Consider the following 57,671-nt stretch of genomic DNA (forward strand, 5'->3'; position numbering starts at 1 on the left):
AAAAACAAAAGAAAAGAAAGCTGCGACTACAAACGAACGAAATTCAAGATAATTTAATATTGGTTTTTTCCATTTTCCTATAAATAGACTACTTTTAACCAGAAATTAAAAATAAACTGATTTATGGAAAAATTTACTTTGGTAGTATTAGCTGCAGGAATGGGGAGTAGATATGGAGGATTAAAACAAATGGATACCATGTCTAAAGAAGGAGATACAATTATTGATTTCTCTTTGTATGATGCAATAGAAGCAGGTTTTAAAAAAGTAGTATTTGTAGTAAGAAACGAATTTATAGATCAATTTAAAGCACAGTTCGATCACAAGCTAGAAGGAAAGATAGAGGTGGCTTATGTTTGTCAGGAATTAGATAAAGTTCCTTCAGGATTTCCAGTAGATCCAGAAAGAAAAAAACCATGGGGAACAGGACATGCTGTATTGGTTGCAAAAGAAGTAATAGACGAAAACTTTATTGTAATAAACGGAGATGATTTTTACAGTAGAGAAGCTTTTCAAGCAATTATTGGTGAACTAGCAAAATTAGATAAGAATTCATACAATATGTGTATGGTTGGATTTAATTTAGGGAAAACAATTTCTGAAAATGGGTATGTTTCTAGAGGGCAATGTTTTGTAAACGAAAGTAACGAGTTGACCGATATTATAGAAAGAACACATATAGAAAGAATTGACGGAACTATTTATAGAAAAGACGATGCTGGTGAATTATTAGCGATGGAAGAAGATACGACTGTTTCTATGAACTTTTGGGGATTTACGCCTAAGTTTTTAGAACAGTTAGAAAGTGATTTTGTAGGTTTTATGAAAGAAAGATCGGAAGAGTTAAAGAGCGAGTTCTTTATGCCAACTGTTGTGAATAATATTATTCAAGAAGGCAAAGGAGCTGTTAAAGTTTTAAAATCCGATGCAAAATGGTACGGAGTTACTTATGCAGAAGACAAACCTGTAGTAACGAATGCAATTGGTAGGTTAAAAGAAAATAAAGTATATCCAAAAGACTTATGGGCTTTAGAAACAGAGGGTTCAACATTTTAAAATAAGCGCTCGTTGTATAGGAATTTACTGAGTTTTAAAATACGAAATCAGTCTATATCGTTTTCGTATTTTAAAACTCAGTTATGTTTATCAACCTTTATTAATTACTAATTTTATTCCACATTAAATTATGAGTATGAGTGCAAAAATAACCAAGTTAGCTGTAATGACTTCTGGAGGAGATTCTCCGGGAATGAACGCAGCAGTAAGAGCTGTTGTTAGAGCTTCAATATATAACAATATCGAATGTATGGGGATCTTAAGAGGTTACCAAGGTTTGATAGAGAATGACTTAATTCCTTTAGATTCAAGAAGTGTAAGAAATACGATTAGTAGAGGAGGAACTTTTTTACAGTCGGCAAGATCAACAGATTTTAGAACTCCAGAGGGAAGAGCCAAAGCATATGAAAATTTTAAAGGAAATGATTTAGATGCATTAGTAGTAATTGGAGGAGATGGTTCTTTTACCGGAGCTATGATCTTTAACAAGGAATATAATATTCCTGTAATTGGAATTCCAGGAACTATTGATAATGATATCTATGGAACACAATATACTTTAGGATACGATACTGCTTTAAATACTGTGGTAGAAGCAATTGATAAAATTAGAGATACAGCATCATCACATAACCGTTTATTCTTTGTAGAAGTAATGGGTAGAGATGCAGGATTTATTGCTTTAAATGCGGGTATTGGTGCTGGAGCTGAAGAGATCTTAATTCCTGAAGAAAACTTAGGAATTGAAAGAATGGTTGAATCTTTAAACAAATCTAAAGCTGCAGGAAAAACTTCGAGTATTGTTGTAGTTGCAGAAGGAGATAAAACAGGTAAGAGTGTATTTGAATTAGCAGATTATGTTGAAGAGAATATGCCAGAATACGATGTGCGTGTATCTGTGTTAGGACATATGCAAAGAGGAGGTACTCCTTCTTGTTTTGACAGAGTGTTAGCAGGTCGTTTAGGAGTAAAAGCTGTAGATTTATTGTTAGAAGGTAAGTCTAACCTAATGGTAGGAATTAATAACAATGTTATTACAGAGACAGATTTAGAAAAAGCAGTTAAGTTACATCACGATATCAATAGTAACTTATTAAGAGTGGCTGATATCTTAAGTACTTAATTTATAGAATTGAACAAATAAAAAATAAATATTATATAATAATTAATTATCATGGTAAAAATCGGAATTAACGGATTTGGTAGAATTGGTAGATTGGCTTTTAGAGCTGCTGCTAAAAGAGAGAATGTACAAGTTGTAGGTATCAACGATTTATTAGACGTTGACTATTTAGCTTACATGTTAAAATATGACTCAGTACACGGTGAGTACGACGGAACTATTGAAGTTGTTGACGGAAAGTTAGTTGTTGATGGAAACGAAATTAGAGTTACTGCTGAGCGTAACCCAGCTGATTTAAAGTGGGGTGATATTGAAGCTGAGTACGTAATTGAGTCTACTGGTTTCTTCTTAACTAAAGAAGCTGCAAAAGGACACATAGAAGCTGGAGCTAAGAGAGTTGTAATGTCTGCTCCATCTAAAGATGATACTCCAATGTTTGTAATGGGTGTTAACCACACTGAGTACACTGCAGATATGGAATTTATGTCTAACGCTTCTTGTACTACTAACTGTTTATCTCCTATCGCTAAAGTATTAAACGATAACTGGGGAATTACAGAAGGATTAATGACTACTGTACACGCTACTACAGCTACACAAAAAACTGTAGATGGACCATCTGCTAAGGACTGGAGAGGTGGACGTGCTGCAATTCACAACATCATTCCTTCTTCTACTGGAGCTGCTAAAGCTGTAGGAAAAGTAATTCCTGAATTAAACGGAAAATTAACTGGTATGGCATTCCGTGTTCCTACTATGGACGTTTCTGTTGTTGATTTAACAGTAAAATTAGAGAAGCCTGCTACTTACGAAGAAATTTGTGCTAAAATGAAAGCTGAGTCTGAAGGATCTTTAGCTGGAGTTTTAGGATACACTGAAGAAATGGTTGTATCTCAAGATTTCGTAGGAGATGTTAGAACTTCTGTATTTGATGCTAAAGCTGGTATCGCTTTAACTGATAACTTTGTAAAAGTTGTTTCTTGGTACGATAACGAAGCTGGATACTCTAACAAAGTAATTGACTTAATTGAGTATACTTCTACTGTAAAGTAATTTAAAGTATATTTTATTACATATTAAAACACCCCTCTTGTAGGGGTGTTTTTTGTTTTATACCAGTTACAAAAAGTGAATTTTGGAATAATTTATTGCCATAAAATATTCTATATTTAACACACTAATTTTTAGATAAAATGGAAATAGCAATTATAGCACACGATGGAAAAAAAGCTGATATGGTTCAGTTTTTAATGGAGCATAAAGAATTACTTAGAGACAAAGGAATTCAATTAATTTCTACGGGTACTACAGGTACCAAAGTAGAGGCTGCCAATCTACAAGTACATAAATATTTATCAGGGCCTTTAGGAGGTGATGCGCAGATTGCTGCAAGAGTTGCTGAAGGAAAAACGGGTATGGTTATTTTCTTTAGAGATCCGTTAGAAAAACATCCGCACGAACCAGATATTTTTATGTTGATGCGTTTGTGTGACGTATACAATGTTCCTTTAGCTACTAATCCTGCTACAGCAACTCTATTGATTCATTCAATTTAAATTTTAAAAAGCTTCTTCTTAAGTTAATGAAGAGGTTTTTTTCTTTTATTAGGGATGTTCTTCTACTAAAGAGCTAGTTTTTTGACAAAAATCGTAGCTTAGTAGATAGTAAATCAAGAATAATAACCATGAAAAAGAATCAAATCTACTTAACATTATTTTTAGTATTTTTCTTGAGTCTTATTTTTATAGAAGACTCGTTTGCAGGTCCAGGAGGTACTATTACTAAAGCTTTGTTTAAAACTTGGTGGGGTAAATTGTTAATGTTGGCTTTAACAATTTTGATAGCTCCTGTAATTATATACCACTATATAGTCCAGACCATAAAAGTTAAAAAAACGAAGAAGGCGTTAATTGCGCTAGGTACTAAGAACAAGGATTTTTCTTGGTTAAATATGGAGAAGAATATTAAGAATATTTTCACACGGACCTATGAGGCTTGGAGTAATGGAGATATGGCTGAGGTTCAAAATTATGTAAATCATTGGTATTGGAAAAATCAACAGATGGTGGTTTTAGATAAGTGGGAAAAGCAGAACTTAAAAAACATCTGTAACCTAGATAAAGTTAAGAGCATTAAACCTTTATATGTGGAGATTTCTGAAGAAGAGAAGCTAGAAGGTTCTAAAGTGGCTATTTTAGTTTCTGCATCTATAGAAGATTATTTAATAGATAAAGCTACTGGAAAAGCAGTGGAAGGAGGAAAAGGATATATAGACGAAGAGCATATCTGGATCTTTGAATACGATAACGGAAAGTGGTTGTTAGATAATATAGCATCGGAGGATTATACATTTACCTATATTAAAATGGAAAATATTATACCAGAATATTTGATTAAACCTTAATATTTAGTAAAAGAATTATAGTATAAGAAAGGAGTAAAATTATTATTTTACTCCTTTTTCTTTTTTCCAAACAACCATTTAAAGAAGTTTCTTTTTTTCTTTTTAGCTTTCTCTTCTTTCTTTGCTTTTTTCTCTTTTTTGTCAAAAACATCTAGAATTTTTTCAACGGTGTTTTCTTCTCTAAAAAACTCACAATCACAATTTTTTACTGTTTCTAGTCCAAAAGAAAAGTTAGAGCTTAGTTGTTGGTTGGTAGTACTTGTATAGTTTTTGGAAACTATATGCCCCACAATTGGTAAAGCTGCTACCGATCCTCCTCCAATAGAGCGTGGCAAATTAATACTAGGGTATTTACATCCTACCCATGTTCCAATAACAAGGTTTTTATTAAAGCCAATAAACCAAGAGTCACTATAATCTTGAGAGGTTCCTGTTTTTCCAGCCCATTCTCCCTTGGCTCCATACTTAGCTTTTAAACTTTTAGCTGTACCATTCTCAACAACATTTTTAAGCAAATATTGCATGGTTTCTAGTGTGTTAGATTTCAGCTCTAATTTTTTATACCTGTTTGGTTTGTGTTGGTAAATTGTTTTACCAGATGCGGTTTTAATACTTTTAATATAATAGGGTACAACTTTGTGTTTTTTATTGGAAAAGGGTACATAACTGTTGACAAGGTTTTCTAAAGAATAAGTGCTTGTACCCAAGGCAACCGTTGGATTTTTTTCAATATTTTTTTCTAGTCCCAGTGTGGTTGCCGTTTTTTGTAAGTTGGCATTTCCTACTTTAAAGTAAGTAACCACAGTTGGTATGTTAGCGCTCTTTGCCAAAGCTCCTTTCATACTAAAATACCCTCCATTAGAGTGGTCGTAGTTTTTTGGAGTCCAATTGTCGTAATTGGTGTAGATTTTTTCTTCGTTGTTAATCCAGTCACAAGGTTTTTCCCCCTGCTCCAAAGCAGCAGTATATACAATAGGTTTAAAGGTAGATGCTGCTTGCCTTTCGCTCTTAATTAAGTTGTATGGAAGGTGTTCATAGTTGTTTCCTCCAACATATATTTTTACTGCTCCAGTATTGCTATCAATACCATACACACCGCAGTGTAGCATTTTTAGATAGTGCTCTATAGAGTCTTTTGGAGCGTAATTGTAGCTTTTGTTATTCCAATTAAAAACTGAAGTTTTTTTTCTTTGTGTAAATTGTTCTTGAATTTCTGACTTTTTTCTGTTTGCCTTAACAAGAGCTTTGTAGGTGTTAGATTGTTGCCACTCTTTGTTTACAATTTTTTGAACGGTAGTACGATTTTTAATTTGACTCCAGTGGATATCCATTTTTTTTTGAAGTCTCTTTAAATGCTCTTTTCTAGCAGTTAATGCTTGATTTTGTAATTCAGAAACAAGCGTGGTTTCTATCATCAAACCGTCTGTTTTAATATTCCAGTTTGTTCCATCAGGTTTTTGGATGTTTTCTAAAATAGCATCTGCTTTTTTACGAACGATACTTAGATAGTAACCATTAGGGTTTTCTAGTTGTAAATTGGTGTAATTGGTATTGATGGGCTTATTGGCTATTTTTTTATAAGTAAGATCAGAAATAAAGCCAGCTTTCATCATTTGTTTCAACACTACATTTCTTCTTCTAAATGCATGGTCTGGATGTCTTTTTGGGTTGTAGTAAGAGTTTGCTTTCAAAATACCTACTAATATGGCTGCTTGTTCTAAGTTTAAGTCTTGTGTATGCTTAGAAAAAAAACGTTGAGATGCAGATTCAATTCCATAAACTCTCTCTCCAAAAGGCACTGTATTAAAGTAAAGAGCTAAAATTTCTTCCTTACTATATAAACTTTCAAGCCTGTACGCCAATATTGCTTCTTTGGTTTTGTTTACAGGCATGGTTAAAAAAGAATAACTCTTTCTGTGGTATAAATTTTTAGCAAGTTGTTGAGATAGAGTACTTCCACCACCAGCAGAGTTGTTTCTTAGAATGATACTTTTAATCAATACTCTAAGTAAGGCTATTTTATCGATTCCTTTATGTTCATAAAAACGAACATCTTCTGTAGCGATTAAAGCATTAATTAAATTTTTTGGCAGCTTTTTATAAGGAACATTGGTTCTGTTGGTATAGTATATTTTACCAATTATTTCTTTATCACTACTATAGACAATGCTTGCTTGAGATTGCTTTATATTTTGCAATTCTTGGTTGTTGGGTATTGGCCCAAAGATTCCTATGTAAACACTTCCTATAAAGAAAAGCAGTAAAGCTGTAATTGCTATTCCCAATCGAATAAAAAATACAAGAATCTTTTTCCCCATAGAATTTAGATGTGTGCAATTACAGAAATTTCTACATTCACCCCCTTTGGTAGTTTAGATACTTCTACACATTCCCTAGCAGGAGCTGTGTCTTCGTTAAAATAACTAGCATACACTTTGTTAATGGCTGCAAAATTGTCCATATCGCTAATAAATATAGAGGCCTTTAAAACATGTTCAAAGGTAGCACCAGCTTCTGTTAAAATGGCATGAATATTTTTCATTACACGATGTGTTTCATCGGTAATATTTTCAGTTACAAAATCCCCAGTTGCTGGATCAATAGCTATTTGACCAGAAACATATAAAGTTCCGTTGATAGCTGTGGCTTGGTTGTAAGGTCCTACAGGAGCAGGAGCTTTAGTAGTTGTAAATATTTTTTTCATAACTAAACAGTTTCTTGTGTTGCAAATTGTTTGTCGTGTAGGTTTTTATAGTAACCATTAGGAATCTTTAACAATTCTTTGTGTTTTCCTTGTTCTACGATATTTCCTTTGTCAAGAACAATAATTTTATCTGCATTTTTAATAGTTGCCAATCGGTGAGCAATTACAATACTGGTTCTTCCCTTGGTAATTTTATCAATTGCAAACTGAATCATTTGCTCGGAATGAGAATCTATAGAAGAGGTTGCTTCGTCTAAAATTAAAATACTAGGGTTAGATACGTAAGCTCTAAGGAATGCAATTAACTGTCGTTGACCAGAGGAAAGCATAACACCACGTTCTTTTACATTGTAGTCAAAATTACCGGGTAAACTATTTATAAAGTCACTAATTCCAATTTGTTCTGCTGCGGCTTTAATTTCTTCTATGGTAATTTCGTCTTTTCTTAGACTAATGTTGTTGGCAATACTATCAGAAAATAAGAATACATCTTGTAGAACAATGGCAATTTCATTTCTTAAAAAGGTAAGATCGTATTCCTTTACATCTACATTGTCTACTAAAATAGTACCACTATCAATATCGTAAAATCTGTTTATTAAGTTAATAATGGTAGATTTACCCGCACCTGTAGCACCAACAATGGCAACAGTTTCTCCAGGAGTTACATTAAAAGATACCCCTTTTAAAACAGGTTCTTTTTTTACATAGCTAAACACTACATCTTTAAACTCAATAGCACCGCTTATTTTAGGAAGTGTATAAGTTCCTTTGCTATCTATGTGGCTATCTGTGTCCATTACTTCAAAAATACGATCTCCAGCAACCATTCCCATTTGTAGGGTATTGAATTTATCTGCAATCTGACGTAAAGGTCTAAACAACATTTCCGTCATCATTATAAAACTAATAATTTCTCCAAGGGTAGCACCTTGCGCTGTAATTAATTGTCCGGCTCCAAACCAAACCAATAAACCTACTGCTATAGAAGATAAAACTTCTGCAACTGGGAAAAAGATAGAAAAATACCAAACCGTTTTTACATGTGCACCTTTGTGTTTTTTATTGATCTCAACAAATTTTTGATATTCAATATCCTCTCTATTAAATAGCTGAACTATTTTCATTCCCGTAACTCGTTCTTGTACAAAACCATTTAGGTTGGCCACTTGGTTACGAACCTCTTGAAAGGTTGCTTTGATTGCTTTTTGGAAAATTTTGGTAGCATAAATTAAAATTGGCAGTATGGCCAATGCGATAAGTGCCAATCTCCAGTTTAAAATAAGCATGGTTATGGCTACTCCTAACATTTTAAGAATATCGTTTACAATCATAAATAATCCTTGGCTAAAGAACTGAGCAATAGTTTCCACATCAGAAACAACTCTGGTAACCATTTTACCAACAGAAGAGTTGTTAAAATAAGCCATTTTAAAAGACAAGATTCTGTTGAATAGCTGGTTTCTAATGTCTTTTATAACATTTTGCCCCAATAGGTTTGCCAAATAGATAAATAACAATTGAAATAGTACTTCGGCAATTAATATTCCTAGAATAATAACAATAATATTTAGAAACCCTTCTTGCACTTTAGTTTCGATATAGGTGTCTATTGCAATTTTTGTTAAAATGGGTCTTGCTATAGAAGCGGTAGCCAAACTAATAGAAGCAATTGCAGAAAGTATAAATAGCCATTTATAAGCCATTGCAAACTTCATGATTCTACCAAAAACGGCCAAATCGAAAATATTTCCTTTTTTGTTATTATTCATGTTTTATACTTTCAGGGTAAATTATTTCTGTTAAAAACAGCCCGTGACCTGGAACAGAAGCTCCTGCATTAGAACGATTTTTACTTTTAATTATTTCAATAATTTTTTCGGGTTCCATTTTTCCTTTTCCAACTTCTGCAAGTGTTCCAACCACAGCTCTTACCATATTCCTTAAAAATCGATCTGCAGATATATGAAAAACAAGTTGATTTCCATTTTGGACCCACTCAGCTCTTGTAATATCGCAATTATAAGTCCTTACATCGGTTTTAGATCTAGAGAAACATTGAAAATCTGTATAATCTAGCAAAAACTTTGCCGCTTTGTTCATTGCTTCCACATCTAAGTTATGGTTAATTTGCCACTCTACATCTGTAGTAAAGGGACTTTTCCCTAATAAAACTCTATATTCATAACTTCTTTTAGAGGCATCAAAGCGTGCATGTGCTTGGCTGTTAACACGAAATAGATCTTTAAATACAATGTCTTTGGGTAAAAGAGCGTTTATTTTATAGCAGTAAACAACAGGATCTAGTGCTAGATCTACATCAAAATGAACAAACATTTGAGAAGCATGTACTCCTGCATCGGTTCTACCTGCAGCAACTACTTCTATAGGTGTTCTTAAAATAATAGAAAGTGCTTTTTGTACTTCTTCTTGTACGCTAATAGCATCGGGTTGTACTTGCCATCCATGGTAATTTTTTCCTAGATAAGAAAGTTCTGCAAAGTATCTCAATAGCTTTATGTTTTGGGGTTATAAAGGTATTGAATTCCTATGGTTGTAACAAGTAGATAACTGTTAGGAAAAGCAAGTTGTTTTAAAGAAAAATAGCGATGTTTGTAAGATGAAAATACTTTTACTTTCGGATACGCACAGTCATATAGATAAAAGAATTTTAGAATATGTAAAGCAGGCTGATGAGGTTTGGCATGTTGGAGACATTGGAGACATTTCTGTAACAGACAAAATAAAAGAATTAAAACCTTTGCGAGCTGTTTATGGTAATATAGATGGGGCAGAGGCTAGAGCAGAATTTCCTTTAGATAACCGATTTATAGTAGCTGGTTTAGAGGTGTGGATGACTCATATTGGAGGCTATCCAAATAGATATAGCCCTAAAGTAAAAGAATTGATAAAAGAAAACCCACCGAAATTATTTATCAGTGGGCATTCGCATATTTTAAAAGTTCAATACGATCAAAAATTACAATTGTTGCACATGAATCCTGGTGCAGCGGGTAAACACGGTTTTCATCAAGTTAGAACCATGCTTCGTTTTGAAATTTCTAATGGAGAAATTACCAATTTAGAAGTTGTGGAACTTGGGAAACGTGTTTAATGTTTCTTAGGGTAAATTTTCTCGTATAAATCAGCATAAATTTGTAAAACAATTCTACGTTTCATTTTTAATGTTGGTGTCAAATGTCCAGCATCTATAGACCACTCATCCGGAGTCAATTCAAAACGTTTTATTTGCTCCCATTGTCCAAAATGTTCGTTGCAAAGTTTAATTTCTTGCTGAATTCTATCTTGTACTTCTTTATTTTTAATAAGGTCTTCGTTCTTTTTAATTCCTTTGATCCCTTTAATTGTACACCAATCTTTTACATAAGCAAAATTTAATTGAATAAGGGCTGCGGGCATTTTTTGTCCTTCTCCAATTACCATTACTTGTTCTATAAAACGTGATTGTTTTAATTGGTTTTCTAGTAATGTTGGTACAATGTATTTACCTCCAGAAGTTTTAAAGATTTCTTTTTTACGATCGGTTATTTTTAAAAACCCTTCGCTATCTATCTCACCAATATCTCCGGTATGAAAAAAGTCTCCAGTCATTACAGATGCTGTTTTTTCTGGATCTTTAAAATAACCTAGCATAATATTAGGCCCTTTTACCAATATTTCTCCATCCTCGGCAATTTTTACTTCCTGATGTTGCAACGGTTTTCCAACAGTTCCCATTTTAAAGGCTTTGTTTTTAATGTCGTTTACGGCAATTACAGGAGAAGTTTCGGTTAAACCATATCCTTCTAAAATTGGCATTTCTGCAGCTGCAAATACTCTAGCCAATCTTGGTTGCAAAGCAGCACTACCAGAAACCAATACTTCTAGTTTACCACCTAAAGCTTCTTTCCACTTGCTAAAGATTAATTTTCGTGCAATTTTTAACTGAAACTCATACCAAGCTCCGTTTGCACCAAAAGGTTCAAATTTTAAACCTAAATCTACAGCCCAGTAAAATAAAAACTTTTTAATTCCACTTAGCTCTCTACCTTTTGCGTAAATCTTATCGTATACTTTTTCGTACAATCTAGGTACGGCAGTCATAATTTGTGGCTGAATCTCTTTTAGATTGTCACTAATAGTATCTAAAGACTCTGCAAAATAAACTTCTATACCATTGTATTGATACAAGTATAAAATCATACGTTCGAATACATGACATACGGGTAAGAAACTTAAACTTTTACTTTTACCTTGCTCAATAGGAACTCTAGGAGTAGAGTCTACAGTGTTAGAAACAAGGTTGTTGTGGCTTAACATAACCCCTTTTGGGTTTCCTGTTGTTCCAGAAGTGTAAATTAAAGTTGCTAAGTCATTTGGCTGAATGCTTTCTTTTCTAGCTTCCAATTCAGCATCTTTATCTGATTTTTCTCCTAAAGCGACTAATTCTTTCCAGTGAGAAATACCTTCAATTTCATCAAAAGAATAAATGGCTTTTAAGTTGGTGTTTTCTTTTACCGCATTAACCTTATCTAAGATTTCCTTATCAGACACAAAGCAGTAAATTGCTTCTGAATGATTGAAAATGTATTCATAATCTTTAGAAGATATAGTAGGGTATATAGGTACATTTTGTGCACCTGTTTGTAAAACGGCTATGTCTAAAATATTCCACTCGGTTCTATTGTTGCTAGATATAACCGCAATTTTATCGTTTTTTTGAATGCCTAATTCTAATAGTCCTTTAGACACAAGGTTGTACGTATCTATATATTCTTTGGTAGAAATAGACACCCACTCTCCATTATGTTTACTTGTAAAAGCTTTCTCCAGGGGGTAGTTATTCAATTGATATATAGGAAAATCAAAGATTCTTGAAGGTTGTTGCATTTTTGTTGAATTAGTTGCAATTAATTTATGAAATTATTTTAATCTATTCAAACCGTTACTTCATTTTTAACGGACTTACTATAGAAACATCATTAAAGGCAATTACCCCACGTATAATATTAGAAATTTCGTCTTTTAACGCATTTATAATTTGAAGTTTAAGTCCGGCTTTATGATATAGCAAACTTACTTCTCTTGCGGGGTATGGATTTTGAAACTCTCTAATTAGTTTTTGATCCTCTTTTGTTAAGTCCAAAGAGTTTAAATAAGGCAATAGGGTCATTCCTAATCCTTCTTTGGTAAGTTTAATTAAAGTGTCAAAACTTCCACTTTGTATAGAGAATTTTTTAGTTTCTTTTAAAGATAAGGAACTACAAATGTTTAATACGCTTTCTTTAAAGCAGTGTCCGTCTTCCAATAGTAATAAGTCATCGGCACTTAAATCATCGGGAGTTAAACTTTTTTCATCGAACAAACGATGTCCCTGGTGTAATAATCCTACAAAAGGCTCGTAGTATATAGGCATTTCCTTTAGCATGTCTTCCTGTAAAGGAGTGGCAGCTATGGCAGCATCTAAATGTCCGTCCTTTAATTTTTGTATAATTTCCTCTGTGGTTAATTCAAAAATAACCAACTCTACCTTAGGGTATTTTTTGTTGAATGTTTTTAAGAACAAAGGAAGTAAGCTAGGCATAATAGTAGGTATAATTCCTAGTTTAAATTCTCCTCCTATATATCCTTTCTCTTGCTGAACAATATCGTTTATTCTACTGCTTTCGTTTACAATAGTTTTGGCTTGTTCTACTATTTTTTTACCTACCTCGGTAACCTCTATGGGTTTTTTGTTACGATTGAATATTTGAATCTCTAATTCCTCCTCTAATTTGTGAATTTGCATACTTAAAGTAGGCTGAGTTACAAAGCAATGTTCCGATGCTGTGGTAAAGTTTCTGTACTCTGCAACAGCCAATACGTACTTAAGTTGGGTAATGGTCATGGTCTAGTTTAGGGTAATTGAGTTTGTTTATACTAATATCAAAACTATCGATTATATTTATAATAAGCAATCAACTCTTTCTATTTATTTTTGTGATAGAAAAATAAAAATCAATAAATAATAATTATGAAAACAATCGTAAAAATCAATACAGAAGAGTCTAAAGTTTTAGTAACTAAACTAAATGAATTATTAGCTAGTTTCCAAGTACATTATCAAAATTTAAGAGGAATACACTGGAACATTAAAGGAAAGAAATTCTTTGAGTTACATGTAAAATTTGAAGAGTATTATACAGACTCTCAAGAGAAAATTGATGCTGTTGCAGAAAGGATACTAACACTAGGTGGAACACCATTGCATACTTTTTCTGATTATTTGTCAGCCTCTAAGGTGGTTGTAGGAAAAGACATTTCTAAAGATGTAGTGGCAGTAGAATTGGTTGTTAATGGCTATGCAGTTCTTTTAGATATAGAAAGAGAATTACTGTCTTTAACAGATAGTTTAGATGACGAAGGTACAAATGCATTGATTAGTGAATTTGTAAGCGAGCAAGAGAAAACACTTTGGATGTTAAAGTCTTGGTTGGCTTAATTTATAACACACATTCTATTAAATGCAAACACCCCGCAATTGCGGGGTGTTTTTTTGTTTTGTTAACAAAGTCATCGAAAACTTTATCGTTAACAATATATAAAGTTTATTTACTTTTTAGGGTGTCATTATATACCCTAAGACCTGTTTTATAGCAGCTATAAAACGTGAAATGTATTGTAGCTTTGTTGTAAACTATATGTTATAAGCTAAATTTTATACAGTTTTAGCAATAAAGTTTAAAAAAATTAACAAACCAAAAATAATTTAACAAACGAAGCTAATCTGATGAAAAGAATCGTATTTACAGATTTAGACGGAACATTTATTAATCATGATAATTACTCGTTTGAGGAAGCCCAAGAAGCTATAGACACACTACTAGATAATGATATACCTTTAATATTTACCACCAGTAAAACCAAAGCAGAAGTAGAGATATTACAGAATGAAGTTGGGATTATTGAACCTTTTATAGTTGAAAATGGTGCCGCTCTTTTTATTCCACAAGGCTATCAAATGTTAGACTTTTCTTTTTTAGAAGAATTCGAGAACTATTGGGTGTATCAGTTGGGAGTGTCTTATAAAGATATTCTAACTTTTTACGATGCCAACAAAGAGCAATTTGGAATGTTAGGTTTTAGTGACATGACTTTAGACGAAGTAGCAGAATATACTGGTTTGTCTATTACAGATGCTGCACTGTCTATGGATAGAGATTTTACAGAGCCTTTTATTTTAAAGGACGAATCGAAATTAAAAAAACTAACAGATTTGGCTTTGGCCAGTGGAATTAAAATTACCAAAGGAGGTAGATTTTATCACTTAATTGGCAGTCAGCAAGATAAAGGGAAGGCGGTTGCAAAATGTGTAGCCTTGTTTAAAGATGCATACAATGAAGAGATAGAATCTATAGGTTTGGGAGATGGTCAGAATGATATTCCATTGTTAGAAAATGTTACCATACCTATTGCTATTCAAAATCATTATGGAGAATACATCAGTGTAGATAAGAAACGTTTTCAGAAATCTAGCTACAAAGGAGCTAAAGGTTGGAACGAAATGATATTAAAAAATGCATAGAGAAGAATTAGAAAAAATATACTACACAGCCTTGCATAAGGTTACTGCAAAAGCCTTGGTTAAAGACAATATTTCTATAAACGAAGGACTTCTTAACATTGCAGGTAAAGTATATAAGTTAACAGATTATACTGGGTTGTATGTTTTTGGTGTAGGAAAAGCAGCATTGGCAATGGCCAAAGAGTGCGAAACCGTGTTAGAAGATGCTATATCGGGAGGTTTTATTGTTTCGCATGAGGAAGGAACCTTGTCTTATGCCAAACACTTTACGTCTACACATCCTATTGTTTCAGATAAAAGTATAACCGCAGCAACTACTTTGTTAGAGGAGGTTAGTAACCTTAAAGAGACCGATTTGTTTATCTTTTTACTATCGGGAGGGGCTTCTGCTATGATAGAAAAGCCTATTAATGGACTAACATTAGATGATTTTACAAAAATTTCGTCTTCTTTGTTAACTTCTGGAATAGACATAAAAGCATTGAATACTGTTCGTAAATCTATCTCTGAGATAAAAGGAGGAAAGTTGGCCAATGCAATAAAAGCAAAAGGAGAAGTATTGGTGTTGAGTGATGTAATTGGAGATGATTTAAACACCATAGGTTCTGCACCCATGTATAATGGAAAATTTACACATCATTTAATAGGAAATAACACCATTGCATTAGAAGAGGCAAAGGCTTATATAAGTACCAAGGTAGCCGTGGCAGAAGTGCTTACCACTACCTTAGATTGTGCTTCTGAAGAAGCAACCACATTTATTAAAAAAGAAATAAAAAAATACGACGAAGCCTATTCTAGTTTTTGCCTACTAATTGGTGGTGAGACAACTACCATTGTAAAAGGAAAAGACGGTTATGGAGGTAGAAACCAAGAACTAGCGTTACGTTTGTTATTAGAAGATGTAGTAAGCGAAAATATTTCTATCTTAAGTGCAGGTAGCGATGGGATAGATGGAAGGTCCGAAGCTACAGGGGCTTTTGTAGATGGGGAGATTTATAATAAAATAACAACACAAGGATTAAATCCGACAGCATATTTAGAAGCAAGTGATAGCAATACGTTTTTTAAACAATTGGGCTACGACTTTGTAACAGGAATAACTGGAACCAATGTAATGGATTTTATCGTTGTATTAAAACAATAATTAATGGCAGATTTTTTTCAGAATGGGGTAATTACTACCCTTCAGAATTTAGGGGATAGAAGTTTAGAAGATTTAGAGGGTGAGCTAGAAAAATTTAGCGAAAGAAGAGGGATGGTACTTTTATTACCTGCATTGTATTCTGAATTTGAAACTCCTGCAATGCATAAAATAATTGATGAACTTAAAAATGTAAAATACTTATACAAGATAATTTTAGGCTTAGACCAAGCTACAGAAGAGCAGTTTAAAGAGGTAAAGAAAATTATGTCTGTTTTGCCTTGTAGAGTAGAGGTATTATGGAACGATGGACCTAGGATTAAAGAATTATATAACGATTTAACAGTAGAAGGTTTTCCTGGTTTAGACACACCGGGTAAAGGAAGAAATGTATGGACTATGTTAGGGTATGCATTGGCAGACAAAGATGCCTATGCATTTGCATTGCACGATTGTGATATTGTAAACTATAGTAGGGAAGTACCAGCCAGGTTATTTTATCCGATTGTACACCCAGCTTTAGATTTTGAGTTTAACAAAGGGTTTTATTCTAGAGTAACCAATAAATTACACGGTAGAGCTACTCGTTTATTGTACACTCCTTTAATCAATTCGTTAGGAAAAGTATACGGAAGAAATAAATATTTAGAATACATGGAGAGCTTTAGATATTCCTTATCTGGAGAATTCTCTTTTATTCGTTCGTTGGCAAGAGGTATTCCAATTTCTCCTACTTGGGGATTAGAGGTGTCTACCTTAAGCGAGGTGTATAAAAGTACGTCTAACAAAAGAATTTGTCAGACAGAAATTATGGAAACCTACGAGCACAAACATCAGAATTTAGGAGATCAAACCACGGGAGGTGGTATATATAAAATGTCTAAAGATATTGCAAAAACAATTTTTAGAGTTATGGCTCAGGAAGGAGTTGTTTTTTCGCAAGCTTCTTTTAAAACCTTATTGGCTACTTATTTTCAAGAATCTAGGTTTGAGATTTCTAAATACAATGCCTTAAGTAAATTAAACTCATTAAAGTACAATAGAGAAAAAGAAATTAATGCAGTAGAAGCTTTTCAGGATGCTATTAAAGAAGCATCGAGAGAGTTTTATGAAGACCCTATGGGAGTTCCTTTGTTATCGTCGTGGATTACAGTACGCTCTGTAATGCCAGACTTCTCTAATAAATTTGTAGAATACGTTAAAAAAGATAATGAATGATGATGCACATCTCGGACAAAAATCACACAATAAGTCAAAGGATTCATAAACTATATCCGCCAGAAGTTGCTGCAAGAGCAGTAGATAGTATTGTAGATTTAATTTTTAAATACAAAGCACGAATTAAGTCTAATGAATATCATTTAAGTGAAAAAGATATTATTTTAATTACCTACGGAGATCAGGTGCACAAAGATTACGAGCCTTCGTTGTCTACCCTAAAAGGGTTTATGGATAAGCATTTAAAAGGGATCATTAATTCTATTCATATTTTGCCTTTTTACCCATATTCATCGGACGATGGTTTTTCTGTAGTAAATTACAGTGCGGTAGACCCTAAAATGGGTTCTTGGCGAGAAATAGAAGAGATAAGTGGAGATTACCGTTTAATGGTAGATGGTGTTATTAATCATATTTCTCAGTTTTCAGATTGGTTTAAAGCCTTTTTGTCTGGAGATCCTTATTTTAAAGACTTTTTTATAGAGGCAGATCCTTCTGTAGATTTAAGCAAAGTGGTAAGACCTAGGGCTTTACCGTTGTTAAGCGAGTACAAAGATGCAGCAGGAAATACTAGGCATGTTTGGACAACCTTTAGTAAAGATCAGGTAGATTTAAACTACAAAAGCCACCGTGTATTAAGAAATGTATTAGAAGCTTTGTTTTACTATGTAGAAAAAGGAGCAACTTTAATTCGTTTGGATGCGATTGCTTTTATTTGGAAAGAGATAGGAACAGAGTGTGTACACTTAGACGAAACACACGAACTGATTCAGTTAATGCGTGAAGTATTGCACGAGGTAGCACCCGAAGTAATTATTATTACAGAAACAAATGTACCGCATCACGAAAACGTATCTTATTTTGGTAGTGGAGATGATGAGGCACAAATGGTGTACAATTTTGCCTTACCACCGTTATTGTTACATTCTATTTTAAATGGAAATACAGAAACCTTAACCAAATGGGCTAAAACATTAACCTTGCCTAGTAACAAGGTGTGCTTTTTTAATTTTACGGCAAGTCACGATGGAGTAGGTTTACGACCAATTAAAGGAATTTTAACGGATGATGAGGTAGATTTATTGGTTTCTAGAGTAAATAGCCATGGAGGTTTGGTTTCTTACAGAACAGAGTCTGATGGAAGCAAAACTCCGTACGAGTTAAACTGTAGTTATATAGATGCGTTAACAAATCCTAATGCAGACGATGAAATTCGTTACAAAAGAATGTTGGTGGCACAAGCTAGTGTGTTAGCAATGCCTGGAGTGCCTGGAATATATTTTCACTCTTTAGTAGGGTCTAGAAATTACCAAGATGGTGTAAAACACACCCGAATTAATAGAACCATTAACCGTGAAAAATACCATATAGACTGGTTAGAAGAAGAGTTGGCTACAGACGAAACTTTGGCCAAGGTTATTTTCGAAAATTATAAAAAGATTATAGAAATAAGAATTAACCAACCTGCTTTTGATCCTTTTGGAACTTTTGAGTTTTTAGATTTAGGAACAAAAGTATTTGCTGTAGATCAACATGCAAGAGATGAAAAAGAAAGAATTGTAGCAGTACATAATTTTACTGCAGAAGAGTTGGTGGTTACCTTACCAGAGACCGTTAATTTGCCATTAACCAATTTGTTGGCAGAAGGAATTACAGATTATTTAGATTCTGCAAGGTATATAACTAGTAGAACCTTAAGACTACAACCGTATCAAATGATGTGGTTAAAGGGGATGTTGTAATTTTATTTTACAAATACATTAATTCTTAGTTTTTATATTGTGCCGAGAGGTATTGGTTGTTAAATAAGCCAATACCTCTTGTTTTTTGTTTTGATAATTGTTAGGAATAGCTCGTAGGATTTGTTAGATTTGAGCTAGATAAGATGAGTTAAAAACTTTTCTTATACATCTATTTTTTGGAGTATAAGGTGAGTTTTGTTTAACATATAACCCGTTGTCTTCAAGTTTGAATCGAAAATTCAAACTAACATTTTAACTCCAATTTTCTTTAGTCGTTTAACTCGTTAATCTGTATCGTAACTCTGCTGAATTGAAACAGTAGAAACGTATATAAAAAGGCTCTGTACCCTGAATAATTGAAAGTAGCTCCGTGAATGAACTGTAGCAGCGAATAAAAATATTGAAAGTCCCAAAAACATCGGAAGTGTTGCAATCTCGAAAAGTAAATTATAGCCATATCTGAAAATCGTAGCAACGCTGAATTAAAAGTAACAACGTGAATCTTTTAGTGGCTACGTACTTGAAAGAACAGCGGCAATGTTGAAAATTAAACGTAACTCCATAAATGATTCAGTAGTTACTTAAAAAACAGTAGCAGCGAAAAACCAAAAGACAACACTGCATAGGCTCGATTTTTGGCTTTGTTACTAATTTTTAGTTCACTACTTTTATAAAAAAATAGGCTATAACCGAGAGGGCTCTGTCCTTTTACCAAAAATCCAGCCTATACAAACTCGTTAACTTAAATAGCGCAGTAAATTCGGTCGAATTTACCACAGCCATTGTAATTTAACGGTATCTTAAATCGTTTCTGTCCAATCCTAACGCGCGAAAAATGGAATGGAATCAATCGAATTTGAAAAAACGTGTAAATGAATTCAGGTACAATAAGTATGAAATAATTGAACAAAAACCGTCTCTGAACTGTGCGCTGACAATTATACTGCTGAAACAAAATATGTAAGGTTTTGAAAATAGGAATACATTTTTGAAGAGTGCGCTGAAAATCTGAAAAAGTAATTCTGAAAATATTGAACGATTATAAAAACAACGGACAAGAGTTGAAAATGAATAAAAACAGTAGCTACGTGATTGAAGTTTTATATTCTATTGAATTTATAATATGAAAAGCTAAATTAAGTTAACAACACCTATAATTAATACAGGCTTCTGTCCTAGCCTAGAACTTTGTAGCTTATTTACTTGGTCACAAAAGCCTTTATTATTAGTTTTAGTCAAAAAATTAAAACAAATAAAAAGGCCTTTGCTTTAGTCTTAATATGATACGTTCGTAACTTATCTGATCCTGTACTAATCATAGCTAAAACCGTTGGCAAACATTAGTAAAATGTATCGTCCTGAAATAGGTTGACTAAAATTTTAACTAAAAACAGTCAACTTATGGAGAGTTCTAAAAAACAACCCTGTCGAAAAAAAACGTACACAAAAGTAGGTTTTGAACTAAAACTTTTAATCATTGACCAAATTCAAAATGGTCAAATATCTACAAATTTTGCTGCTAAAAAATACAATATCTCTAGATCCTCTATTGATTATTGGATTAAAAAATATAGTACCTTAGAGCAAAAGAAAAGAGCCATGAGCAAACAGGACGAAATCAAAAAATTGAAAGAGAAAATTGAAGAATTGGAGTTCATCAAAGACTTTCAACAAGATGTCATTGCGGATATGGAACTTATTACTGGTGCGGAATTGTCAAAAAAGTCGTTGCCCAAAACATTAGCAGAAGAGATTCAGAAAAAGAAACAAAACCGTTTAAAAGAAAATGGTTAGTACAATGTTTTGGGATTAGTAAACAAGCATTTTACAAACGATTAAAATCTCACAAAAAACAACAAGAAACAGAGGCCATAATTGTCCTAATTGTAAAACAACACAGAAAGAAATTTGGACAATATTTAGGAACTAGAAAGTTATATCTTCAACTTAAAAACAAGTTTGTATTACTTGGAATTAAAGTAGGTAGAGACAAATTCTTTAACATCCTTAAAAGACATAAACTACTGGTTAAAAGAAATAAAAACTACCATACAACAACGAACTCTAGACACTTTTTTTACAAGTATAAAAATCTTATAAAAGATAAAGTGCCTACAAGGCCTGAGCAACTTTGGGTAACAGATATAACCTACATTAAAACTGACAATGGACATGCTTATTTAGCTTTAGTAACCGATGCTTATTCTAAAAAAGTAATGGGATATAACATAGATAACCATATGAAAACTTCTCTTTGCTTAGAAGCCCTTAAAATGGCTCTTAAAAATAGAAAATATCCTGATCAGAAATTGATTCATCATTCAGACAGAGGGTTCCAATATTGCAATCCTACATATACCAGGTATGTTGAAGATAATAATATCATAATGAGTATGACAGAACAATATGATCCTTATGAAAATGCTATTGCTGAGAGAATTAATAGAACTTTAAAATATGAATATGGACTTAAAAATGTAATTAAAAACCTTAAATTAGCTCAAAAGATTACTAACAAAGCTGTAAAGATTTATAATAATCATAGACCGCATTTTAGTCTAAATTTATGTACTCCTGAATACGTTCATAAAAACAAAAATGTAGATTATAAATCTTACAGAAAAAATAAAAAGAAACTGGAATTATTAACCTTTTAAAACAGACAAAAAAGGTCAACCTATTTCAGGACAATACATCGAAAATTCAAACTAACATTTTAACTCCAATTTTATTTAGTCGTTTAACTCGTTAATCTGTATCGTAACTCTGCTGAATCGAAACAGTAGAAACGCACATGAAAAGGCTCTGTACCCTGAATAATTGAAAGTAGCTCCGTGAATGAACTGTAGCAGCGAATAAAAATATTGAAAGTCCCAAAAACATCGGAAGTGTTGCAATCTCGAAAAGTAAATTATAGCCATATCTGAAAATCGTAGCAACGCTGAATTAAAAGTAACAACGTGAATCTTTTAGTGGCTACGTACTTGAAAGAACAGCGGCAATGTTGAAAATTAAACGTAACTCCATAAATGATTCAGTAGATACTTAAAAAACAGTAGCAGCGAAAAACCAAAAGACAACACTGCATAGGCTCGATTTTTGACTTTGTTACTAATTTTTAGTTCACTACTTTTATAAAAAATAGGCTATAACCGAGAGGGCTCTGTCCTTTTACCAAAAATCCAGCCTATACAAACCCGTTGTCTTCAAGTTTGAAGCGAAAATTCAAACTAACATTTTAACTCCAATTTTCTTTAGTCGTTTAACTCGTTAATCTGTATCGTAACTCTGCTGAATTGAAACAGTAGAAACGTATATAAAAAGGCTCTGTACCCTGAGTAATTGAAAGTAACTCCGTGAATGAATGTGTAGCTTTGATTCAAAAGGTTTTAGGCTCAGAAAATTTTGAAACCGTTGAAAACTGTAAAAGTAGCCTTGTTTGAAAAATCGTAGCAACGCTGAATTGAAAGCAGCAGTGTGAATCTTTCAGTGGCTACGTACTTGAAAGAACAGCGACAATGTTGAAAATTAAACGTAGCTCCGTAAATGATTCAGTAGATACTTAAAAAACAGTAGCAGCGAAAAACCAAAAGACAACACTGCATAGGCTCAATTTTTGGCTTTGTTACTAATTTTTAGTTCACTACTTTTAAACAAGGTTGGTCACGGCCGATAGTTTCGCTGCTATTTAACCAAAAATCCAGCCTATACAAACCCGTCAGACTGTCTCAAAACTATTAGATATTACTTATCTTTAAGTATGCAGTATCTTCAAAAACAACCTCGTACACAGATTACACTTTTTACTACTTGTCTAGACGATATGATTCCTTTGGAAAACTCTGTTCGTATTATTGACAATTTTGTGGATTCTTTAGATATGGCTGAGTTAGGTTTTAATTCTTTACAAACACAAGGAAGACCTCCCTATGATCCTGCGGATTTGTTAAAGCTCTATATCTATGGGTATATGAACAGAATACGTTCTTCTAGACAATTAGAAATTGAATGTAAAAGAAACATAGAACTCTTTTGGCTCATGGGGAACCTAAAACCTGATCATAATACCATTTCTCGTTTTAGAAAAGACAATCCAAAAGCTATTAAAAGGGTCTTTAGAGCTACTGTAAACATTGCTAAAAATCACAATCTTATTGGGGCGGTTTTAATTGCAGGGGATTCTACCAAACTAAGAGCACAAAACAGTAAGAAAAACAACTACAACCCTAAAAAAGTACAACGACATATTGAGTATATTGATAATAAGCTGTTAGAGCACGAAGCTGAACTTGATAAGGAGGATGAACCTAAGAAAAGGGAAGAAATCAAACAGATCATCAATAAAAGAAAAGAACAAAAACATAAATATAATCAGATCGCTAAAACTCTAAAAGGGGATACAACTTCTGACAACCCTCAATTGTCAACCTCTGATCCTGAAAGTAGACATCAAATTGTTAGAGGGAATATTACAGAGGTATGTTACACTGCGCAAACAACGGTAGATGAAAAACACAAAATCGTTATTGACTATTTAATTACCAATCAGAGTGATAAAAAAGAGATGGGGACGATGCTCAGAAGAGCCAAAACCATTTTAAGAAACAATCGCTTTGTAGCCTTGTACGATAAAGGATATCATGCCGGAAGCGGGTTTAAAGTGGCTTCTGATTTGGGAATCAAAACATTGGTGGCTATCCCTAATATTGGTAGAAAATCTCAAGCTCCAAACCCTAAATACAATGCTGAAAATTTTGTTTATAACCACCTTAAAGACTCCTATACTTGTCCGCAAAAAAACGAACTGAACACCAATGGAAATTGGTATGCTTCTAGGAATTATAAATTCAAACAATACAGAACAAGCGCTTGTAAAAATTGTATAGTTCGTAGCCAATGTACAACGGCTAAGAATGGTAAAATTGTACAACGTACTGAGTATACTCAGTACACAGAAATCAATGCCAAAAACGTAGAGAGATACCCTGATATGTACAAAAAAAGACAAGCTTTAGTAGAGCATCCGTATGGCACTATAAAAAGGCAATGGGGATATGATTATATTATAACCAAAAAAGGAAGAAAAAGAGCGAGTGCCGATTTTGGACTCATTACCATAGCATATAACCTAAAAAGACTTATGAAACTAGGCTGGAAAGCTATAGATGTACTCTTTTTAACTCTAAAGGGCTTATATAGACTCTTAATTCGAGAAATAAGCGAGATCTATAAAGGTTTTTACTTTTTAATGGGAATAGCTTTTTTTTACAAAAACCAAAGTGTTAAATCGTAGAATTCTGTACTTTTAAAGAAAAAAAGGTGGTTATGAGACAGACTGCCGTTATATGTAATTTACACTAAAATTAGTGATTCATCAAAAATTTCTATTGAATTCTGAAGTCTTAAAATTACGTTATGTTTGTTTTTTAAATTATATAAATAACTCGGTGTTAGACTGAAATTTGAAAAAGGTTCATCTTGCATTGGTAAGGAGGCTATTAAATAAGATGTATTGTCTTTTTCTTCAAATACACCTGCCTGAATGTAATGATATCGAGTCTTGAATAATTGTTTAATAGCTTTCTTTAAATTATGCTTGTTATTTTTAGGTAAACAGCTATATTTTAATTCAGAGAATAAAATCCAACTATTCTCATCAGATATAGTTGGAAACAATGAAACTTCACATTGACTCTTGGGTTTACCGCAATTAAATGTAAAACTTGTATTATCAAAAATTACTACTTCTAAAGCTAGCTTAGTAGGATTTGTAACTGAAAGATAATCAATATCATTACAAGGATCTGGTGAAAAGACTTCTACTGACCTTGCATGTTGAGTTTGTAAAGAATAATCTGCAACATATACATCATCTTGATACGTATTTAAACTATGATTAGGGAATTCATTTATAATATTATTTTTAATCATCCTAAATGAAATTTAACATTACATAAAAATCATCCATGACTTCTTTCATATTTTTATCAAAAAAGTTCCCTCCTATTAAACCATTTTCTTGTTGGATACATGAAATTTTTCCGTCGTGCAATTCATAAACGCTAATATCTTTAGGATTTATTTTTGACTTTAAACATGCTAGTCTTTGTTTTAATTTATGAGGAATTCTATCCTCAGTTATAAAAGACAAAATACAATTGTTAATCGCATATAGAACATATGGACTATGAGTTGTAAAAGTCAAGCTATGTTCTAATTCATTATCAAAATATTTTAATAATTTGTATATAAGCTCTTTTTGCGTTGAAGGAAATAGATTTTGTTCAGGTTCTTCAATTATTAAATTTGTTCTATGTGTCTGAAATAAATTATTTCTAACTTTTTTGAATCTTTCGAATAACGGAATTATTTTTTCATCTTTTTCTGAAATTTTTTTATTTACTTCTTTTATTTTTTCCTTCCTTTCTTCTCCTTGAAAATCTTTATTATAATGCTTTTTGAAAATAAACTTACTTATCATAAGCTGCATTACTTTTGCTTTTACTTCATCTAATTCGTAAGAAGATTGTTTTTCTTGGTCATAAATATTATTTATCAAGTTATCAACCATAGTTAACAACGGTGTAACAGAATGTACACCACTTGAAGCTTGTGAAAGTAAAATATCAAATTTTTCGGAAGTTATGTGACTTTCCTTGTTCTCTTCAGAGTAATAATATTCAATACCTAAATCTAATATTTCAAATCTATTATCATGATTATAAACTTTTCGAGTATCAAACCAATCATATAAAAAACTTCTTAAGTAATTATTAGGTAATTCAACTTTTTCCATCTCAGGAAGAATTACAGTACTTCTTTCTGATGGTATATAAGAAATTTTAGATCTAGTATAATCAAATCTCGTATTTAGCCATTTTATTGAGACGTTATCTATAGTATAAAAAATCTCTATCGCATCTCCAATAAAGTGTATTTCACTAGAAGCCTTAAAGTAACCTTTCATCTTATGAAAAGTTTCTAGTTTTTCAATAAAAAATAAATTGTCTAAATATTTTTCATATGACTGATGAAAAGAAATATCTTTTTCTAACCAACTACAAAAACTTAAAATTTTAGCTATGGTACTTTTTCCACTACTTTGTTGTCCCATAAAAACATTAAATTTGTTTATAGAAAAATTAACATCTTGTATTGGACCTATATTTTTTACAGAAAGAGTTTTACCCATAATCGTTTAAAATTCGACAGCAAAAGTAATTATAAATTTTATCAATAACGAATAAAACTACATATAACAACGGCTAAAAATACATTTGGGGTTTTGTTTCTTTTTCGATGTTTTGTGCTTTTAAACTTGGTCACAAAAGCCATTTACATTATTTTTAGAATAAAATAATTAACTGGCTTTTGTTTGGTTCTAGTTCGATAATTAATCGTTCTAAACTCCCAAACGTTTTTTAGCCAAACCGTCAGACTGTCTCAAAACCATTAGATATTACTTATCTTTAAGTATGCAGTATCTTCAAAAGCAACCTCGTACACAGATTACACTTTTTACTACTTGTCTAGACGATATGATCCCTTTGGAAAACTCTGTTCGTATTATTGACGACTTTGTGGATTCTTTAGATATGGCTGAGTTAGGTTTTAATTCTTTACAAACACAAGGAAGACCTCCCTATGATCCTGCGGATTTGTTAAAGCTCTATATCTATGGGTATATGAACAGAATACGTTCTTCTAGACAATTAGAAATTGAATGTAAAAGAAACATAGAACTCTTTTGGCTCATGGGGAATTTAAAACCTGATCATAATACTATCTCTCGTTTTAGAAAGGAGAATCCAAAAGCTATTAAAAGAGTCTTTAGGGCTACGGTAAACATTGCTAAAAACCACAATCTTATTGGGGCTGTTTTAATTGCTGGTGACTCTACCAAACTAAGAGCACAGAACAGTAAGAAAAACAACTACAACCCTAAAAAAGTACAACGACATATTGAGTATATTGATAATAAACTCCTAGAACATGAAGCTGAACTTGCTAAGGAGGATGAACCTGATAAAAGAGAGGAAATCAAACAGATCATCAATAAAAGAAAAGAACAAAAACATAAATATAATCAGATCGCTAAAACTCTAAAAGGGGATACAACTTCTGACAACCCTCAATTGTCAACCTCTGATCCTGAAAGTAGACATCAAATTGTTAGAGGGAATATTACAGAGGTATGTTACACTGCGCAAACAACGGTAGATGAAAAACACAAAATCATTATTGACTATTTAATTACCAATCAGAGTGATAAAAAAGAGATGGGGACGATGCTCAGAAGAGCCAAAACCATTTTAAGAAACAATCGTTTTGTAGCCTTGTACGATAAAGGATATCATGCTGGGAGCGGGTTTAAAGTGGCATTTGATTTGGGAATCAAAACATTGGTTGCTATCCCTAATATTGGGAGAAAATCTCAAGCTCCAAACCCTGAATACAATGCTGAAAATTTTGTTTATAACCACCTTAAAGATTCCTACACTTGTCCGCAAAAAAACGAACTCAACACCAATGGAAATTGGTATACTTCTAGGAATTATAAATTCAAACAATACAGAACAAGTGCTTGTAAAAATTGTATAGTTCGTAGCCAATGTACAACGGCTAAAAATGGTAAAATTGTACAACGTACTGAGTATACTGAATACACAGAAATCAATGCCAAAAACGTAGAGAGATACCCTGATATGTACAAAAAAAGACAAGCTTTAGTAGAGCATCCTTATGGCACTATAAAAAGGCAATGGGGATATGATCATATTATAACAAAAAAAGGTAGAAAAAGAGCTAGTGCCGACTTTGGACTCATTACAATAGCATATAACCTAAAAAGACTTATAAAACTAGGGTGGAAAGCAATAGATATACTCTTTTTAACTCTAAAAGGCTTATATAGACTCTTAATTCGAGAAATAAGAGTCTATAAAGGTTTTTACTTTTTAATGCAAATAATCTTTTTTAACAAAATTAAAACAGCAAATCTTAAATTTCTGTACTTTTAAAGAAAAAAAGGTGGTTCTGAGACAGACTGCCGTTGGCAACCATTTGAAAAAATCTATGAACATAAAAGAAGGAGACGTTTTTATAACAAAACTAAAAAGGAATTTTTTTGGTGCTTTTAAGGTTTTAAAAAGAGGAAAATCTTTTTTTGAGGATTCTGATAATGGTTTATTAATGATTGGAGTTCTTAATTATATTGACACCGAAAAACCTCTCATTAACGACAAAAATCTTGAACAAATTTTGTGCTGTAATAGGTTTTCAATGTCTGACAATTATTGCATTAATTTTTTTACAGACAATCCAAAGTATAATAATATTAAGGAATATGAATTTCTTGGTAATTTACCATTAACAGATTTTGAAAGAAAGTTAGAATTTAAGTTAGGAAGCGGAAGAGATGGATTAGATGGAGGTTTTCCTTTATCTGGAGTAATAGAAAGTCATATTGGAAATAATGCATTTTACGAATGGAGATGGAAAAATGAAAAGGAAGAGTTTATAAAAGAAGCTGAACAAGATAAAATTGAATTTCAAAAACGAATAGAAGCACACAGAAGAAGGCAAATGAAGCCTAAAAAGATGCTGAATGAAAATTCATTTTGGGAAATTATAGAATTAATAGATTGGACAAAAGGAGAAGATGCGGAAAGAACAAAGCCTGCAATTGTTTTTTTGAGCAAGAAAAAAGTTTCTGAAATAAAACAGTTTCAAGAAAATTTAAGTTATAAACTTTATCAATTAGATACCAAAGAACACGCAAAAAATATCGGAGAAGAATCTTATAAAAACGAGGAAACACATTTTTCAGTTGACTACTTTTTATACGTTCGTTGTTGCGCAATTGCAAACGGTAAAAAGGTTTTTGAAAACGCTTTAAGCAATCCGAAGCAAATGCCTAAAGACATAGATTTTGAAGCATTATTGTATTTAGCAGAAGAAGCATATGAAAAACGAATGAATAAGGAATTAGAATACGAAACAGGTTGTGATTATGAAACATTTTCTAATATTAAAGGTTGGGAATAAAAAAACGGTTGCCAACAATGTATAAAAAAAATAGGGCAAAAAGTGCTTAATCGAAAGGTCTGTGTGCATTTGCCAAGTGGCCAAATTTTTAAATTTGGTATAATTGAAAATAGAAAAGATAATTAACAAAATTTAAAAATTCGGCTTTAGCTTAATCCGAAAAGTATTGCTTAAAACTGCCCTACTTTTCTTATACTAGACCGTTGTACTTAATTCCCAAAACGTATCGTCCTGAAATAGGTTGACTAAAATTTTAACTAAAAACAGTCAGCTTATGGAGAGTTCTAAAAAACAACCCTGTCGAAAAAAAACGTACACAAAAGTAGGTTTTGAACTAAAACTTTTAATCATTGACCAAATTCAAAATGGTCAAATATCTACAAATTTTGCTGCTAAAAAATATAATATCTCTAGATCCTCTATTGATTATTGGATTAAAAAATATAGTACCTTAGAGCAAAAGAAAAGAGCCATGAGCAAACAGGACGAAATCAAAAAATTGAAAGAGAAAATTGAAGAATTGGAGTTCATCAAAGACTTTCAACAAGATGTCATTGCGGATATGGAACTTATTACTGGTGCGGAATTGTCAAAAAAGTCGTTGCCCAAAACATTAGCAGAAGAGATTCAGAAAAAGAAACAAAACCGTTTAAAAGAAAATGGTTAGTACAATGTTTTGGGATTAGTAAACAAGCATTTTACAAACGATTAAAATCTCACAAAAAACAACAAGAAACAGAGGCTATAATTGTCCTAATTGTAAAACAACACAGAAAGAAATTTGGACAATATTTAGGAACTAGAAAGTTATATCTTCAACTTAAAAACAAGTTTGTATTACTTGGAATTAAAGTAGGTAGAGACAAGTTCTTTAACTGTATCGTCCTGAAATAGGTTGACTAAAATTTTAACTAAAAACAGTCAACTTATGGAGAGTTCTAAAAAACAACCCTGTCGAAAAAAAACGTACACAAAAGTAGGTTTTGAACTAAAACTTTTAATCATTGACCAAATTCAAAATGGTCAAATATCTACAAATTTTGCTGCTAAAAAATACAATATCTCTAGATCCTCTATTGATTATTGGATTAAAAAATATAGTACCTTAGAGCAAAAGAAAAGAGCCATGAGCAAACAGGACGAAATCAAAAAATTGAAAGAGAAAATTGAAGAATTGGAGTTCATCAAAGACTTTCAACAAGATGTCATTGCGGATATGGAACTTATTACTGGTGCGGAATTGTCAAAAAAGTCGTTGCCCAAAACATTAGCAGAAGAGATTCAGAAAAAGAAACAAAACCGTTTAAAAGAAAATGGTTAGTACAATGTTTTGGGATTAGTAAACAAGCATTTTACAAACGATTAAAATCTCACAAAAAACAACAAGAAACAGAGGCCATAATTGTCCTAATTGTAAAACAACACAGAAAGAAATTTGGACAATATTTAGGAACTAGAAAGTTATATCTTCAACTTAAAAACAAGTTTGTATTACTTGGAATTAAAGTAGGTAGAGACAAATTCTTTAACATCCTTAAAAGACATAAACTACTGGTTAAAAGAAATAAAAACTACCATACAACAACGAACTCTAGACACTTTTTTTACAAGTATAAAAATCTTATAAAAGATAAAGTGCCTACAAGGCCTGAGCAACTTTGGGTAACAGATATAACCTACATTAAAACTGACAATGGACATGCTTATTTAGCTTTAGTAACCGATGCTTATTCTAAAAAAGTAATGGGATATAACATAGATAACCATATGAAAACTTCTCTTTGCTTAGAAGCCCTTAAAATGGCTCTTAAAAATAGAAAATATCCTGATCAGAAATTGATTCATCATTCAGACAGAGGGTTCCAATATTGCAATCCTACATATACCAGGTATGTTGAAGATAATAATATCATAATGAGTATGACAGAACAATATGATCCTTATGAAAATGCTATTGCTGAGAGAATTAATAGAACTTTAAAATATGAATATGGACTTAAAAATGTAATTAAAAACCTTAAATTAGCTCAAAAGATTACTAACAAAGCTGTAAAGATTTATAATAATCATAGACCGCATTTTAGTCTAAATTTATGTACTCCTGAATACGTTCATAAAAACAAAAATGTAGATTATAAATCTTACAGAAAAAATAAAAAGAAACTGGAATTATTAACCTTTTAAAACAGACAAAAAAGGTCAACCTATTTCAGGACAATACACAACATGAAAAAAACAACACTACTAAAATTAATTTTAACAATCTTATTTTACAACACACTACTAAATGCTCAAACATCTGTTGGTGGAGGAATCTTCTCTGATACTGTTTGGACATTAGAAAATAGTCCATACACCGTGACAAATGATGTAGTTGTTTTCGACAACGTTAAGTTAACTATTGAACCTGGTGTTATAATTGAATTTGATGATTCAAAAGAAATGGAAATTAGAGGAGGAAATCTACAAGCTATAGGTAATAACACTAAAAAAATAATATTTAAATCTTCTTCGCAAAACCCTTCTAAAGGAATATGGAAAGGGTTAAGGTTTGTTAACCGTTCTAGTTTAGATAATTCGAAATTAGAATTCGTAGAAATTTCTTTTGCAAACATTGCTATTGATACAAAAGAAACACAAGTTTTTGGCTCAGACCCTATATGGAGTATCAGTAATTCTAAATTCTACATGAATGATATTGCTATTGACGTAGATTCCTCTGAAGAAAACAATTTTTACAATTGTATTTTTGATAATAACAGAATAGCAATCAATTCACTTAATTACTCAGAAGTATTAAATTGTGTTTTTGAAAATAATGAAATTGGAATAGGATATGTTTTTGACACTCTAATTAGTAAAAATATATTTCGAAACAATACAGGAACAGCATTAATAAGTTTTAGAGCTACAATTGATGGAAATTTACTGGAAAACAATAACACTGCCATAGATATCAAATTATTTACTAATAGCGTGGTTAAGAACAATATTGTAATTAATAATAATATTGGATTCGTAGTAAAAGGAGAAAGTAATAGTCCTGTGAATGGTTTTTTTAATAATTGTATATATAACAATTCTCTGTACAATATAAAACATGAAAATAATATTGGATTGAATTTGAGTAATAATTTCTGGAATACAACAATTTCAAGTGAGATAGAGAATACTATTTATCATGCTGTTGATGACATTGCTCTTGGGTTAATTGATTTTAGTTCTTTTCAAAACAATTGTGAAGCTTTAAATACATTAAGTATAGAAAATTATGCAATTCATAATAAAAACTTTTCTCTTTCAAGTTTTCCAAACCCAATTGATCGAATAGTTACAATAGAAGTAAATCTAAAAAAAGATGGAAAGTATTTGCTAAACTTATTTGATTCGACTGGTAGAATGGTTAAAAAAATTTCAAATAAAAATTATTCGAGTGGAGAACATAAAATTATTCTCGATACTCAGAATTTAAACTCAGGAATTTACTATCTAACACTTAGAAACAGTTCAAATTCGATTACTAAAAAATTAATTAAAATTTAAAATACTTTATCTAACACCACTAACCGTTACACAAGTCCCAAAAAAATAAGAAAACAACTTTACTATAGAGCCCTTTTAAGGGCTTTGTATTTTTAGATCCTTAGAATACATACACTATTGCTTAAAAGAATACCATGGTTTTATAGAGTATATTTTTAATACCAAATAATACAACAATAACACATTTAATTGTTAACTTGGTTTGTGTTATTGGGTATTAATACACATGTAAATTGGAAAGTAATTCTTCAAAAAAGGGCTTGTTAGTAAAGCTCATTGTTCTGGTAATTTTGGTATGGGCAATATCTACCATACTTATTTCATATTTCTTACCCAACTGGGCAGATAGAGGTAGTTTTGGCGATTCCTTTGGAGCTTTAAACGCATTATTTTCTGCACTTGCGTTTGCGGTTCTAATATATACCATAGTACTGCAACAAGACGAGATTAAGGAGAACAGACGAGAGATTGAATTGAATAGAAAAGAACTTTCTAAAAGTTCTAAGTTGCAACAAAAATCTCAGGAAGTACTAATGCAACAAGTAGAGCAAACTCATTTAACAGCCAAAATGAATGCCATGCGAATTTTGGTAGATTATTACAATAATCAAATATTAAACCCTAAAAATACAGAGGAAACCATAGAAAAAGCCAAACTAAAGAGAAAGCAAATTATCATTCAGATAGACGAATTGATTGATGGTTTGGGAGATTCTGATGCTGAATAGGTAAGTCTGTGTTTTAATTTGTTTTTTATAATTGTTCGTAGTATTAGCTTCTTTTTGTTAGGTTTGGTTGAAGAGGGGCAGATGTTTTATTCCTTAAACTGTATCGTCCTGAAATAGGTTGACTAAAATTTTAACTAAAAACAGTCAACTTATGGAGAGTTCTAAAAAACAACCCTGTCGAAAAAAAACGTACACAAAAGTAGGTTTTGAACTAAAACTTTTAATCATTGACCAAATTCAAAATGGTCAAATATCTACAAATTTTGCTGCTAAAAAATACAATATCTCTAGATCCTCTATTGATTATTGGATTAAAAAATATAGTACCTTAGAGCAAAAGAAAAGAGCCATGAGCAAACAGGACGAAATCAAAAAATTGAAAGAGAAAATTGAAGAATTGGAGTTCATCAAAGACTTTCAACAAGATGTCATTGCGGATATGGAACTTATTACTGGTGCGGAATTGTCAAAAAAGTCGTTGCCCAAAACATTAGCAGAAGAGATTCAGAAAAAGAAACAAAACCGTTTAAAAGAAAATGGTTAGTACAATGTTTTGGGATTAGTAAACAAGCATTTTACAAACGATTAAAATCTCACAAAAAACAACAAGAAACAGAGGCCATAATTGTCCTAATTGTAAAACAACACAGAAAGAAATTTGGACAATATTTAGGAACTAGAAAGTTATATCTTCAACTTAAAAACAAGTTTGTATTACTTGGAATTAAAGTAGGTAGAGACAAATTCTTTAACATCCTTAAAAGACATAAACTACTGGTTAAAAGAAATAAAAACTACCATACAACAACGAACTCTAGACACTTTTTTTACAAGTATAAAAATCTTATAAAAGATAAAGTGCCTACAAGGCCTGAGCAACTTTGGGTAACAGATATAACCTACATTAAAACTGACAATGGACATGCTTATTTAGCTTTAGTAACCGATGCTTATTCTAAAAAAGTAATGGGATATAACATAGATAACCATATGAAAACTTCTCTTTGCTTAGAAGCCCTTAAAATGGCTCTTAAAAATAGAAAATATCCTGATCAGAAATTGATTCATCATTCAGACAGAGGGTTCCAATATTGCAATCCTACATATACCAGGTATGTTGAAGATAATAATATCATAATGAGTATGACAGAACAATATGATCCTTATGAAAATGCTATTGCTGAGAGAATTAATAGAACTTTAAAATATGAATATGGACTTAAAAATGTAATTAAAAACCTTAAATTAGCTCAAAAGATTACTAACAAAGCTGTAAAGATTTATAATAATCATAGACCGCATTTTAGTCTAAATTTATGTACTCCTGAATACGTTCATAAAAACAAAAATGTAGATTATAAATCTTACAGAAAAAATAAAAAGAAACTGGAATTATTAACCTTTTAAAACAGACAAAAAAGGTCAACCTATTTCAGGACAATACAAACCGTGTAGAAATAAAAACTTACAGGTACAATTAACACGGGTAAAGATTGCATAAATACCAAATAAAATAGCCTTTTTAAAGTGGGCTTATTCTTTTACAGTTTTCTAAATACAGCTTTGTTCTAACAGTAAAGTTCATTAATTTTAAATAAAAATTGTTTTTGGTCGATGTGGTTTAGCTCTTTAACTCACAAGTCGGCTTATGGTACTCGTTGATAAATTTTAAAAGCGAAAACAGAATACATGGGATTTGGATTCAATCTAGGGGAGATTTTCATTTAGTGTTTAAATCTGAAAAGTTTCATAATATCTATTTTAGAAAATTAGAAATGAATAAAATGAAAGACGACTACATTGACATGAGTAAAATATACGGAGCTTTTATATTGGTGCTTTTTATTCTATGCGCATATATACTTTATAAATACATGCATCCAGAAACTCAATTTTATTCTAAAACCAACAAAGTATACGGTGTTGTAATTGACAGTGAAACCACCAATGGTCCTTTTGGAAAAACCTATGAAAATTTAATCTCCTATTACTTCGTTACGAGTAAGAACGACACTATTTTCAATAGAAAACAAAACAGAAATTTAGGTTTTCAATTTGCTACAGGGTGTAGAATAGGAGTGGAATATCAAATCAACAAACCTGAAAAGAATTACCCATACTTTTTAAAAGAACCAGAGTACTTAAAGGTAAATGTTGTAGAGAATGCGAATTATAAATTAAGCTATACCAAAGAGGCCTTTGTTTTTGCAAGAAAAGTAGGACCTTATATGTTAAAAGATAAGATTTTTGGAGTTGTGCTTAGCTCACAAGGAACTACGATTACTCTAAAAGACTTAAGAACTAAGAGGGTAGAAAAATTGAATTTGAATCGTAAGGAAGAGTTGAATTTATTGTTTTGTGACTAATATAATAAGCCTGATTTTTTGGCTTTGTTTCTAGTATTTAGTTCGCTACTTTTAGCTAAGATTAATTCCTATAAATGATGGGTTTAATTCTTTAAAAAATGTAATCAAACCTTAAATATATAACTATGAAAAAGATCAAATTCACCTTGTTAACTCTGTCAGTTTTTTTAATCGCAAGTTGTTCTTCAGACGATACTTCTGGTACTAATTCAGGAAATCTATTTGTAGAATGGAAACTGACTAAAATATTGGTAGCAGAAGCAAACAAAGAATTAACACATTGTGAAAAAGGAGAGGGAGTAATTTTTACTGAGAATGCTAAAGCTAAGTACATTATTGTAGATGAAGAAGGTTTTGATGATAACATTATTCAAGAAGGCTTTGAAGAATGTGATTACAGGTACGCAAATTATGATTTGCATGTAGATGAAAATAATGAGTTTTTATATTTAATTGTTCCAATGGAAGGAGATATTTATGGGGTAGACGATTACATAGCTCAATTTGAAATTATTACATTAAGTTCGAGCAGTTTGACATTAAAACTGACTGCTGAAACATCTAAGGGAAAGCTTGCCGATTTTGAATTGAACAAAGTGGAAGTTGCTGATAATGAGAAAGAAACTTATTTCTACGATAAGAAGTAAATAAAGTAGTATGAAAAAGATTAGAATTATTTTTGGTTTTTTACTGTTATATTGGGCGGGTAAAGAATATGGTGCTATTACAAAAGAGTTCAGCTCGTTTTTAAATATAGGTATTGTTCCAGTTTTTGTGTTTTTATTAGGGGCTGTTTGGTTAATTGGTAGTGGTTTCTCTAAAGGAGGTTTTCAACTATTTTCTGTTAAAGCAATTAAGTATTGGATAATTTCAATGGTTACTTTACTTGCTATTGCGTTTGTTTCTTTATTATCATCTAGTATTTTTCCTACTGATATAGTTGAAATTAATGGAGAGAAAATTCCCCTTGGTAAATGCATAGAAGGAAATAGAAGGTTGATAAAGGACAAGAATGAAGCTTTTCAATATTGTAAGTGTATTGCGGAGAAAATACTAAGTGATTCTATATTGGGGCCTAAACATATAGATGATTTAAAAAACAATCATCCAGAAGTAGCGTTTTCAGAATTAAAAAATAAAGATATTATTGAAAGGTTAAAACCAGGAGAATGCTTGGAGAATGTAGAAGCGCAATGGACACCTTTAGTTGTTGAAGGAATGAAAAAGAACTTTAAAAGTCAACTTGTTGATACAGAGTTTGAAACTACGAATGATATAGATAGGTATTGTGATTGTCTTTTAAGTGAATTCCAAAAATTCCCAACAGATACCATCAAAAAAGAAGGTTTTTATTCAAGCTCTTTATTTTACGAGATAAATGCTAAGTGTGATAGTGTTTCGAGCAAGGAATAAAATAGAAAAAACAATTGAAGAATGAAAGAGAATAAGTTTGCTAGTAAGTTTGAATCTAAAACAAACGAAGAATTAAAATACATAGTTGAAAATAAACACCAATACGATTCCAAAGCAGTAGATGCAGCGTTTCAAATATTAGAACATAGAAATTACGATATTCATTATCCTGAAGAGAAAAAAGTTGAAGTGAAAGGAGAAGAAAATTACAATGATTTTATCAAGACCATAAACAAAAAAACGGTATTTGCTTTTACTCCAAAATACAGTGAAGAATTCACGACTATGATACCTAAAGAGCTAATCTGTGAAATAGCATTAAGGGCATTTGAAAGATTGGAATGGGACGTTGTTTTTTATGACAAGAATATAGTAGAAGCAAAAAGAAGTGATAAAGTAGATAATTGGTCAGAGAAAATAGTTGTATCGGTACTGAGTATAGGAAAAGTATGTGTTGAAAGTATTTCTTTAGGGAGTAGTATGTTGGATGGAGGAAAGAATTCTAAAAGAGTAAAGTTATTTATCCATGTTTATAAAGAGATAGAAGCAGAACACGATAAAGAAAAAATAGAAATTTTAAAAAAGGAGGTCAATAAGAGAAATAATTGGGATGATTACGAGGTTCCTAAAACCTTACCATTACCAACAATTTTAAAAGAACCTAAAATTATTTTACCCATTGTTTTTGGAGTACTCTCAGCAATTATATTAGGAGGGTTATTTGCTGTAATAACTAGGTTCATATATTTTGTCTTTCTTTTTGAGATTGGTTTAGGGGTCGTTTTGGCATATATTTTATCTCAGGGAATAAAACTAGGGAACTATACTAATTATATAAGTGCAAGAGTAATAATGGGGCTTTCTGTTATAGGGATAGTGGTGCTAAATCAATACATTCAGTATTTAATAATTATGTACGAAAATAGCATTAGTATTTTTGATTTGCCTTTTATTCGTTTTATGGAAATAAGATTAGAAGAAGGTTTTGTGTTAAAAAACACAAACTTAGGTTGGATTGGATGGATAGGTGTAATTGTACTACAGTTAGTTGTTGTTTATTACGTTGCGTGGTTAAGGTTAGTTTACTATATCGTAGAGTTTCAATTAAAAAGAGTTCCTGAGGAAGTAGTTGAATTTGCTATGTATCATTTTGTAAAAGGTAAGAGAGAGACGGAAGTTAAAAGAGAGTTGTCTTTAAAAGGTTGGAGTGATACCAAAGCACAAGAGTATGTGATGGAGGCTTTAAGTGCTGTAGAAGGGCAAAGAGAATTAAGAAGAGCGTAAAGAAATGCAGTTAAAAAAAGTTTTCTACATACTTACTATTTTTACAATGTTTCAATGCTCAACAATTGAGAATTACAAAATTGTTGCTTTGTGGAATATTAGAAAGCACAATCCAAATACGAATCTATTTTATCGTTGTGATGATTGTAATACAAATTCTTTGAATTGCTGTATTTATAAATATAATAATTTACACTACGATAGAGGAGAGTCATACGTTTTGGATAGTTGTGGTAAAATAGATTCTATTTATAGTTATCATGTACCATTAGGAGTAAATACCATTGCTGTTGAGGATCAAATAAGGTTATCTTCATTAGATAGTATATATCAGCATGAATTAAGAAATAGCTCTATTTATTGGGATAAAGAGTTAAATGCTATTGTAGATAACGATTCTGTCTATTTAAATTTTAAAGTAGACTTTAAGAACAAATACTTGATAGTAAAACACGAAAAGGAGTTACAGTTGTATGAATTCGAATGATTAAAGAAGTATAATTTTGTTAAAATTGTTGAAAAAGAAATAAATATGGGAGGAGAAGGTAGTATGTCCTCAATGAGGACTATTTTACGGAATAATAAAAACTTACTACGTAAGAAGAATATATTTTCTAAAGGAGATAATTTTAAAGCATTTTCTGGAGGGAATGATAAAAATGCTAAGACTCCCTATGAAATAAAAGAAACATCAAAAAAAGAATTAGAGGCTATTAGGGTAAAGAATGCCAAAGGGGAAAGAAAACACATTAGAAATGTTGTTTTATTACTGATTTTAATAGCTGCTATATCTTCATTATTCTTTTTACAAATGAATGATTTTGTAGCTCAAAGAAAAGCCATTGCCGAAGACAATAGAGGATATGGAGATGTTTATTCTTCTCATATGACCATGGGTGATCTTTATGCATCTAGAAATAAATGGTCAAAGGCAATTAAAAAATATGAAGAAGCTATTAATCTTCTACCAGAAAAATACATTGCATACAATAGACTTGCATATGCAATGGTAAAGAATTGTACTATTTTAAATAGAGGATGTGAAAAAACAAAAAGAGAAATAGAAAATATGATGCATAAGTTTCCAGATAAAAAGAAGGAGTTAGAAGGTTTGTTGAGTAGGTTAGAAATTAATTAACTATAGGATTAATTATGAAACTATTATTAACACTTCTATTTGTATTTAGCTTATTAGGGATTCCTGTAGCTAGTTTTAAAGATTGGTTAATTTTAACTCTAATTATTCACACAATGTGGTTGGCTATTGCTTCTACAAAACTTATAAAAGAAGGTCAACGTAAATACAATAAACTCAAAGTGTTTAATAGAGTGGTTATTGGTATAGCTATGGTAGATACAATGGTTGTATTCTTATCTATTTCGTTTCTTTTTAGAGTTATTTTTGCCTCTTTATATTTACCCTTATTTTATTTAAGTACTGTTTGTTTTGGCTTTTCGATTATTATCAATTATGTTATTTTGGTTAGGGACATAGTCCAAAGAGATATTTCTCCTAATCGAAAAACAGTATTAATTCTATCTTCCTTTTGCTATCCTATAGGTGTTTATACTTTATCACAGAAAAACGTACCAAATCACACCTTAACAAGTACGGACTTATAATCTGGGACGATTTAAAAGAGGAATCGTCAGAGTTTTGTGTCATCAATTAAAAACTTTAAATTTTAAAAAGATGACAACATATTTAAGAAAAATCAGGGTATCTGCTTTAGTAGTATTGGGATTGGCATTTACGGCATGTTCTAATGACGATAACAATGTACAACCCATTCCAGATGTTAATTACACCACAGCCGAAAATTATTTAGAGAAAGTTGGTTTTAAAGGAAGCGTATTAATTAGAAAAGGAAGTGAAGATATTGTAAGAAGAGGATTTGGTTTTGCAGATAGAGCTAGCCAAATAGACAATGATCCTTCGCTTGTTTATAGAATCGGTTCAGTAACAAAATCGTTTACTTCAGCAGCTATTATCAATTTAAAAAGAGAGGGGCTTATAGAAAGTTTAGATCAACCTTTAAGCGATTTTGACGATGAATTTCCTTTGGGAGATCAAATTACCATTAGGCATTTATTAACACATCATTCAGGTATTGCAGATTATGTAGGAGGAGTAGAGGAGTTTGTAGATGAGAACAATTACTTTATAGAAAAAGAAGAGATTTTGGAGGTTATTTTAGAATCTATTGAAGAGGAGGGCTTGCAATTTACACCAGGAGAATTTTTCTCCTATTCCAATTCAAACTATTTTATTTTAGGAATGTTAATAGAGGAGTTAGCAGGTATGTCTTACCAAGAATATTTACAAGAAAAAGTATACACTCCATTAGGGCTTGTTACTACTCAAAAAGGACCCAATGCAATTACGGGAGCAGTAAGAGCCAAAGGGTATAACGAAGAGCTAGAGGTAGAAGCCTACCAAATGGACATTGCTTATAGTGCAGGAGAAATAGAAAGCACCATTGCAGATATAGAAAAATGGGGAGATGCCATGATAGGAGATTATTATACAGCTACAGAGAAGCAAGAAGTGTTTGGAGCTGCCTATACACAAGAGGGAGTGAATGTTCCCGGTGCAGGATGGTTTACTCTTAAAATAGGCGGAAAAACAGTGTATCACCATGGAGGAGATATAGACGGGTTTACAAGTCTCTTGTTGCTGGTTCCTGAATCTGATGGAATGATTGTTTTGTTGAGTAATGAGCAAGATAAAGGCGAACAACGTTCTAAGATTATGGAGGTTATTTTAGAAAATGAATTTTAGAGAGTGATAATTATAAAAAGGGTTTAAAGTCTTATCCGCTATAAGTTTAGATACTTGTAGCGGGTTTTATATTTATAGGATGTATTGAACTAGTTCAACCAAATTATAAGTTTGTTTTTTAAAATTTGTTTGACAATTAAATGATACATTTAAATTCAATTAAAAAATAGAAGATAAGAATGAGTACTTTAAAAAATAAGAAAGCCATTGTTACAGGTGGAGGTAGAGGTTTGGGAAAAGCAACCGCCATAGCTTTTGCAAAAGAGGGAATAGATGTAGCAATTACAGGAAGAAATGAAGAGGTGCTAAAAGCAACAGTGGCAGAGTTAGAAGCTTTGGGCGTAATGGCAACCTATGCAGCATTTGATGTTGGGAATTACGAGGAAGTAAAGGCTGGAATTCATACAATTGTTACTGCTTTAGGGACAGTAGATATTTTGGTGAACAATGCAGGGATTGCAGCTATAGGGGCTTTTAACGACATGGAGGTGAGTGAATGGAGCCAGATTATTCAAACCAATGTAATGGGAATGTATTATGTAACTAAAGAAGTATTGCCGCATTTGTTAGAAAAGAATTTGGGTGATATTTTTAATGTTTCTTCTACTGCAGGATTAAACGGAAATCCGAATATATCTGCTTATAGTGCTTCTAAATTTGCGGTAATTGGTTTGTCGGAATCTTTAATGAAAGAAGTCCGTAAGAACAATATTCGTGTGTGTACCTTAACTCCAAGTACCATTGTTACAGAGATGACGAAAGAATTAGGGATGTTTGAAGGAGAGCCAAATGAAGATAAAGTACTACAACCAGATGATTTTGCAGAATTAATAGTGGCAGGTTTAAAGCTACCTAGAAGAGCTATGTTAAAAGGAGCTTCTTTATGGTCTACCAACCCATAAAACTATAGAACAATACCTTTGTTGTGGCTATTCTGTAGTTAGAATAAAGGTATTGTTACATTTGGTTTAACTTTTCTAAAATTTCAGCAAAACTAGGTCGTTCATGTACCGTTGTATTCATACAAGAAGCAATTAAATTTTCCCATGCGCTACGTTTTGTGCTAGCGAACTCATTTAAAGGAATCAAGTTTAACACATCTTCTACCAAACAAGCCCATGCACGTACTTCTACACGTTCAATAAAAGGAGCTAGTTTAGAATTTGTATTGTAAAAAGTAGCGGCTCCAAAATCTCCTAAAATAGAATGCCCTTTTGGGTTAATTAGGGTGTTGTGTGCATATAGATCTCCGTGATTAATTCCTTTAGCGTGTAATTGTGCACATACAGAAGCTTTTCCCTTAGCAATACTGATTAAATCGTTCTTAGTAAAAGAAGTCTCTTTATTAAACGTATCTCTGGTACAAGTATCAAAATTAGGCGGATTTCCTAAGTTGGTGTATTCAGAAGAAATCAATTCCATTACCAAACCGTTTTGATCGTTGGGATGATTTTTAATTTTACCAATTACAGGGATTAAATTATCATGTAGACCTGCTGTTATAGACACTTTCATTTCGTCTTCGGGTAATCCGTCGGTAGTCATAGCTCCTTTAAAAACTTTAACAGCAACTTCTTTGTTTGTAGTTGTCCAATTGGCTTTAGAAATAATACCAGAAGCTCCTTCTCCTAAAGTTTGTGTCAATTCAAAATCAGCCCAGTCGTAAGAGGCTAGGTTGCTTTCTATTTCTGGTCTATGAGTAATAGGATTTCCGTTAAAAGCAACCCAAGACAATCTAGGCAATTCAAACAACCATTGTGGGATTGTTGTTAATTGGTTGGTTGGTACTCTAAGTAGCTCCAAGCTTTTACAATTAGACATTTCAGCTGGGAGTTCTTTTAATAAATTTCCAGCCAATCCAAATTTCTGAAGCAAATGACAATCTCCTATACTTTTAGGTAGCTGCTCTATTTTATTATCTGTTAAAATCAGCCACTGTAATTTTTTAGGAAAGACGTTTTCTGGAATATGCGTGATTTTATTGGAGCGAAAACCTACCATACTTAAAGAAGGGCAATTTGCCAATTGACTAGGAAACTCCGTAAACTGATTACGGGCAAAAAAGACAATCTTTAGTTTGCTTAAGTCAGACATGTTTTCTGGTAACTCAGACAAATTATTATCCGATAAATCCAAAATTTCTAAGCTATCAGCAAGTGTCAAAATTTCATCAGGAAAAGTGTTTAAACCACAAGCTAATTTTAATCTGTTAGTTCCTTTTAATTCTCCCGATTGTAATGCTTCTAAAGTATGTGTCATGTTGTTGATATGAATCGGCTAATTTAACTATTTACAAGTAGAGAATTTAGATTGTTTCTTTAATTAAGGGGTAAGAAATCGAATAGGAAATATATAAGCTTTAATTGAGTTATAGAAATGAGTCTTTCTTAGTTGTAAATGAATAATTTAAGAGAGTGTACACGCTGCTACACGTTCTGCCATTAGAGCAGTAAATGAAATTTTATAAGACTGGAATTTCTAAAATTTCTTGAGTTTTGGTAATCTCGCTATTGTCGGTGCATTGTTCTAAAAGTTCCTCTAAAGAGGTTTTAAGAACGGGGTGCTTGTATTGACTTGTAAGATCTAGTAAAGGAATTAAAACAAACTTTCTATCGTGCATTCTGGGGTGTGGTATCACCAATTTTTCAGTGTTGATAATTTCGTAGTTAAAAAAAATGATGTCAATATCCAAAGGCCTTGCACTGTATCCCGTTGCATTCTCTTTTCTAGTTCTTCCCAATTCCTGCTCAATGTTTAAAAGTTGGTCTATCAAATCAAAAGCAGACAAATTGGTTGTTAGGCTTAGAGCAATATTGTAAAAATCGTCGCTTTTAAATCCCCAAGGAGGAGTTTGGTAAACCCAAGAAACTTTCTGAATAGTACCTAATTGGCTAAGTTTTTGCAAAGCCCTATTCAAGTTTTCTAACTTGTTACCCAAATTTGTACCTAAAGAAAGATAAGCAGTATTCATACTATTGTATTGTATATGGGGCAAAGAAAACATTTATATTTGTTATTGTATAAAAAAAATGAAAAATGAATTTTTTTAAGAGAGTGTTATCGTCTTTGGTTGCTATTTGGTTGGCCATTGTTCTTTTTGTTTTAGTAGGTGTTGGTATTGCTGTAGTCGCCACTAAGGATACTGTTAAAGAGGTAAAAGCAAATTCAGTATTAGAGCTTAATTTAGTAGGAGAGTTAAATGATTATTCCCCAACGGCTATAGATCCTTTTAGCGAGGCTTTGGGTTTTAAGGACGAAACTTTTGGGTTCAATCAAATTTGTAAAACCATAGAAAATGCTACCTATGATGATAAAATCAAAGGGATTAGTATTAAAAATATTCCTCAAAATATAGGTTGGGCACAGGTAACTGCCTTACGAGGAATGTTAGAGGAGTTTAAGAAGCAAGATAAATTTGTGTATGCATATAGCGATGTATATTCTCAGAAACAATATTATTTGTATTCGGTAGCAGATCAGTTATTTATTTCTCCGTTAGGATATGTAGAGTTAAGAGGTTTGCATTCCGAAGTGATGTTTTACAAAGATTTTCAGGAAAAATACGGAGTTAAAATGGAGGTCATTCGCCATGGAAAATACAAGAGTGCGGTAGAGCCTTTTATTGCCAATAAAATGAGTGATGCAAACAAAGAACAAATCAGTGAATTGATCAATGGTTTGTGGTTGCAGGTAGACAAAGAAATTACATCGTCTAGAGCTGTAAATGTAGAAGAAGCAGTGTTAAAAATGTACGGACAATCTTCTAAAACAGCTTTAGAGCATGGGCTGGTAGATGCTGTTATGTACGAAGATGATTATAAAGGTGCGTTAAAAAGTAAGTTAGAAACCAGTAAGTTAAATAAAGTAAGCTTTAAAGATTACATGGCTCAGAACACCTTAAGTAGTTTGATAGAGTTGCCTAATAAAATTGCAGTGGTATATGCACAAGGAGAAATTAGATACGGACAAGGAAATATAACGCAAATAGGACAAGAAAGTATTATTAGAGCGTTTAACAAAGCGGCAAAAGACGAAAGTGTAAAGGCAATTGTTTTTAGAATTAATTCTCCGGGAGGAAGTGCTTTGGCATCCGATTTAATTTGGAATGCAGTAGAGAAAGCAAAAGAGAAAAAGCCTGTAATAGTGTCTATGGGGAATTTAGCAGCTTCTGGTGGGTACTATGTTGCTTGTGGTGCAGACCGTATTTTTGCCGAACCAACTACCATAACGGGTTCTATTGGAGTATTTGGGATTTTACCAAATGTAGCTCCTTTAGCAGATAAAATGGGCTTACATACAGAGGTGGTAAGTACACATGACAATGGAATTCACTATAGTCCTTTTCAGCCTTTAGACAAGCGTTTTAAGGGAGTTGTTAAAAGTGGAATAGAAAGCGTATATGCTAATTTTTTAGATAGAGTTTCTAAAGGTCGTGATATGACAAATAAAGAAGTAGATGCTGTAGCACAAGGTAGGGTATGGACAGGAAACATGGCTTTAGAAGTTGGTTTGGTAGACGAATTAGGTAGTTTAGACGATGCCATAGCATATGCAGCAGAAAAAGTAAACATAAAGGAATACTCATTAAAAGAATTGCCTAAATACGATTTGGATTTTAAAAAGATGTTGGGTTTAAGTCCTTTTGCAAAAGCTGATTTAAAGGAAATATTACCAAGTTCTTTAGTGGAACAAGCCAGTCACTTAAAATCGGTGTTTGAACAGCAAACCGTACAAGCTAGAGTTCCTTTTGAGTTGAGAGTGGAGTAGAATTAGATTTAAGATGAAAAAGCTATTACTAGTTATACTCGTTTGTATTGTATGCTCTTTTTCTTTTCAAGAGTATAAAGTAGATGAGTCTAGATTTATCATACATGTTGTAGATGGTAAAAAAGGCTCGTTAAAGTTTTATTATAAGGATAATAACAATGAAAGAATTGGTTCTTTAAAGAGGCTGAAAGAGTTTGTAAAAGAGAATGGAGATTCTTTAGCATTTGCTATGAATGGGGGAATGTACAAACGTAATTATTCTCCACAAGGTTTATATATAGAAAAGGGAAAACTTATAAACAGACTTGATACGTCTAAAGGAAAAGGAAATTTTTATCTATTACCAAATGGAGTCTTTAGCCTCTCTAAAGATGGAGAAGCAACGATTGTAAAAACAGAAGATTTTAAGAAAGATAAGAATATTGAATACGCAACTCAATCTGGACCAATGCTTTTGATAAATGGTGTTTATCATCCTAAATTAAGAAAGGGTTCTAAGAATTTACACATAAGAAATGCGGTAGGAATATTACCTAATGGAAATATAATGTTTGCCATGTCTAAAGAGAAAGTAAATTTCTACGATTTGGCAACACTCTTTAAACAAAGAGGCTGTAAACAAGCTTTGTATTTAGATGGTTTTGTTTCTAGAACTTACTTACCATCAAAAAAATGGAAGCAATTAGATGGTGATTTTGGAGTGATAATTGGGGAGACTAGCAAATAAATGTAGTTATAATATCTAATTTCTATCAGTTAAGATCTACAAAACAAAAACTTTCCCACTCTCAGCCACATCTACATTTTCAAACTCAGTTTGGGCTTCTTCTTTAAAAAGTAACAAATTGCTGTAACGGCTAGAATAATGACCTAAAACCAATTTTTTAACCTGAGCAGCTTTGGCAATTTGTGCAGCTTCTTTGGCAGTACTATGCTTGGTTCTTTCGGTTAAGTGTTTATTATCTTCTAAAAAAGTAGATTCGTGGTACAAAAGACTAACACCTTTTATAATAGGAACAATATCGGGCTTGTAAGCAGTGTCGCTACAAAATGCATAGCTCTGTGTTTCTCTTGGCGGTAAGGTTAGTTCTTCGTTTTTAATTATAGTACCATCACTTTTAGTATAGTCTTTCCCGTTTTTAAGATTGTGGTAGTCGCAAATTTCAATTTCAGGAATTGCTCGTACAGCATCTATATTTATCTTTCGTAAATCAGGTTTTTCTTGGAATAAGTACCCATTGGTGTACACTCTATGGTCTAGAGGTATGGTAGAAACTTGAATTTTCTTATCCTCAAATACTACTTCAGATTCTTTGCTATGCAATTCATGAAATAACAACGGAAAAGAAGTCCAGGACTTAGAGAGTTTTAGTTGTAGGGTAATGATTTCTTTAATTCCTTTTGGGCCGTAAATGTGTAGTTCAGTTCTACGGTCTAATAAACCAAAGGTGGAAATTAAACCCACCAATCCAAAGAAATGGTCTCCATGTAAATGGGAAATAAAAATATGTTTGATTTTGGCAAACGGAATTTTGTGTTGCCTAAGGAGTACCTGTGTTCCTTCTCCACAATCTATTAAAATATGTCTTTCGTTAATTTTAAGGTATTGAGCCGTAGGATGTGCATTGGTTCTAGGAGTGGCTGAATGACAGCCTAATATGGTGAGTTGAATTCCCATTAAAATCCTAAATCACGAGTCATCTCATCCATGTCAATCATGTCTTCTGCTTCTGTTAAGGTAGGAACCACGTTTAGTTCTTCATCAAAAGCATCAGCATCAAAAGAAGGGACAATTATTACAAAAGAAAGGTTGTTTTCTAATTGAATTTCTGCAAACTCAGCTAAAGAAGTAACTTGCTCTTCTAAGGTCTCTATGTTCGATAGGTCAATAACAATATGTTGTCCGTTAAAATCTGTAAAACTCTTAGAAAGAGTTTCTTTAAAAACATCAAAGTTGTTTTCGGCAGTAATTAACGTATATTTTTCTGTTGAGGTTGTGTTCATTGTTTTCAATTTTATTTTCGATCAATACAATTGAATCGTTATGCGAGTTGTATTTATTTCTTTATCTGTTCGGCCAACAAATAAATACAAGCCATTCTAATAGCCACCCCATTTTCTACTTGATTCAGAATAATCGCTTGGTCAGAATCAGCAACATCAGAAGTAATTTCTACTCCACGGTTAATAGGACCTGGGTGCATAATGGTTACTTCGGAATCTAATGAGTTTAATAAGTTCTTGTCTACTCCGTACAACTGTGTGTATTCTCTGGTAGATGGAAAGTATTTGGTATCCATACGTTCGTTTTGTACACGTAACATATTGGCTACATCTGCCCATTCTAAAGCTTTTCTTAAATTGGTTTCTACACCAACACCTAGACTCTCAATATGTTTTGGAATTAAACTTACCGGTCCACACACTTTAACTTCTGCACCTTGTAGCTTTAAAGCATAAATGTTAGACAAAGCAACACGAGAATGTAATATGTCTCCAACAATTACTACTTTTTTACCCGCAACACTTCCTAGTTTTTCTTTAATAGAAAACGAATCTAACAAAGCCTGAGTAGGGTGTTCGTGTGTTCCGTCTCCGGCATTAATTATTTTGGTGTCTACATGTTTGGCTAAAAACTCATGCGCTCCTACATTGGGATGTCTCATTACCACAATATCTACTTTCATAGACAAGATATTGTTTACGGTGTCTATTAGAGTTTCCCCTTTTTTAACCGATGAACCAGATGCCGAAAAGTTAATAACATCCGCAGACAAACGCTTTTCTGCCAACTCAAAAGATAGCTTGGTACGCGTACTGTTTTCAAAAAATAAATTGGCAATGGTAACATCTCTTAACGATGGTACTTTTTTAATAGGCCTATTAATTACTTCCTTAAAATGATCTGCAGTGTCAAAAATTAAATCAATATCCTCTTTAACAAGATGCTTTATTCCTAGTAAGTTTGGGACACTTAAACTACTCATTTACTATTATTTTGTTCTTTTAGTTATGTATACAGAGTCCGATGCTTTGTCATCGCTCCAGTTCACAATTACTTTTTCTTCGTTAATTACGTCTACAGTAGCTCCTTTGTAATCTGGCTGAATAGGTAAGTGACGACTAAAACGTCTGTCTACTAACACTAGCAACTCAACATCTTTAGGTCTTCCGTAAGATTGTATAGCAGTTAAGGCTGCATTAATACTTCGTCCAGAATACAAAACATCGTCTATAAAAACTACTTTTTTGTCCTCTACTAAAAAATCTATTTCGGTAGAATTGGCACTTAAAGGTTCGTTTCTACGTCTAAAGTCGTCTCTGTAAAAAGTAATATCTAGCTTTCCAGATTTTACATTTTCTATTTTATAATCATCCTGTAAAATAGAAGCAATTCTTTCAGAAAAATACGTTCCTCTAGGCTGTAAACCAATAAGTACAGTATTAGAAAAATCACCATGATTCTCTATTAATTGGCAAGCCAATCGTTGTAAAATGATTTGGATTTTATTAGAGTTTAGAAGTATTTTATCACTCATAGAATCTGACTAAATTAGTTGTACAAATATAGTTTTTTTGTTGATTAAATTGTTAAAAACATTTGATAGAACCTAGATTTAAAACAGAGGAATATTTTACCTTTAATCAATGCTAAACTACAGAAGCCCCAAATAGAATTGTATGATGTCATTAGAGAAATTTGAAGAAATGTTGAAAACCAATGATGTCTATTTCTTTGATACTACAGAATTCGAAGAAATTATCCATCATTACCTTGATGAGGGGAATAATTCTTTGGCCAAAAAAGCAATATATTTAGCCTTAGAACAGCATCCAGATGCGCTAGACATCAAATTAATTCAGGCAGAAGTTCTCATTTTTGAAGAAGAATATCAAAAAGCACATCAGTTATTAGAAAACTTAAAAGCCATTTACCCATCTAACGATGAGGTGTATATTCAGATTGCAAATTTACTTTCTAAGTCTGATAAGCACGAACAAGCCATAGAGAATTTAAAAATAGCAGAAAAACATACCGATGATCTTGCCGATGTGGCCTCTTTGTTGGGGATGGAGTATTTGTATTTGGACGATTACAAGCAATCTAGAGATTATTTTGCAGTGTGTTTAGAACAAGATGTGGAAGATTACCAGGCATTGTACAATATTATTTATTGTTTCGAAATGGAGTCTGCACACAAAGAAGCTATTACTTTTTTAGACAAGTACATCAATCAAAATCCGTATTGCGAAGTTGCTTGGCACCAAGTAGGGAGACAGCATTTTGTGTTAAAAGATTACGAAAAAGCATTAAAGTCTTTTGATTATGCAGTTGTGATTGATGAGGAGTTTATTGGTGGGTACGTAGAAAAAGCAAAAACTTTAGAAAAACTAGAGCGTTTTGATGAGGCGATTAAAAATTATAAAATAACACTAGACTTAGACGATCCTACTGCTTATGCATATTTAAGAATAGGTGAGTGCTATAAAAAGAAAGGAGAAACCAATAAAGCGGTTGAGTTTTATAAAAAAGCGGTTCACGAAGATCCTTTGTTAGACAAGGGGTGGTTGTTATTGGCGATTATATGCAATGAACAAAACAGTTTTGACAAAGCACTACACTATGTAAACAAAGCATTGGCTTTAGATGAGTCTAATGTAGATTATTGGAGGTATCATGCGGAAATAAATTTACGTTTAAAATTTTACGAAGAAGCAGCTATCTCTTTTCAAAAATGTATAGAATTAGATGATTCTGGTGTAGAAGTGTGGATTACCTTGGCGGATATATGGATGTACATAGGAGAGGAAGAAACTGCTATAGAAGTTTTAATAAAAGCTAAAAAGCAACATTCTAATTTTGCAGAAATAGAATATAGAATAGGGTGTTTGTTGTATATCTTAAACAAGAAAAAAGAAGCTTTTCTACACATAAAAACTGCTTTAACGTTAGATTTGGATTATTATTTAATTATGGAAGAGTTACATCCCATTGTTTTTAATGATCCAGAGGTAAAAAGAATGATTTCAAACGCTTTGGATAAGTCCTAATATAATTTACATTTGTCAAAAAACTTTTTGATGAAAAGATCTATCAAAGATTACGCTGTTATTTCTTTAAAAGGGATGGCAATGGGGGCTGCAGATGTGGTTCCAGGAGTTTCTGGAGGAACGATTGCTTTTATTTCTGGAATTTACGAAGAATTGCTAACCTCTATTAGCAATGTAAACTTGTCCTTGTTAAAAACGTTAAAGCAAGATGGTATTAAAGCGGCTTGGCAACAGTTAAACGGAGGTTTTTTATTGTCTTTGCTAATAGGAATTGCCATTAGTGTTGTTTCTTTAGCCAAAGGGATTTCTTATCTATTGGCAAATAAACCCGTGTTATTGTGGTCTTTCTTTTTTGGACTGGTAGTAGCAAGTATCTTATATGTAGGTAAGCAAATAGAAAAGTGGAGAATTCAAGAAGTAATAGCATTGGTTGTAGCAGGTGCTTTGGCTTATTATATTACCATTGCCACACCTATGGTTAACGACGATGCTTCTATGTGGTTTTTATTCTTGGCAGGTTCTTTAGCAATTTGTGCCATGATTTTACCAGGGATTTCGGGAGCTTTTATTTTAGTACTATTAGGAGCTTATGCTACCATATTAGATGCCGTACACGGTAGGGATTTACAAATAATTGCCATTGTAGGTTTAGGAGCCATTGTTGGTTTGTTAAGTTTTTCTAAGGTTTTAAAATGGTTATTTACTAACTTTAAAAACGTTACGTTAGCCGGGCTAACAGGTTTTATTGTAGGGTCTTTAAATAAAATTTGGCCTTGGAAAGAAACGTTAACTACCAGAGTTAATTCTAAAGGAGTTACCGTTCCTGTATTACAAAATAGTGTATTGCCAAATAACTTTAGTGGAGATGCACAATTAGGGTTTGCCATTGTTTTAGCAGCACTAGGATTTTTGTTGATTATTGGAATGGAAAAAGTAGCGAGTAAAAAATCGTAAATAGTCTATGATTCCAAAATCCATATCACTTTTCCTTAAGGGAATATTAATGGGGGCTGCCAATAAGGTTCCCGGAGTTTCTGGAGGAGCAGTGGCTTATGTTTTGGGGTTTTATAACGAACTCATTTATTCGTTTCAAAAAATGAACGGAAAGGCTTTGGGCTTGCTTTTTAAAAGAAGCATTCAGTCTTTTGCTGCTTACATAAACGCCTCTTTTTTAGTATATATCTTAGGAGGTATTGTATTTAGCTATTTTACAGTTTCTTTATTATTAGATTATTTATTAGAGCGCTACGAACTTTCTGTGTGGTCGCTGTTTTTTGGAATGATTGTAGGGTCTGGAATCTATCTGATAAAGCGATATGAAAATTGGAATGTAAAAAGTTATATCTCTTTATTAGTAGGTGCATCCATTGGGATTATCATAAATTTTATAGAACCAGGAACGGAGAATCATAATTTATGGTTTGTGTTTTTATGCGGAGTAATTGGAGTGTCTGGAATGACAATTCCAGGTTTGTCGGGGTCTTATTTATTAATGCTAATTGGGAACTATGTATTTCTTTTAGTAGATACCGTAAATGTTTTGGGAAAAGTTGTTTTAGATGTGTTTTCGGGAGATCTTACATCGTTTCAAAACCCAGATTACCAAGAGTATTTAATCGTTTTTGTGGTTTTTACCTTAGGTTCTTTTTTTGGACTTATTTTCTTCTCGCAAATGTTGGCATATGTGTTAAGAAAATGGGATAAGGTGGTAAATGCAACCATTATAGGGTTTATTATAGGTTCTTTGGGAACCGTATGGCCTTGGAAAGAAAAAATATATGACACAAGTAATGGTACAATATTGTTAGATAAATTTAATCATAAAGTAGTGATTGGTTTTGAAAAATATTGGCCAAATATTACTTTGCAGGAGAATTTAATTGCTGTACTATTCGTAGTAATAGGAATAGTTACGGTATTAGGAATTGAATATTATTCTAAAATTAAAAGTACATGAGTTCAGTAAAATTTGGATTGGTAGGAAAAAATATATCATACTCTTTTTCTAGAGGATATTTTACAGAGAAGTTTGAGAAGTTAGGCTTAGAGAATCATAAATATGTAAACTTCGATTTACAAGAGGTTGCTGTATTAAAAGATATTATAGCAGCTAAAGAAGATGGTTTAAAAGGAATGAACGTAACCATTCCTTACAAACAAGATGTAATACAATACTTAACTTCTATAGACGATGATGCTAAAGAAATAGGAGCGGTTAATGTTATTAAATTACAAGACAATGGTGAGGTTAGAGGATATAATACAGATGTGTATGGTTTTCAAAAATCAATAGAGCCATTTATCAAAGCACATCATACAAAAGCTTTAATTTTAGGAACAGGAGGAGCTTCTAAGGCAGTAAGACATGCTTTTAATAAATTAGGAATTCAGCATAAATATGTTTCTAGAACTGCAGCAGATGGTGTTTTTGGATACCATGAGTTAACCCAAGAAATTATAGAAGAGTACACGGTAATTGTAAATTGTTCTCCATTGGGTACTTCTCCAGAGATAGCGTTAAAACCAGAAATACCGTACGCGTTTTTATCGGATAAGCACTTGTTGTTTGATTTGATTTACAATCCTGCAGAAACAACCTTTTTGCGTTTGGGAAGAGAGCATGGAGCAGCCACTAAAAATGGATTGGAAATGTTAGAATTGCAAGCAGAAAAATCTTGGGAAATATGGAATAGCTAGCCTTTTGGTATAGTGTTTGTAATATTTCTTGTAACTTTAGTAAGAACCTTTAAAAATAATACCGATGAAAGCAATAACTATCATGGCTTTATTCCTATTTTCTTTAGGGCTATCGGCTCAAGAAATAAGTGATCAAAATCCAAATCACCAAAAGAGTTACGAAAAATATTTAAAAACTAGTGAAAGCTATACAAAGCAACAAGGTACTACTGCTCAGCAAACTTATGTAGCTATAGATCCTATGGAGGAGCGAAGAGTTCGTAAGAAAATGAGAAGAGACCATAGAGCTATGAGTCGTTTATGGAGACACCAAGAGCGAATGGAAGAAGCTAGAAATACAAGATACAGAGTTTATAATAATGGATGGAACTCTAGGTTAGGATGGAATAGTGGATGGAATACCAATATAGGTTGGGGATTAAACTTTGGAAGAGGTTTCTCTATCAACTCAGGGTTTAATAGGCCATTTTTTAGAGGTTCTAACTTTTGTTGGTAAAAACTAAAATTTAAACGAAAAATAAAAAAAAGATGAAACATAAAATAATCGTTTTAGCATTGGCAGCTGTAGGATTTGTAGGACTAGGGTCTTGTTCTAGATCGGTAACTAGAGTGGCAACCGAAGAGCAAATAGATATTAGTGGTAGGTGGAACGATACAGATGCAAGGTTGGCAGCACAAGATTTAAGTGCTCAAGCAGTGTTGGGAGATTGGTTAAGTACACACACCATAGAAAAAGGTAAAAAGCCAGTTGTAATTGTAGGTTTGGTACGCAATAAATCGCACGAACATATAGATGCAGAACTGTTTACCATTGAAATTGAAAAAGCATTGGTAAAGTCTCAAAGAGCTAGAGTGGTTCAGGGAGGAGAAATGCGTAACGAATTAAGAGCAGAAAAAGCAGATCAGCAAGAAAATGCATCTAGATCTACCATGAAAAAATTTGGATTGGAAACGGGTGCAGATTATATGTTACAAGGAAGCATTAATTCTGTAGTAGATGCGCACAAAAGACAAAAAGTAGTGTATTATCAAATAGATTTAACACTAACAGACATACAAACAAACGAGAAAGTTTGGTTTGGAGAAAAGAAAATCAAAAAGTTTGTTAAGAACTAAGAACAAACAAAATTTTATAAAACTGTTTGGAACTAGTTTCTAAGCAGTTTTTTTATTTTTGATTCCAATGAGAAAATCAATTCAAACATATCTATTTTATTTATTCATTGCCTTGGGTTTTGCCAGTTGTGCCACTTATCACGATTTAAGTGTTGGCTATCAACAGCAAATCCAAAACGAGAATTATCAAAGCGCGAATGCACAAATAGAAAAAAATAAGTTTCTTAAAAAGAAAAGAAATCGATTGTTAAGTTACCTAGAAAAAGGAAAACTAGCGCACTTGCAAAAGAACTATACATTAAGTAATGAATTGTTTAACAAGGCCGATGTTTTAATTGAAGACCATAAAAAAAACTTTGGAAAACAAGTTTTAGGAGCGTTAACCAATCCAGAAAAAGAAAATTACAAGGCAGAAGATTTCGAAAAAGTAGCCATTCACTATTACAAAGCTTTAAATTATATTTTTTTAAGACAATTTGATGAAGCACTTGTTGAAGCAAAAAGAATCAATTTACAACTTCAGAAAATAAACGATAAATACCCAGCAGGTAAAAAGAACAGATACACCAGCGATGCTTTTGCGCTAAACCTACAAGGAATATTATATGAAGCAACAGGAAATATAAATGATGCTTTTATATCGTACAGAAATGCCATAGAGTTGTATAAAAAAAATGAAGGAGTGTATTTTGGTGTTGCCATTCCAACGCAATTAAAGCAGGATGTAATAAACACAGCACATTTATTAGGTTTTACAGATCAAGAAATAAGATATGCAAAGGAGTTTAATTTAAAATACCAACCAGAAGCTGCCAAAGGAAACAGTTTGTTAGTGTTTTGGGAAAGTGGATTGGTGCCTTATAAATCTCAAACTTATTTTACGTTTACAGAAATGCCAGGAAGCTATAATGGCTTTATGACAATAACGAACAAAGAGTTGGGATTGGATATTCCTATTCCATCTACTAGAACCAAGAGAAAAGAAGGAGGTTTCTCTAATTTTTCTATCGTAAATGTAGCATTTCCTAAATACGAAGTTAGACCGTCTTTGTATACTAGGGGAGAGGTAATTATTGAGGGAGCTCAAAAAGACTCAATACAACTAGAGTTGGTGCAAGATTACAATGTAATAGCCAAGCAGACTTTAAAAGACAGAACTGTAAGAGAAATAGGGAAGGTGGCTATTCGTTTGGCTACTAAAAAGTTGTCGGAGGCTATTGTGACCGATCAAAATAAAAATTTAGGGGCTTTGGTAGGCCTGTTTAATGCTGTAACAGAAAAAACAGATACGCGAAACTGGCAAACCTTGCCAGGACAGATATACTACGCTAGAATTCCTGTAAAAAATGATACGACCAAAGTAGTTTTAAAGACAACTACTCCTAATGGAACCGTTCTAAGGAAGTCCATAACGGTTGATTCTAAATATCATATCAATTTCTTAACCTACAATACTCACCAAATCATTAGGTCAAATTAAATAGAATTGATTAATTTGGCGAAATCAATTTTTTTTTGAAAAAAGTAATTACAATATAATGGAACCTATCATGGAGAATGAGATTCAATCTGTAGACTACAAAACGTTGTCTTTAGATGATTTAGTAACCGCATTACGCGCGTTGATTCAAGAGAAGCCAATTAATGAGATTAAAGATAGTGCAAACGCTATTAGAGCTTCTTTTTATTTAAAGTATAACGAAGATGTTGCCAAAGCTAGAGAAGCTTTTGTAGAAGAAGGAGGAAACGAGATAGATTTTCAGTTTTCACAACCAGTACAAATTACTTTTAAAGAATTATGGAAAACTTATTTAGATGCAAAAAAAGAGTATCAAAATAAGTTAACCAAAGAGTTAGATACCAATTTAACTAAGAAATTAGACATTATTGCGGCTATTAAAGCAATGGTAGAGCAAGGAGATGTTTCTAAATCTTACAACGAATTTCAGCAGTTGTTAACAAGTTGGAAAGAAATAGGAAATATTCCTTCTGATAAATACCAAGAAACTTGGGGTAATTATCATTTATACGTAGAGCAATTTTACGATTTACTACATATAAACAAAGATTTAAGAGAGTTAGACTTTAAGAGAAATTTAGAAGCAAAACAACAAATTGTTGCAAAAGCAAAAGAGTTGGCTGCTCATAAAGACATTCAGTTTGCTTTTAATGAATTGCAATTGTTACACAAAATTTGGAAAGAAGAAACAGGTCCTGTAGCAAAAGAATTTAGAGAGCCTATATGGCAAGAATTTTCTGAATTAACAAACACGATACATCAAAAGAGAGTTGACTTTGTAAATGCATTAAAAAAGGTTGAGGAAGAGAATTTAGCAAAGAAATTAGCTAAAATTGAAGAAATTAGAACCTTTAACTTTAGTAACAACAAGACTTTTGGTGATTGGAAAAAAAGTATAGATGCTTTTGATGTTTTAAAAGAAGAGTTTTTAGCAATTGGAAGAGTGCCAAAAAACAAGACAACAGAAGTTTGGAATATCTTTAAAGATGCTACAAAGGTGTTTAACCATGCAAAGAACGATTTCTTTAAAGACCAGAAAAAATCACAAAGTGAGGCTTTGTCTAAAAAACAAGCTTTAATACAAGAAGCTAAGGATTGGCAAAATTCTGACGATTTGCAAACTGCTACAGAAACTTTCAAGAGAATTCAGGCAGAATGGAAAAAGGTAGGTTTTGTTCCTAGAAAACAGGCAGATGCCTTATGGAATGAGTTTAAAACGATTTGTGATGCTTACTTTGAAAGATTAAACAACGTTAAGAAAGAAGGAACTCCAGAAGAGAAGAAAAATTACGAAACAAAAGTTGCGTTTTTAGAAGGTTTATCTTCTAAAGAGATTACTATAGATAGCTACAAATCTTTAATAGGAGAGTGGTTGGCTATTGGTTTGGTTCCAACTCAAAAG

56 protein-coding genes and 1 pseudogene (2 of these 57 running past the window's edge) are annotated in these 57,671 nt (G+C 32.3%); 43 read left to right on the forward strand and 14 right to left on the reverse strand.

The features are described from left to right. From ACXHHC_RS16160 to ACXHHC_RS16185, 6 genes are all read left to right on the forward strand, one after another. Positions 1 to 52 carry the final stretch of a translocation/assembly module TamB domain-containing protein gene (locus ACXHHC_RS16160; protein ID WP_458227403.1) on the forward strand. 4,295 nt of this gene lie to the left of the window's left edge, so 52 of the gene's 4,347 nt are visible here — the last part of the coding sequence; its start codon lies beyond the left edge, outside the window; it ends in the stop codon at positions 50 to 52. A gap of 71 nt (positions 53 to 123) precedes the next feature. Continuing rightward, positions 124 to 1,056: a sugar phosphate nucleotidyltransferase gene (locus ACXHHC_RS16165; RefSeq protein WP_458227404.1), complete on the forward strand. Its 933-nt coding sequence runs from the start codon at positions 124 to 126 to the stop codon at positions 1,054 to 1,056. A 136-nt stretch (positions 1,057 to 1,192) separates the two neighbouring features. Beyond that, on the forward strand, positions 1,193 to 2,179 hold the full coding sequence (gene pfkA / locus ACXHHC_RS16170; protein WP_458227405.1) for a 6-phosphofructokinase: 987 nt from the start codon (positions 1,193 to 1,195) through the stop codon (positions 2,177 to 2,179). Between the two features lie 51 nt (positions 2,180 to 2,230). After that, positions 2,231 to 3,232, forward strand: coding sequence for a type I glyceraldehyde-3-phosphate dehydrogenase (gene gap, locus ACXHHC_RS16175; protein WP_458227406.1), 1,002 nt, complete (start codon positions 2,231 to 2,233; stop codon positions 3,230 to 3,232). 140 nt (positions 3,233 to 3,372) lie between these two features. Next, the gene (locus tag ACXHHC_RS16180; protein WP_458227407.1) at positions 3,373 to 3,735 is read left to right on the forward strand and encodes a methylglyoxal synthase; all 363 of its coding nucleotides are present in this window, start codon (positions 3,373 to 3,375) and stop codon (positions 3,733 to 3,735) included. Positions 3,736 to 3,863: 128 nt separating this feature from the next. After that, the gene (locus tag ACXHHC_RS16185) at positions 3,864 to 4,583 is read left to right on the forward strand and encodes a hypothetical protein (RefSeq protein ID WP_458227408.1); all 720 of its coding nucleotides are present in this window, start codon (positions 3,864 to 3,866) and stop codon (positions 4,581 to 4,583) included. A 47-nt stretch (positions 4,584 to 4,630) separates the two neighbouring features. Here ACXHHC_RS16185 and ACXHHC_RS16190 read toward each other — a convergent pair whose 3' ends face one another. From ACXHHC_RS16190 to truA, 4 genes are read right to left on the reverse strand one after another with little or no spacing between them, the layout of a single operon-like run. Continuing rightward, positions 4,631 to 6,901, reverse strand: a complete 2,271-nt coding sequence (locus tag ACXHHC_RS16190; protein ID WP_458227409.1) for a transglycosylase domain-containing protein — start codon at positions 6,899 to 6,901, stop codon at positions 4,631 to 4,633. A gap of 5 nt (positions 6,902 to 6,906) precedes the next feature. Next, entirely contained in the window at positions 6,907 to 7,287 is a 381-nt protein-coding gene (locus tag ACXHHC_RS16195) for a Rid family detoxifying hydrolase (protein WP_458227410.1), read from the reverse strand. Positions 7,288 to 7,289: 2 nt separating this feature from the next. Beyond that, the gene (locus ACXHHC_RS16200; RefSeq protein ID WP_458227411.1) at positions 7,290 to 9,059 is read right to left on the reverse strand and encodes an ABC transporter ATP-binding protein; all 1,770 of its coding nucleotides are present in this window, start codon (positions 9,057 to 9,059) and stop codon (positions 7,290 to 7,292) included. Next, entirely contained in the window at positions 9,052 to 9,798 is a 747-nt protein-coding gene (gene truA, locus ACXHHC_RS16205; RefSeq protein ID WP_458227412.1) for a tRNA pseudouridine(38-40) synthase TruA, read from the reverse strand. The genes ACXHHC_RS16200 and truA overlap by 8 nt, the downstream gene beginning before the upstream one ends. A 109-nt stretch (positions 9,799 to 9,907) precedes the next feature. Here truA and ACXHHC_RS16210 point away from each other — a divergent pair, with 109 nt between their 5' ends. Next, positions 9,908 to 10,402 (forward strand): metallophosphoesterase family protein, encoded by a 495-nt coding sequence (locus ACXHHC_RS16210; RefSeq protein ID WP_458227413.1) that lies wholly within the window; start codon positions 9,908 to 9,910, stop codon positions 10,400 to 10,402. On the opposite strand, the gene ACXHHC_RS16215 is transcribed toward ACXHHC_RS16210, so the two are convergent. After that, positions 10,399 to 12,177: an AMP-dependent synthetase/ligase gene (locus ACXHHC_RS16215; protein ID WP_458227414.1), complete on the reverse strand. Its 1,779-nt coding sequence runs from the start codon at positions 12,175 to 12,177 to the stop codon at positions 10,399 to 10,401. The two genes, ACXHHC_RS16210 and ACXHHC_RS16215, sit on opposite strands and share 4 nt — an antisense overlap. A 55-nt stretch (positions 12,178 to 12,232) precedes the next feature. Further along, on the reverse strand, positions 12,233 to 13,174 hold the full coding sequence (locus ACXHHC_RS16220; protein WP_458227415.1) for a LysR substrate-binding domain-containing protein: 942 nt from the start codon (positions 13,172 to 13,174) through the stop codon (positions 12,233 to 12,235). Positions 13,175 to 13,300: 126 nt separating this feature from the next. Between ACXHHC_RS16220 and ACXHHC_RS16225 the strand changes: the two genes are divergently transcribed. The 8 genes and pseudogenes from ACXHHC_RS16225 to ACXHHC_RS16260 form a co-directional block, all read left to right on the forward strand. After that, positions 13,301 to 13,768 carry a Dps family protein gene (locus tag ACXHHC_RS16225; RefSeq protein ID WP_458227416.1) on the forward strand — a complete coding sequence of 156 codons (468 nt, stop codon included), beginning with the start codon at positions 13,301 to 13,303 and terminating at the stop codon, positions 13,766 to 13,768. 288 nt (positions 13,769 to 14,056) lie between these two features. Further along, complete coding sequence (locus ACXHHC_RS16230; protein ID WP_458227417.1) at positions 14,057 to 14,851, forward strand: HAD-IIB family hydrolase; 795 nt, start codon at positions 14,057 to 14,059, stop codon at positions 14,849 to 14,851. Beyond that, a complete protein-coding gene (locus ACXHHC_RS16235) occupies positions 14,844 to 15,998 on the forward strand; it encodes a glycerate kinase type-2 family protein (protein WP_458227418.1) in 1,155 nt (384 codons plus the stop codon). Before ACXHHC_RS16230 ends, ACXHHC_RS16235 begins: the two co-directional genes overlap by 8 nt. A 3-nt stretch (positions 15,999 to 16,001) precedes the next feature. Continuing rightward, positions 16,002 to 17,213, forward strand: coding sequence for a glycosyl transferase (locus ACXHHC_RS16240; RefSeq protein WP_458227419.1), 1,212 nt, complete (start codon positions 16,002 to 16,004; stop codon positions 17,211 to 17,213). Continuing rightward, on the forward strand, positions 17,210 to 18,955 hold the full coding sequence (locus ACXHHC_RS16245; RefSeq protein ID WP_458227420.1) for a sugar phosphorylase: 1,746 nt from the start codon (positions 17,210 to 17,212) through the stop codon (positions 18,953 to 18,955). The genes ACXHHC_RS16240 and ACXHHC_RS16245 overlap by 4 nt, the downstream gene beginning before the upstream one ends. Positions 18,956 to 20,356: 1,401 nt before the next feature. Beyond that, the gene (locus ACXHHC_RS16250; protein ID WP_458227421.1) at positions 20,357 to 20,749 is read left to right on the forward strand and encodes a transposase; all 393 of its coding nucleotides are present in this window, start codon (positions 20,357 to 20,359) and stop codon (positions 20,747 to 20,749) included. A 14-nt stretch (positions 20,750 to 20,763) separates the two neighbouring features. Beyond that, the gene (locus tag ACXHHC_RS16255) at positions 20,764 to 21,612 is read left to right on the forward strand and encodes an IS3 family transposase (RefSeq protein WP_458229231.1); all 849 of its coding nucleotides are present in this window, start codon (positions 20,764 to 20,766) and stop codon (positions 21,610 to 21,612) included. A gap of 1,103 nt (positions 21,613 to 22,715) precedes the next feature. Next, positions 22,716 to 24,096: pseudogene (locus ACXHHC_RS16260) on the forward strand (IS1182 family transposase); the annotation flags it as partial. 211 nt (positions 24,097 to 24,307) lie between these two features. Here the strand turns inward: ACXHHC_RS16260 and ACXHHC_RS16265 are convergent. Together ACXHHC_RS16265 and ACXHHC_RS16270 are read right to left on the reverse strand one after the other, a co-directional pair. After that, positions 24,308 to 24,886: a hypothetical protein gene (locus tag ACXHHC_RS16265; RefSeq protein WP_458227422.1), complete on the reverse strand. Its 579-nt coding sequence runs from the start codon at positions 24,884 to 24,886 to the stop codon at positions 24,308 to 24,310. 1 nt (position 24,887) lies between these two features. Further along, a complete protein-coding gene (locus tag ACXHHC_RS16270; protein WP_458227423.1) occupies positions 24,888 to 26,147 on the reverse strand; it encodes a hypothetical protein in 1,260 nt (419 codons plus the stop codon). Between the two features lie 283 nt (positions 26,148 to 26,430). Here ACXHHC_RS16270 and ACXHHC_RS16275 point away from each other — a divergent pair, with 283 nt between their 5' ends. The 18 genes from ACXHHC_RS16275 (at position 26,431) to ACXHHC_RS16360 (ending at position 42,020) form a co-directional block, all read left to right on the forward strand. Next, complete coding sequence (locus ACXHHC_RS16275) at positions 26,431 to 27,975, forward strand: IS1182 family transposase (RefSeq protein ID WP_458227424.1); 1,545 nt, start codon at positions 26,431 to 26,433, stop codon at positions 27,973 to 27,975. Between the two features lie 55 nt (positions 27,976 to 28,030). Further along, positions 28,031 to 29,002, forward strand: coding sequence for a DUF4240 domain-containing protein (locus ACXHHC_RS16280; protein WP_458227425.1), 972 nt, complete (start codon positions 28,031 to 28,033; stop codon positions 29,000 to 29,002). Between the two features lie 274 nt (positions 29,003 to 29,276). Further along, positions 29,277 to 29,669 carry a transposase gene (locus tag ACXHHC_RS16285; RefSeq protein ID WP_458227421.1) on the forward strand — a complete coding sequence of 131 codons (393 nt, stop codon included), beginning with the start codon at positions 29,277 to 29,279 and terminating at the stop codon, positions 29,667 to 29,669. A gap of 261 nt (positions 29,670 to 29,930) precedes the next feature. Continuing rightward, positions 29,931 to 30,323, forward strand: a complete 393-nt coding sequence (locus tag ACXHHC_RS16290; protein WP_458227421.1) for a transposase — start codon at positions 29,931 to 29,933, stop codon at positions 30,321 to 30,323. A gap of 14 nt (positions 30,324 to 30,337) precedes the next feature. Then, entirely contained in the window at positions 30,338 to 31,186 is an 849-nt protein-coding gene (locus ACXHHC_RS16295) for an IS3 family transposase (RefSeq protein ID WP_458229231.1), read from the forward strand. A gap of 42 nt (positions 31,187 to 31,228) precedes the next feature. Then, positions 31,229 to 32,545: a T9SS type A sorting domain-containing protein gene (locus tag ACXHHC_RS16300; protein WP_458227426.1), complete on the forward strand. Its 1,317-nt coding sequence runs from the start codon at positions 31,229 to 31,231 to the stop codon at positions 32,543 to 32,545. 233 nt (positions 32,546 to 32,778) lie between these two features. After that, the gene (locus ACXHHC_RS16305) at positions 32,779 to 33,273 is read left to right on the forward strand and encodes a hypothetical protein (RefSeq protein WP_458227427.1); all 495 of its coding nucleotides are present in this window, start codon (positions 32,779 to 32,781) and stop codon (positions 33,271 to 33,273) included. A 151-nt stretch (positions 33,274 to 33,424) separates the two neighbouring features. Then, on the forward strand, positions 33,425 to 33,817 hold the full coding sequence (locus ACXHHC_RS16310) for a transposase (RefSeq protein ID WP_458227421.1): 393 nt from the start codon (positions 33,425 to 33,427) through the stop codon (positions 33,815 to 33,817). A gap of 14 nt (positions 33,818 to 33,831) precedes the next feature. Then, the gene (locus tag ACXHHC_RS16315) at positions 33,832 to 34,680 is read left to right on the forward strand and encodes an IS3 family transposase (RefSeq protein ID WP_458229231.1); all 849 of its coding nucleotides are present in this window, start codon (positions 33,832 to 33,834) and stop codon (positions 34,678 to 34,680) included. A 377-nt stretch (positions 34,681 to 35,057) separates the two neighbouring features. After that, complete coding sequence (locus ACXHHC_RS16320) at positions 35,058 to 35,639, forward strand: hypothetical protein (RefSeq protein ID WP_458227428.1); 582 nt, start codon at positions 35,058 to 35,060, stop codon at positions 35,637 to 35,639. Between the two features lie 125 nt (positions 35,640 to 35,764). After that, positions 35,765 to 36,286 (forward strand): hypothetical protein, encoded by a 522-nt coding sequence (locus ACXHHC_RS16325; RefSeq protein WP_458227429.1) that lies wholly within the window; start codon positions 35,765 to 35,767, stop codon positions 36,284 to 36,286. Positions 36,287 to 36,296: 10 nt separating this feature from the next. Beyond that, positions 36,297 to 37,052, forward strand: coding sequence for a hypothetical protein (locus tag ACXHHC_RS16330; RefSeq protein WP_458227430.1), 756 nt, complete (start codon positions 36,297 to 36,299; stop codon positions 37,050 to 37,052). Positions 37,053 to 37,073: 21 nt separating this feature from the next. Further along, positions 37,074 to 38,336, forward strand: a complete 1,263-nt coding sequence (locus tag ACXHHC_RS16335) for a hypothetical protein (RefSeq protein WP_458227431.1) — start codon at positions 37,074 to 37,076, stop codon at positions 38,334 to 38,336. Between the two features lie 46 nt (positions 38,337 to 38,382). Next, positions 38,383 to 38,823, forward strand: coding sequence for a hypothetical protein (locus tag ACXHHC_RS16340; protein ID WP_458227432.1), 441 nt, complete (start codon positions 38,383 to 38,385; stop codon positions 38,821 to 38,823). Positions 38,824 to 38,868: 45 nt separating this feature from the next. After that, positions 38,869 to 39,474 carry a tetratricopeptide repeat protein gene (locus ACXHHC_RS16345; protein WP_458227433.1) on the forward strand — a complete coding sequence of 202 codons (606 nt, stop codon included), beginning with the start codon at positions 38,869 to 38,871 and terminating at the stop codon, positions 39,472 to 39,474. Between the two features lie 14 nt (positions 39,475 to 39,488). After that, positions 39,489 to 39,959: a hypothetical protein gene (locus ACXHHC_RS16350; protein WP_458227434.1), complete on the forward strand. Its 471-nt coding sequence runs from the start codon at positions 39,489 to 39,491 to the stop codon at positions 39,957 to 39,959. 70 nt (positions 39,960 to 40,029) lie between these two features. After that, positions 40,030 to 41,118 carry a serine hydrolase domain-containing protein gene (locus ACXHHC_RS16355; RefSeq protein ID WP_458227435.1) on the forward strand — a complete coding sequence of 363 codons (1,089 nt, stop codon included), beginning with the start codon at positions 40,030 to 40,032 and terminating at the stop codon, positions 41,116 to 41,118. Between the two features lie 179 nt (positions 41,119 to 41,297). After that, a complete protein-coding gene (locus tag ACXHHC_RS16360; protein ID WP_458227436.1) occupies positions 41,298 to 42,020 on the forward strand; it encodes a 3-ketoacyl-ACP reductase in 723 nt (240 codons plus the stop codon). 55 nt (positions 42,021 to 42,075) lie between these two features. Here ACXHHC_RS16360 and ACXHHC_RS16365 read toward each other — a convergent pair whose 3' ends face one another. Together ACXHHC_RS16365 and folK are read right to left on the reverse strand one after the other, a co-directional pair. Then, positions 42,076 to 43,377: a leucine-rich repeat-containing protein kinase family protein gene (locus tag ACXHHC_RS16365; RefSeq protein WP_458227437.1), complete on the reverse strand. Its 1,302-nt coding sequence runs from the start codon at positions 43,375 to 43,377 to the stop codon at positions 42,076 to 42,078. 202 nt (positions 43,378 to 43,579) lie between these two features. Continuing rightward, positions 43,580 to 44,089, reverse strand: coding sequence for a 2-amino-4-hydroxy-6-hydroxymethyldihydropteridine diphosphokinase (gene folK / locus ACXHHC_RS16370; RefSeq protein WP_458227438.1), 510 nt, complete (start codon positions 44,087 to 44,089; stop codon positions 43,580 to 43,582). Positions 44,090 to 44,154: 65 nt separating this feature from the next. Between folK and sppA the strand changes: the two genes are divergently transcribed. Together sppA and ACXHHC_RS16380 are read left to right on the forward strand one after the other, a co-directional pair. Next, on the forward strand, positions 44,155 to 45,885 hold the full coding sequence (gene sppA, locus ACXHHC_RS16375; RefSeq protein ID WP_458227439.1) for a signal peptide peptidase SppA: 1,731 nt from the start codon (positions 44,155 to 44,157) through the stop codon (positions 45,883 to 45,885). Between the two features lie 13 nt (positions 45,886 to 45,898). Further along, positions 45,899 to 46,612 (forward strand): phosphodiester glycosidase family protein, encoded by a 714-nt coding sequence (locus ACXHHC_RS16380; protein WP_458227440.1) that lies wholly within the window; start codon positions 45,899 to 45,901, stop codon positions 46,610 to 46,612. A gap of 36 nt (positions 46,613 to 46,648) precedes the next feature. Here ACXHHC_RS16380 and ACXHHC_RS16385 read toward each other — a convergent pair whose 3' ends face one another. Genes ACXHHC_RS16385 through pyrR form a run of 4 tightly spaced genes read right to left on the reverse strand, consistent with a single transcriptional unit; the run spans position 46,649 to position 49,424 of the window. Further along, on the reverse strand, positions 46,649 to 47,563 hold the full coding sequence (locus tag ACXHHC_RS16385; RefSeq protein WP_458227441.1) for a ribonuclease Z: 915 nt from the start codon (positions 47,561 to 47,563) through the stop codon (positions 46,649 to 46,651). Further along, entirely contained in the window at positions 47,563 to 47,889 is a 327-nt protein-coding gene (locus ACXHHC_RS16390; protein ID WP_458227442.1) for a ribonuclease Z, read from the reverse strand. The genes ACXHHC_RS16385 and ACXHHC_RS16390 overlap by 1 nt, the downstream gene beginning before the upstream one ends. A gap of 53 nt (positions 47,890 to 47,942) precedes the next feature. Further along, the gene (locus ACXHHC_RS16395) at positions 47,943 to 48,872 is read right to left on the reverse strand and encodes an aspartate carbamoyltransferase catalytic subunit (RefSeq protein WP_458227443.1); all 930 of its coding nucleotides are present in this window, start codon (positions 48,870 to 48,872) and stop codon (positions 47,943 to 47,945) included. Between the two features lie 6 nt (positions 48,873 to 48,878). Continuing rightward, the gene (gene pyrR / locus ACXHHC_RS16400) at positions 48,879 to 49,424 is read right to left on the reverse strand and encodes a bifunctional pyr operon transcriptional regulator/uracil phosphoribosyltransferase PyrR (RefSeq protein WP_458227444.1); all 546 of its coding nucleotides are present in this window, start codon (positions 49,422 to 49,424) and stop codon (positions 48,879 to 48,881) included. A gap of 142 nt (positions 49,425 to 49,566) precedes the next feature. Between pyrR and ACXHHC_RS16405 the strand changes: the two genes are divergently transcribed. The 8 genes from ACXHHC_RS16405 to ACXHHC_RS16440 form a co-directional block, all read left to right on the forward strand. Further along, entirely contained in the window at positions 49,567 to 50,937 is a 1,371-nt protein-coding gene (locus ACXHHC_RS16405; RefSeq protein ID WP_458227445.1) for a tetratricopeptide repeat protein, read from the forward strand. Between the two features lie 30 nt (positions 50,938 to 50,967). Beyond that, a complete protein-coding gene (locus ACXHHC_RS16410) occupies positions 50,968 to 51,891 on the forward strand; it encodes a DUF368 domain-containing protein (protein ID WP_458227446.1) in 924 nt (307 codons plus the stop codon). A gap of 7 nt (positions 51,892 to 51,898) precedes the next feature. Continuing rightward, the gene (locus tag ACXHHC_RS16415; protein WP_458227447.1) at positions 51,899 to 52,894 is read left to right on the forward strand and encodes a DUF368 domain-containing protein; all 996 of its coding nucleotides are present in this window, start codon (positions 51,899 to 51,901) and stop codon (positions 52,892 to 52,894) included. Further along, the gene (locus ACXHHC_RS16420; RefSeq protein ID WP_458227448.1) at positions 52,891 to 53,634 is read left to right on the forward strand and encodes a shikimate dehydrogenase family protein; all 744 of its coding nucleotides are present in this window, start codon (positions 52,891 to 52,893) and stop codon (positions 53,632 to 53,634) included. The genes ACXHHC_RS16415 and ACXHHC_RS16420 overlap by 4 nt, the downstream gene beginning before the upstream one ends. A 64-nt stretch (positions 53,635 to 53,698) precedes the next feature. After that, positions 53,699 to 54,130: a hypothetical protein gene (locus ACXHHC_RS16425; protein ID WP_458227449.1), complete on the forward strand. Its 432-nt coding sequence runs from the start codon at positions 53,699 to 53,701 to the stop codon at positions 54,128 to 54,130. Positions 54,131 to 54,162: 32 nt separating this feature from the next. Next, positions 54,163 to 54,750: a penicillin-binding protein activator LpoB gene (locus ACXHHC_RS16430; RefSeq protein WP_458227450.1), complete on the forward strand. Its 588-nt coding sequence runs from the start codon at positions 54,163 to 54,165 to the stop codon at positions 54,748 to 54,750. Between the two features lie 67 nt (positions 54,751 to 54,817). Beyond that, positions 54,818 to 56,230 (forward strand): COG3014 family protein, encoded by a 1,413-nt coding sequence (locus tag ACXHHC_RS16435; RefSeq protein WP_458227451.1) that lies wholly within the window; start codon positions 54,818 to 54,820, stop codon positions 56,228 to 56,230. A 58-nt stretch (positions 56,231 to 56,288) separates the two neighbouring features. Further along, positions 56,289 to 57,671: the 5' portion of a DUF349 domain-containing protein gene (locus ACXHHC_RS16440; RefSeq protein WP_458227452.1), read on the forward strand. It continues 333 nt past the right edge of the window; 1,383 of the gene's 1,716 nt are visible here — the first part of the coding sequence; it begins with the start codon at positions 56,289 to 56,291; the stop codon falls past the right edge of the window.

The sequence above is a fragment of the Wenyingzhuangia sp. IMCC45574 genome, assembly GCF_054182685.1.

Coding starts and splice junctions, on each gene's coding strand:
- ACXHHC_RS16290 (WP_458227421.1), top strand. CDS start 29,931: ATGGAGAGTTCTAAAAAACAACCCTGTCGAAAAAAAACGTACACAAAA.
- ACXHHC_RS16245 (WP_458227420.1), top strand. CDS start 17,210: ATGATGATGCACATCTCGGACAAAAATCACACAATAAGTCAAAGGATT.
- ACXHHC_RS16420 (WP_458227448.1), top strand. CDS start 52,891: ATGAGTTCAGTAAAATTTGGATTGGTAGGAAAAAATATATCATACTCT.
- gap (WP_458227406.1), top strand. CDS start 2,231: ATGGTAAAAATCGGAATTAACGGATTTGGTAGAATTGGTAGATTGGCT.
- ACXHHC_RS16210 (WP_458227413.1), top strand. CDS start 9,908: ATGAAAATACTTTTACTTTCGGATACGCACAGTCATATAGATAAAAGA.
- pfkA (WP_458227405.1), top strand. CDS start 1,193: ATGAGTGCAAAAATAACCAAGTTAGCTGTAATGACTTCTGGAGGAGAT.
- ACXHHC_RS16325 (WP_458227429.1), top strand. CDS start 35,765: ATGAAAAAGATCAAATTCACCTTGTTAACTCTGTCAGTTTTTTTAATC.
- ACXHHC_RS16195 (WP_458227410.1), bottom strand. CDS start 7,287: ATGAAAAAAATATTTACAACTACTAAAGCTCCTGCTCCTGTAGGACCT.
- ACXHHC_RS16365 (WP_458227437.1), bottom strand. CDS start 43,377: ATGACACATACTTTAGAAGCATTACAATCGGGAGAATTAAAAGGAACT.
- sppA (WP_458227439.1), top strand. CDS start 44,155: ATGAATTTTTTTAAGAGAGTGTTATCGTCTTTGGTTGCTATTTGGTTG.
- ACXHHC_RS16215 (WP_458227414.1), bottom strand. CDS start 12,177: ATGCAACAACCTTCAAGAATCTTTGATTTTCCTATATATCAATTGAAT.
- ACXHHC_RS16285 (WP_458227421.1), top strand. CDS start 29,277: ATGGAGAGTTCTAAAAAACAACCCTGTCGAAAAAAAACGTACACAAAA.
- ACXHHC_RS16185 (WP_458227408.1), top strand. CDS start 3,864: ATGAAAAAGAATCAAATCTACTTAACATTATTTTTAGTATTTTTCTTG.
- ACXHHC_RS16335 (WP_458227431.1), top strand. CDS start 37,074: ATGAAAGAGAATAAGTTTGCTAGTAAGTTTGAATCTAAAACAAACGAA.
- ACXHHC_RS16430 (WP_458227450.1), top strand. CDS start 54,163: ATGAAACATAAAATAATCGTTTTAGCATTGGCAGCTGTAGGATTTGTA.
- ACXHHC_RS16425 (WP_458227449.1), top strand. CDS start 53,699: ATGAAAGCAATAACTATCATGGCTTTATTCCTATTTTCTTTAGGGCTA.
- ACXHHC_RS16320 (WP_458227428.1), top strand. CDS start 35,058: ATGAAAGACGACTACATTGACATGAGTAAAATATACGGAGCTTTTATA.
- ACXHHC_RS16360 (WP_458227436.1), top strand. CDS start 41,298: ATGAGTACTTTAAAAAATAAGAAAGCCATTGTTACAGGTGGAGGTAGA.
- ACXHHC_RS16355 (WP_458227435.1), top strand. CDS start 40,030: ATGACAACATATTTAAGAAAAATCAGGGTATCTGCTTTAGTAGTATTG.
- ACXHHC_RS16350 (WP_458227434.1), top strand. CDS start 39,489: ATGAAACTATTATTAACACTTCTATTTGTATTTAGCTTATTAGGGATT.
- ACXHHC_RS16415 (WP_458227447.1), top strand. CDS start 51,899: ATGATTCCAAAATCCATATCACTTTTCCTTAAGGGAATATTAATGGGG.
- folK (WP_458227438.1), bottom strand. CDS start 44,089: ATGAATACTGCTTATCTTTCTTTAGGTACAAATTTGGGTAACAAGTTA.
- ACXHHC_RS16385 (WP_458227441.1), bottom strand. CDS start 47,563: ATGGGAATTCAACTCACCATATTAGGCTGTCATTCAGCCACTCCTAGA.
- ACXHHC_RS16340 (WP_458227432.1), top strand. CDS start 38,383: ATGTTTCAATGCTCAACAATTGAGAATTACAAAATTGTTGCTTTGTGG.
- ACXHHC_RS16275 (WP_458227424.1), top strand. CDS start 26,431: ATGCAGTATCTTCAAAAGCAACCTCGTACACAGATTACACTTTTTACT.
- ACXHHC_RS16345 (WP_458227433.1), top strand. CDS start 38,869: ATGGGAGGAGAAGGTAGTATGTCCTCAATGAGGACTATTTTACGGAAT.
- ACXHHC_RS16330 (WP_458227430.1), top strand. CDS start 36,297: ATGAAAAAGATTAGAATTATTTTTGGTTTTTTACTGTTATATTGGGCG.
- ACXHHC_RS16190 (WP_458227409.1), bottom strand. CDS start 6,901: ATGGGGAAAAAGATTCTTGTATTTTTTATTCGATTGGGAATAGCAATT.
- ACXHHC_RS16250 (WP_458227421.1), top strand. CDS start 20,357: ATGGAGAGTTCTAAAAAACAACCCTGTCGAAAAAAAACGTACACAAAA.
- ACXHHC_RS16230 (WP_458227417.1), top strand. CDS start 14,057: ATGAAAAGAATCGTATTTACAGATTTAGACGGAACATTTATTAATCAT.
- ACXHHC_RS16280 (WP_458227425.1), top strand. CDS start 28,031: ATGAACATAAAAGAAGGAGACGTTTTTATAACAAAACTAAAAAGGAAT.
- ACXHHC_RS16380 (WP_458227440.1), top strand. CDS start 45,899: ATGAAAAAGCTATTACTAGTTATACTCGTTTGTATTGTATGCTCTTTT.
- ACXHHC_RS16265 (WP_458227422.1), bottom strand. CDS start 24,886: ATGATTAAAAATAATATTATAAATGAATTCCCTAATCATAGTTTAAAT.
- ACXHHC_RS16390 (WP_458227442.1), bottom strand. CDS start 47,889: ATGAACACAACCTCAACAGAAAAATATACGTTAATTACTGCCGAAAAC.
- ACXHHC_RS16165 (WP_458227404.1), top strand. CDS start 124: ATGGAAAAATTTACTTTGGTAGTATTAGCTGCAGGAATGGGGAGTAGA.
- ACXHHC_RS16410 (WP_458227446.1), top strand. CDS start 50,968: ATGAAAAGATCTATCAAAGATTACGCTGTTATTTCTTTAAAAGGGATG.
- ACXHHC_RS16405 (WP_458227445.1), top strand. CDS start 49,567: ATGATGTCATTAGAGAAATTTGAAGAAATGTTGAAAACCAATGATGTC.
- ACXHHC_RS16220 (WP_458227415.1), bottom strand. CDS start 13,174: ATGACCATTACCCAACTTAAGTACGTATTGGCTGTTGCAGAGTACAGA.
- ACXHHC_RS16240 (WP_458227419.1), top strand. CDS start 16,002: ATGGCAGATTTTTTTCAGAATGGGGTAATTACTACCCTTCAGAATTTA.
- ACXHHC_RS16395 (WP_458227443.1), bottom strand. CDS start 48,872: ATGAGTAGTTTAAGTGTCCCAAACTTACTAGGAATAAAGCATCTTGTT.
- pyrR (WP_458227444.1), bottom strand. CDS start 49,424: ATGAGTGATAAAATACTTCTAAACTCTAATAAAATCCAAATCATTTTA.
- ACXHHC_RS16235 (WP_458227418.1), top strand. CDS start 14,844: ATGCATAGAGAAGAATTAGAAAAAATATACTACACAGCCTTGCATAAG.
- ACXHHC_RS16225 (WP_458227416.1), top strand. CDS start 13,301: ATGAAAACAATCGTAAAAATCAATACAGAAGAGTCTAAAGTTTTAGTA.
- ACXHHC_RS16310 (WP_458227421.1), top strand. CDS start 33,425: ATGGAGAGTTCTAAAAAACAACCCTGTCGAAAAAAAACGTACACAAAA.
- ACXHHC_RS16200 (WP_458227411.1), bottom strand. CDS start 9,059: ATGAATAATAACAAAAAAGGAAATATTTTCGATTTGGCCGTTTTTGGT.
- ACXHHC_RS16435 (WP_458227451.1), top strand. CDS start 54,818: ATGAGAAAATCAATTCAAACATATCTATTTTATTTATTCATTGCCTTG.
- ACXHHC_RS16180 (WP_458227407.1), top strand. CDS start 3,373: ATGGAAATAGCAATTATAGCACACGATGGAAAAAAAGCTGATATGGTT.
- ACXHHC_RS16270 (WP_458227423.1), bottom strand. CDS start 26,147: ATGGGTAAAACTCTTTCTGTAAAAAATATAGGTCCAATACAAGATGTT.
- ACXHHC_RS16300 (WP_458227426.1), top strand. CDS start 31,229: ATGAAAAAAACAACACTACTAAAATTAATTTTAACAATCTTATTTTAC.